Below are 57671 nucleotides of genomic sequence, written 5' to 3' on the forward strand. Positions count from 1 at the left end.
CCCGCCGACCGGTAGGCGCTCGCGAGGTTGTTGCGGGAGGCGAGGGTCGAAGGGTGGTCCTTGCCCAGGATCCGCAGGCGGTCGGTGAGGGTCTGCTTGTACAGGGTGATGGCACGTCCCAGGTTTCCCGCTGACTCGTAGGCGCCGGCGAGGTTGTTGCGGGAGGTCAGGGTGGAAGGGTGGTCCTTGCCCAGGACCCGCAGGCTGTCGGTGAGGGTCTGCTTGTACAGGGTGATGGCACGTCCCAGGGTTCCCGCCGACTCGTAGGCGGCCGCGAGGTTGTTGCGGGAGGCGAGGGTGTCGGGGTGGTCCTTGCCCAGGATCCGCAGGCGGTCGGTGAGGGTCTGTTCGTACAGGGTGATGGCACGTCCCAGGTTTCCCGCCGACCGGTAGGCGCTCGCGAGGTTGTTGCGGGAGGCGAGGGTCGAAGGGTGGTCCTTGCCCAGGATCCGCAGGCGGTCGGTGAGGGTCTGTTCGTACAGGGTGATGGCACGTCCCAGGTCTCCCGCCGACCGGTAGGCGCCGGCGAGGTTGTTGCGGGAGGCGAGGGTCGAAGGGTGGTCCTTGCCCAGGATCCGCAGGCGGTCGGTGAGGGTCTGTTCGTACAGGGTGATGGCACCCCCGAGATTCCCTGCCGAGTCATAGGCGCCAGCGAGGTTGTTGCGGGAGGTGAGCGTGTCGGGGTGGTCCTTGCCCAGGATCCGCAGGCGGTCGGTGAGGGTCTGTTCGTACAGGGTGATGGCACGTCCCAGGTCTCCCGCTGACTCGTAGGCGGCCGCGAGGTTGTTGCGGGAGGTGAGGGTGTCGGGGTGGTCCTTGCCCAGGATCCGCAGGCGGTCGGTGAGGGTCTGTTCGTCCAGGGTGATGGCACGTCCCAGGTCTCCCGCCGACCGGTAGGCGCCGGCGAGGTTGTTGCGGAAAACCAGGGTGGAAGTGTGGTCCTCGCCGAAGAGACGGGCGCCGTCGGTGAGGGTCTGTTCGTACAGGGTGATGGCACGTCCCAGGTCTCCCGCCGACCGGTAGGCGCTCGCGAGGTTGTTGCGGGAAGCCAGGGTGTCGGGGTGGTCTTCGCCAAAGAGGCGGACTGAGGTGGTGGTGGAGCGTTCGGCGTAGCTGGTGGCTTGGCTGAGTTGGCCTTGGCTCAACAGAAATTGCGTCGTGTTGCGCAGGATGGTGGCGGTGCTGGTGGTGTCTGTGTCGGGATGGGTGTGGGTGAGGTGCGCGCTGATGTGGGGGAGCAGGGCCCGCCAGCGTGGCCATCCGGTGGTGTTTGTCGTTGGGTTGTTGGGCAGTGTGTTGCGGATCTGGGTTGCGGCGGTGTTCTGGGCTTGCTGGATGGCTTGTTCGGTGCGGTGGGGGTCGTGTGGGTCGGGGGTTCGGGTGACGGCTTGGACGAGGCGGTGGGTGGAGGCCGTGTTCTCGTCAAGGGTGATCATGCTGAAGTCGTTGAGGAGGGCGAGGGCGTCGGCTTCGGCGCCGGGGTCGTCGGCGAGGCCGTCGAGCAGGTCGCGGGGTATGTCGTGGGGGGCGAGCCAGGCCATGATCTGAAGGAGGTGGACGGCCAGGGGGTCGCGTTCGGCGATGGTGTCGAGGGTGATGCGCCAGGTGCGGGCGATGGTGGTGCGGTGGGGATCGCCGTTGCCGGGGGTGTTGAGCATGCGGGCGGTCTGGGTGCGGAAGCGCTGGAGGTAGCCGGTGAAGGTGCCGCGTGTGCGGCGGATGTGGGTGCCGGCCTGTTCCAGGGCGAGGGGGAGGTGTCCGAGTTCGTCGGCCAGTTCCCCGGCGGCGGGGTGCTCGGAGGGATCGTTCCGCCGGGTGAGTTGGCACAGCAGGCTGATCGCGGCTTGGGGAGGCAGGACGTCCAGGTGCAGCGGCTGGCCGGCGATGGTGTCCCAGTCGTGGGTGAGGCGGCTGGTGATGAGTTTGTGGCCGTTGGTGAGTCTGGCGAGGTAGGGCGTGAGGTGGTCGGGGTGGGTGGCGTTGTCGAAGACCAGGAGCCATCCGGGGTGGGTGTCGAGCCAGGCCAGGGCCCATTGGGCCAGTGCGTCGTTGGCGGTGGTGCCGGTGTCGGTTCCGGGGTTGGCCCGGGTGGTGAGCTGGGCCAGGGAGTCGGTGATGGTCTCGGGTGTCTCGGCGTTGATCCACCAGACGGTGGTGTAGTCCAGGCGGTGGCTGTGGGCGTAGTGCAGGGCCAGGGTGGATTTCCCGACTCCGCCGAGCCCGGACATGGCCTGGGCGACGACCTGGGTGGCCGTCTGTTCCTTCCGGAGTTGCAGAGTCTGCTCCATGATGGTCATTTCCCTCTCCCGGCCCACGAATTGGTGGGGGGTGGGGCGTGGGAGGTTGTGCATCGCGTGCGGACACGTGACGTCCGCCGGTGGCGGCAGCACCAAGGGGGCTTGGACGGTCGTGTCCCCGGTGGATATGGGGCCGTAGTTGTCGCCGCCCACGGCCGGTGATCGTGCCCCGGAGGTGCTGGGACCGGACCTGTCCGAGGCAGGGGTCTGTGCCATGTCGTCGGTCATGAGCGGTGGTCTCAGTGGGTGGAGTCGCCGGTGTGGATGGTGCCGTAGTTGCTGCCGCCCACGGCCGGTGACCTCTCACCTGACGTGGAGACGGTGACCGTGCTGGGTGCGGCGGGTCGGGTCCATCCGGCGATGTTGGCCGCGAGATCCGGGTCCGCCGTCAGCAGGCGCCGGATCTGTACTCGGAGCACCGCTGCCAGGTCCGCGTCATCGGGTGCGTCGGCCAGGTCGGTGATGCAGTGGACGACGGCGTCCTGCCCGGCCGTCGGGTCCGCGTCGGGGGTGTCCCGGCCGGTGAGGCGGCGCAGCACCCGCTGGCCGAACAGGACGGTGGCGTCGGCTGCTCCGCTCTCTACGCGGGCCAGGACTGCGGCCCCGTAGGCGGTGACGGCAGCGGTGGCGTACGGCGTGAGGTCCTGCGCGAGCTGGACCGCGTCCACGGACATGAAGCATCCCCCCTGGGCAGAACGCGCTCCTGATGCCAGAACACAGCGGCGCGATGAACCACTCAGCGTAGCCAACGGCCGCGCCCCTCGGTCCATGAACCCACTGAACTCGCAAGCCCCGCGCAGGACCAGCCTGTGAAGGCGCTCGGTTCAGACGGCGTGGAGTGCGCGGGGGCTGTCGGCGGTGATGCGGTAGGCGAGTTGGGTGCGGTCGGCGCCGGTGCGGAGTTCTTCGAGGATCAGTGGGTGTTGGTCGGTGCTGTGGGTGATGCGGGTGGCGTGGATGATCGGGGTCGCGTCAGGGGTGTGGAGTGCGGTGCGTTCGTCGGGGAGGGGCATGCGGGCGCTGACGGTTTCGTGCCAGGTGAGTGCGTGGCCGGCCTTGGTGAGTAGGGCGTAGATCTGTTCCGGTTCGGTGTCCGGGGCTTCGGCGAGCTGCTTCACCTGGTCCGCGGTGGCGAACGGGATGAGGATGCGGTGCAGCGCGCGGGTCTCGGTGTCCGGGTCGGTCAGTAGCCGGTCGACGGCGAACAGCGCTTCGCCTTCGGCCAGTTCGAGCAGCGGGCCCGTGCTCGCTGTTGTGGTGGTGCGGTAGACGGTCGGGGCTTCGGCCTGTTGCCACTGGTGGTGGCCGGTGCGGAAGTTCTTGCCGCTGCGGGTGATGGTCCGTTCGATGGTGACCGCTGGAGCGGGTACGGCGCGGACGTAGCTGCCCTTGCCGTGGATGACCTCGATGAGCCCTTCCGCGCGCAGTGCGGCAATCGCCTTGCGGACGGTGGGCCGGCTGACCTTGTAGCGGTCGATGAGCTGGGCTTCTGAGGGGAGCGGGGCTCCGGGGGTGTACTCGCCCGTGCTGATGCCGCTTCGGATCTCGGCGGCAACCTGCTGGTACAGCGCACCGGGTCGCTGGATCTCTCCCATGCCGGGCACTCCTCGTCACCTGTTGCGGATCGTCATGACGTGAGCTGACGTCACTCGTAAGCATAAGTGGTTGCGCTTCTCGGTCAAGGCATGCACACTCTCCACTCGTAAGCACGAGTGACATCACGTGATGTCTTGATGATCGAGGAGGCCCCACCTTCATGCAGTCCATACCTGTGGACACATCCCGGCTCGGCGTACTGCGGTGCGCCGTCGAACCCGAACCCAAGATCGCGAATTTCGAAACCAAGGAGGTCAAGAGGGACAAGGAAGGCAACACCATCTACAGCGTCGCCGTGACGGTCCGCCAGGAAGGGCGCCGCGTCTCGGTGATCGAGATCTCCGTCACCGGAGAACCCAAGGGAGTTGTCGAAGGTGCAGAGGTACGCGTGATCGGCCTCGACGCCTTCTCCTGGGCCATGGGTGACCGGCACGGAATCAGCTTCCGCGCCGCCGCCATCACCCCCGTACCCGCCAGCGGCACAACGGCTGCCGGACCCGCCGGACCTGCCGGCAAGGGTGGTGGAGCCTGATGGGACCGATCATGCTCGCCTTCTCCCTCGCCCTGCTGGCCTGGCTGCTGGTCGTCGGCAAGGAGGTGCAACAGCGGCGGCCGGACTGGCACTGGTACCTGACCGGCTACCCCCGCACCGCCCTCCTGGTGATGGTCACCTGGCGCAAGGTGGCATACGTCAACGACCTGACGGTCTCCCACAAGCCCAATCACCACATCGTGGGCGGCATAGCCGTCAAGGGTGAACCCCTGCGAACCCTCACGCCGCGCTGCTCCTTCCCCCGCCCCACACCGAACGGTTTGGAACTGACGGTCCGGCTCCGGGCGGGGCAGACTCCGGCCGCCTTCCTGGCAGCGGTCGACGCCTTCGCGCACTCGTGGCGCATGCACGCGGTACGGGTCACCTCGCCGGAACGTGGCGTTGTACTCATCGCCGCGACGGCGAGCGATCCACTGGAACGTCCCGACCGTCCCGCCGTGCGAGAGTCGGCGGCGCTGCTGTCGGCGGTGGTCGGCGCGCTGGAGACGGGCCGGGCGTGGGTGATGGACTTTCGACGCGTGCCGCACTGGCTGATCGTCGGCGCGACGCAGTCGGGTAAGTCCACGCTCATCGCGCGGTTGATCACCGAACTCGCCCCGCAACCAGTCGCCTTGGTCGGCGTCGACTGCAAGGGCGGCATGGAACTGGGTCTGTTCGAACAGCGGCTCTCTGCCCTGGCCACCTGTCGCAGTGAGGCGGTCACCGTCCTCGGCGCGCTGGTGACCGACATGCAGGAGCGCATGAGGCTCTGCCGTGAGGCGGGCGCCCGGTCGATATGGGACCTGCCCGACAAGGAACGGCCGGTGCCGGTCGTCGTGATCATCGACGAACTCGCAGAGCTGTACCTGACCAACGGCAGCAAGGAGCAGCGAGCAGAGGCCGAGCAATGCTCGACCTACCTCCTGCGGCTGGCCCAACTCGGCGCGGCCCTCGGCGTCCACCTGGTGGTGGCCGGCCAGAGGATCGGCTCCGACCTTGGGCCCGGAGTCACCGCCCTCCGAGCCCAGTTGGGCGGCCGGATCTGCCACCGCGTCAACGATCCCGGCACGGCGGAAATGGCGCTCGGCGACCTCAACAAGGACGCCGTGGTGGTCGCTCAGTCGATCGGTGAGATGGAACAGGGCGTCGCCGTGACGACGGGCGACCTGGGCGGCTGGATGCGTGGCCGGTCCCATCTGACGACAACGGCCGAAGTGCAGTTGACCGCTGGGGAGTTCTCGGACCTGACCCCGTGCCTGCCGTACCTGTCGAGCCCGGTCGAAGGGGGTGATGACGCATGAGCGAGTCGACGGCTCTGCCGCTGATGCTCGTCTTCGGGCTCGTGACCGTGCTCCTCGTCCGCTCCCGCGAGGTGCGGTGGTGGGAAGCGGTACTGATCGCCCTGTTCGGCATGTACCTGGGACAGACACCGGTCATCTTCACGGCCGACGGGCTCGTGAACTGGTTCCTGTCCGGCTTCACCCACACCTGAGTACTGGGAGGGACCAGACCATGCCCATGCGCCGTGTCCGTTGCCCGATCTGCAAGGGCGAGCGCTACCGCAAAACCCGTACCGGCCACCGGCGGCGCTGCCGCTGCTGCCGGGGCACCGGCACCATCCGCTGAACCACCCACCCACTGACAGACCGGGAGTGATCTCCATGGACGAATCCCACCCAACCCAAACCATCCGTGCCGCTACGGCGGCCCAACCCGGGAGGTCGCCACCATCCCCGCCGAGAATCCCTCGGCTGACAGACGCGCCGTGCTCGACCGCGCGGCGCGTCTGCGTCAGCTCTCCGAAGTCGACCAAGACCTGATCCGCCTCGTCCAAGACCCCCGGTTCGGCCGGTGGTTGGAGCAAGTGAGCGCTACCGGCGGCTGCGCCCACCCGATCCACCTCACCGGATCGACCACCACCCGCGACGCCGGCACCGGCGAAGTCCTGCACCACTACGACACCGCCACAGAACCCGGTGAACGGCTGCTGATCCGCTGCCGCAACCGCCGCGCCACCGTCTGCGCCCCCTGCTCCCGCCTCCACGCGGGCGACACCTTCCACCTGGTCCGCGCCGGACTCGTCGGCGGCAAGTCCGTACCCGCAGACGTACAGGAACGCCCCCGCCTCTTCCTCACCCTGACGGCCCCCTCTTTCGGTCCCGTCCACCGCACCACCACAGACGGCGAACGATGCCGTCCCCGCCGTCACGCTGACCGGTGCGAGCACGGACGCTCACCCGGCTGCCCGGCCACCCATGACGAGACCGACCCGTTCGTCGGCCAACCGCTGTGCCCCGGCTGCTACGACTACCCGGCTCACGTCCTGTGGCACGCGCACGTGGGGCGGCTGTGGAAGGCGTTCACGGACAACCTCTATAACCACCTGGCCACGCGCACCGGTCACACCCGTGCCGCTCTGCGCCATGCCGTGCGGATCTCCTACGCAAAGGTCGCCGAGTACCAACGGCGCGGCGCCGTCCACGTACACGCAGTGATCCGACTCGACGGCGCACACGGGCCCGACACCCCGCCCCCGCCCTGGGCGACCGCCGAAGTCCTCGCCACCGTAGTACGCACCGCTGCGGCGGCCGTACGACTCCACACCCCGTACAGCCCCGCCCTGGGAGAACATGAACTGCGCTGGGGCGCCCAGCTCGACGCCCGGCCCCTCCGCGCCTTCGGCAGTCGCGACGGCCTGGCCGACGACGCCGTAGCCGCGTACGTCGCGAAATACGTCACCAAAGGAGCCGCCGAAACCTCCGCCGGCCTCGACCACCCAATCACCGGCCCCACCGACATCACTGCGGCACGACTGTCAGCCCACGTACGCACCCTCATTGGCACATGCTGGCGACTCGGCGGCCTCCCCGAACTGGAACCGCTGCGCCTGCGCGCCTGGGCCCACACCCTCGGATACCGGGGGCACATCCTCACCAAGTCCCGCGCCTACTCGACCACTTACGGGGCCCTGCGCGCCGAACGCGCCGACCACGAACGGGCCGCACCCGACTACACCGACGAACCCGACGCGATCACCGATGCCCACTGGCGATACGTCGGCTCCGGCCACACCCCCGGCGCCGCCCTGATCGCCGCAGGCATCGCCGAAGACCGTGCCCGGAACCGCGAGATCTCCCGCGAAGAACTGGAGTGCATAGCCGCGGGCGGCGGTGTCCGTGACAGATGACGAACGAGGCGGGCCGCAACGAATGGCGGCCTGTCGGTCCGCCAAGAGGCCGGGTCTGGACCCTGATGAGAAGTGGGCGGCGGCCGTGCGTCGCGAGGCTGCGAAGTTCCCGACTCACATCGGGCCGAGGAGCGCGGCCAGACTCGCGCAGCTCCTCGGCCCATGAGGGGACTTCTGCTCAGTCCAGCCCGTTCGGCTTGATGGTGATCCGGTCGGTGTCGAAGTTGCCCACGCCGGACGCCGGTCCGATGACGATGCCTCCGAACAGGAACCGGTAGATCGCGTTCATGCGGGCGTAGTCCTCCCCCTTCTCCAGCCGCTTCCAGCTCTCTTCGGCGCCCGGTCCTGCGATGCCCTCCAGAACGGCCACAGGCCGTACAACGGTCTGCTTCTGCCGCTCCTTCATCCGTGCCTCGATCTCGCGCCGCTTCTGGCGGTACTCACGCGTGGGCATCTCGTCGGCATCCCACATCTCGTACAGGTCCCTGAGCTTCTGGGCGTCCTTCTCGTCCGCCTCCACATCGGTGGGCGGCCTGGTGGTCGCTGCGGGCGTCCGGCCGCTGATGTCCAGCTTCGACAACACCTCGACGGCGACGGCACGCGCGAAACGCTCCAGGGGCTCAGCCGCGATCGTGCGCTTGCACGCCGTTCCGTCCACGGCCACCCGGCGCGTACAGCGGTACTCGGGGACACTTCCGGAGTTCCCGGCCATCGTCCGGCCGCATGTGCACATGACGACACTGCGCAGCAGGTAGTAGCGCGTCGATTTGTTCTTCTCCGCTGACCGCTCGGCGCGGAACTTCCGCTTCTCCTGGGCCTCGTCCCACTGGCCCCGGTCGATGACGGCGGGCCAGTTGCCGACGCCGTGTTCCTCGCCCCGGAACATCCGGATACCGGCAACGTGCCGTGAGTCGATCAATGCCCGTACGGTGTCGGGCCCCCAAGTCTTCCCCAACGCAGTCGTGATCTTCCGCTCGTTGAGGTCGCGGGCAATGGCGCGCGGTGACTGCCCCGCGAGGAACCGCCGAAAGACCTCGCGGACGATCTCGGCCTCGGCCTCGACGATGTCCATGCCGTTCTTCGTGTACCCGTAGCGGCGTCGGCCGGTGTGCGGCGTTCCGGCGTTGGCCCGGTCGTCCATCGCGTCCTTCAAGCGGCGTGAGGTGTCGTCCGAAGAGCGGCAGGCGTGAGCCACCTCGATACGCAGGATGAATCGGTCGTCAGGGTCGGTGAGATCGCGCCGGTTCGCCTCGCCGTGCAAGGTGATGTGGTTGCTGTCGGAGATGGACAGCAGCTCTTCGAGGTCCCTGGGCTGCCTCATGAGCCGGTCCGGGTGGTAGGCGATGAGGTGGCGGATACCGCCTTCCTCCATCTCCTTGAGCATCGCGTCCCATCCGGGGCGCTTGCGGTCCCTGCGCCAAGCGGAACGGTTGTTGTCCACGAAGATGTTCGATGCCGGGACTAAGAGGCGCAGCCGCTCCGCGATCTCCCGGCAAATGCGCTCTTGGCGGTCTACGCCCGTCTGGTCGTCGTCATCGACGTGGGATATCCGGCAGTAGATCGCCGCCTCTTCGCCAGGGGTGATGGCCTGCTGCTTCGCCTTGTTGTTCGCCATACAGGGGAGTGTACGAACAGGGAATGAGTCAGCCGACCTTCCAGCCGGTGAACGAGAACGTCTTCCCGCTTGAGGAGATGGTGACCGTGCGCTCGCGCATCCCCGGGAAGGACGCGAGGGGCAGATGCTCGCCGTCGAAGACCAGGTGCTCGTACACCTCGTCGGTGACCACCAGCAGATCCCGCTCGACGGCGAGCGCCGCCACGGCCGTCAGCTCGGCGTGCGTGAGGACGGTGCCGGTGGGGTTGTGCGGGGTGTTGAGCAGGATCAGCCGGGTGCGCGGGGTGACGGCGTCGCGCAGCTCGTCCAGGTCCAGGTGGTACGCCCCGTCGCGGGGCCGCAGCGTGACGGGGACGCGCGTGCCGCCCGCCAGGGCGATGGAGGCGGCGTACGAGTCGTAGTACGGCTCCAGGGCGATCACCTCGTCGCCGGGCTCCACGAGGGCGAGCAGCGACGCGGCGATCGCCTCGGTGGCGCCGGCGGTGACCAGGACCTCGGTGTCGGGGTCGTACGCCAGGCCGTACCGCCTCAGCTGGTGGTCGGCGATCGCGGTGCGCAGCTCGGGGATGCCGGGGCCGGGCGGGTACTGGTTGCCGCGGCCGTCGCGCAGGGCCCGTACCGCCGCCTCCCTGACCTCCTCCGGGCCGTCGGTGTCCGGAAAGCCCTGGCCCAGGTTGATCGCGCCGGTGCGGACGGCCAGCGCCGACATCTCGGCGAAGATCGTCGTCCCGAACTCCGCGAGGCGTCGGTTGAGCAGGGGGCGGTGGCGCTCGGGGGCGTCGCTCGCGGCGGACGACGTGGGATTCGTGGCGGTCATGGCGGCCATCCTGCGCCGAAGCTCTGGACTTGCTCAAGTCTGCTTTGGGCTCGTGGGGCGGGGGGCATTCCCCAGTCACACAAGAAGACGGCACGAAAGCCGATCACCGGCGGAGCCGGTCACGCGACGGCGCGGGGGCCTCGCCACGGGGGAACAGAAAGACGGTGAAGACGATGAACGTTGTGGGTCTGGCCTTCGGGCTTCTCGCACTGTTGGTTGTCGGGCTCCTGTTCGCGATAGGGGCCTATTCGAAGAACCGGCGGGCACGGAACGGCAATCGGGGTGTCCGGCTCTCCGGAAGCCGCCGGTCCGGTGGGGGACACGGGGGCGGTGACAGCGGCGGGAGCGGCGGGAGTTGGTTCTCCAGCGGTGACGGAGGCGGCTCCTCGTCCTGCGGAGGGGGTTCGTCCTCCTGCGGCGGAGGCGGCGGGGGGTGCGGCGGCGGAGGCAGCTGACACGGGGCAGCTGGTCCGTGGCCACTGAAGGTGCCCGGCGGGGTGAACTCCCGCCGGGCACCTTCATGTTGATCGTCGGGGCGCCGGTCCCGCCGTGAGCTGCCGGGACGTTGAGCGATTTTTGGTTGAACAGTTGAACTGCGGCACCCCCGAGGGGATGGAAACCCAGTCAAGTTGGGTAAAAACGCTGTGAGCGCCCCTTACTTCGTGATTCTCTCGCTGTTGAGATTTTCCAGCCCCCGAACCTTGGGTGCTCGAACCTCGGACTTTCGCGCGGAGCCGAGCAGACGATCTCCTACTTCCGCCGGCCCGCAATTCCCGTCATTCAGCTCCTGGTCCCCGGTTCTCACTTCTCTGCTCGTAAGTCCCAACGGTTCACAGCTCACAGCTCACATCTCACAGTTCACCGCGTTCACCACTCGCAACTCAGGCGTCACTTCCCCCCATTCATTCTCCGGGACGCCACCCGGTCCATATCGTCAAGCGTGTTTGCGGAGCCGACCAATGCTCAGAACTCTGAATACCGCCTACACCGACACCCGTGCCGCCGATCTGGCCTGGGAGTTGGGGCGCGAGCCGCTTCCCGCGCTCGCCGTTCTCGATCTCGAACTGTCCGGCGCCAAGCTCCAGTTGAGGCTCCTCGGCGCCTCCCACCAGGTGCTTCTCGAAGAGGAGCGGGGCAGTTGCTCCGAGACGGTGGCGTGCATTCCCGGCAGCAGTACGCCGCTGCCGCTCGGTGTCGCCGAGCGCGTGGGGGAGTGGGAGTACGAATTCGCCGCGCGCGTCGAGATGTTGTCGCGCGGCTCGTTCGCGGGGCGCGCGCAGGAACTGCTCGCGCTGGTCGCGGACCATCCGAACGGACTCGCGGGCACGTTCCCGGGTGACCCGCACGCGTTCACGGCGATGCTCGTGCGGCGGCACGAGGGGCAGGTGTCCTGGCTCACCTGGCACGCGTACCCACAGGAAGGTGCGCTGGTGGTGACCCGGACACGGGTGGGGGTGCGGGTGCCGGTGAGTCTGTAGGGGTGTGTGGGGCCACGACCCCTCGCGGGTGGGAGCGACAGGAACTCGCCGGTGGGAGCGACAGGAATAGGCCATGGGGAGAGGTGTGAACGAGAGTTACCACCCTTGTGGGTGACAAGCCGCACGGAAGTCGTGACGTAGCGTTACTGGAATGATCGACCAGTCTGTGGTCGCGCCGGCGGAAAGCGCGCCGCGACTGCCCGTCCGACCCAGCGCGGGTCGCTTCCTGATCCTCGCCGTGGTTTTCGTGTGTGCCGCGTGCGGGCTGGTGTACGAGCTGGAGCTGGTGGCCCTCGCGTCGTATCTGATCGGGGATTCGGTCACGCAGGCCTCGGTGGTCCTGTCCCTGATGGTCTTCGCGATGGGCCTCGGGTCGCTGCTCGCCAAGCGGCTGCGCTGCCGGGCGGCGGTGGGATTCGGCCTGGTGGAGGCGGCGCTCGCGCTGCTCGGGGGCTGCTCGGCGATGGTGCTGTACGCGACGTTCGCCTGGATGGGGGAGTCGCGGTACGCGCTGATCGGCTTCTCGCTCGCCATCGGGGTCCTCATCGGCGCGGAGATCCCGCTGCTGATGACGCTCATCCAGCGGGTCTCCCGGCAGGACGCCGGCGGGACCGTCGCGGATCTCTTCGCGGCGGACTATGTGGGCGCGCTGGTCGGCGGGCTGGCGTTCCCGTTCCTGCTGCTGCCGTGGTTCGGGCAGCTGACGGGCGCGTTGCTGACCGGCGCGGTGAATGTGGTGGCGGGGGGCGCGCTCGTGCTCTGGGTCTTCGGCCGCGACCTGACGGGCCGCGAGCGGGGGCTGCTGCTGCTCGTGAACGTCCTGGTGCTCGCGGTGCTGGGGGGCGCGGCCGTGCTGGTGGACGACTTCGAGCGGGCCGCGAGGCGTGCGGTGTACGGAGACGGGGTGCGGGTCGCGGTCCAGACCGACGTCCAGGAAGTGGTGCTGACGGGCGGGTGGGGCGGGCGGGATTCGCGGGGCGGTCCGTTGGACCTGTATCTGGACGGGCGGCTGCGGGTCAGCGAGCGCGACGAGTTCCGGTACCACGAGGCGCTGGTGCATCCCGCGATGAGCGGTCGGCACGAGCGGGTGCTGATCCTGGGCGGCGGCGACGGGCTCGCGGCGCGGGAGGTGCTGCGATACGGGGACGTCCGTTCGGTCACGCTCGTGGAGCTGGACCCGGGTGTCGCGCGCCTGGCGCGTACGGACCCGGCGCTGGCGGGGCTGAACGAGCATGCGTATGACGACACCCGGCTGCGGGTGGAGTACGCGGACGCGTTCGCGTGGCTGCGGGAGCGGGGGGCGGAGCGGGGGCCGGGGCCGGAGCCGTACGACGTGGTCATCTCGGACCTGCCCGACCCCGGCATCACCCCGAGCACCAAGCTCTACTCGGAGGAGTTCTACGGGCTCGCCTCCCGGGTGCTCGCGGAGGGCGGGCGGCTGGCGGTGCACGCGGGGCCGCCGGCCGCCCGGCCGCGTACGTACTGGACGGTGGACGCGACGTTGCGGGCGGCCGGGTTCGGGACGAGTGCGTACAGCGCGACGGGGCGGGCGTCCGGTTTCGGCGCGGGGCCGGACCGGGCGGCGGGGGCGGCGGAGGCGGTCGCGGGGCAGGACTGGGGCTTCGTCCTGGCCGCCGTCGGCCGCCCGCCGAGGGTGGAGCTCCCCCCGGACGCGCCCCGGCTGCGCTCGCTGGCCGCGCCGGTGCTCGAAGCGGGGGTCCTCGGGGCGGAACGCACCCGGTTGCGCGATCTGCCGCCGTCGACGCTGGTACATCCGCGGTACGTGGGCTGAGGGGGCCGTTGTGCGCGGAGGGGCGCCTGAGTCGGCGGGGCTGAGTAGGCTCGGGACCCATGGAGCATGAGGTGTTCATTCCGGTTCCGGCTGAGACCCTCCGCGAGGCGCTGAGGGACCACGCCCGCGTCGCGCGCTGCGTCCCCGGCCTCCAACAGGACGCGGACGACTCGGCCCGCCCGCTCTCGGGCCGCCTGAAGGTCCGCGTGGGCGGCCACACGATCACCTACCGGGGCGCACTGACGCTCACGGAACGGGCGGGCGGCTTCACGGCGAAGGGCGAGGGCGCGGAGGTCCGTGGTACGGGCTCCGCGAAGCTGAACGTCCGCCTCCGCCTCACGGAGACCGCCGCGGGCACGACGGTCACGTTCACGGCGACGTCCACGTCGACGGGCCGCCTCACGGAAATCGACGCCCCGACCTCAGAAGCAACGGGCCGCCGCCTGCTGGACCGCTTCGCGATGGCGCTGCGAAGGGGTGACGACTCGTCGGCGAACGGGGGGTCGGCGGGGCCGGCCGCCGGGCGGGGCGAGGACGTTGCGTCTGCCTCTTCCGGGGGGTCGGCGGGCGCCGATGCCCGGCAGGGCCGGGACGTCGCGGCGTCGGGCGACGCGTCTGGTGGTGGCGAGCGTGCGGCGGATGCCCCTGGTGCTGACGGGGCTGCTGGTGACGCCGGTGGAGCGCCGGGCGAGGACGTTGCGGAGTCTGCCGCCGAATCTGGTGGTGGCGAGCGTGCGGCGGATGCCCCGGGCGCTGACGAGGCTGCGGGTGGCGGGCCTGACGCCTCCGGCGTCGGTGGTGGGCGGGACAAGACGCTGCCGTCGGCGGGCGACGTGTCCCCCGCCTCTGGCGGGGCGGCGGGCGCCGCCCCCGGGCGGTCCACGGCGCCTGCCGCCGAGTCGGGTGAGGCTGAGGGGCCGGATGCCGCCAGCGTCGCTGACGCTGAGCCGGGCGCCGGGCGGGACGGGGACGTTGCGGCTGCGGCCGACGCGTCTGATGGTGGCGAGCGTGCGGCGGACGCTGATCGGCCGACCGAAGGCCCTGGCTCCGACGCGGCTGCTGGTGATGTGCCGGACGCCTCCGGCGCCGGTGGTGGGCGGGGCGAGGAGCTGCCGTCGGCGGGCGACGCACCCCCCGCCTTTGGCGGGACGGCGGGCGCCGACCCCGGGCAGGGTCCGGACGTCGCGCCTGCGGGCGACGCGCCTGCCCCTTCCGGCGGGGCGGCGAGCCCCGACGACTCGGGCAGCGGGGACCGGCCGGATGCTGACCGTGGCGTCGCTGGCGCGAGTGGTGGGCAGGGCGAGGACCGCGACGTGTCCCGTGCCGGGTCAGGTGCCGCGGATGCCGATCGAACAGCCGAAGACTCTGGCGCCGATAAGGATGCGGGCGGTGGGTCCGACGCCGGGCGGGGCGAGGACGTGGCTCCTGCAGCCGACGCCGATGCCGATCGACCCGGCGACGACTCCGCGGCCGGCGGCGACGCCGATCAACCCGCCGAGCCCCCCGGATTCGAGCAGGACCCCGACAGCTTCGATGACACCCTCGGGTTCGGGGACACCTCCTCCGGGGACGGGGACTTTCTGGTGCCCCTCGATCCGCCCGCCGAGGCCGCCCATGCGCGGCGGACCATGATTGGGCGGAGTGCCGAGGAAGTTGATCACGCGCCGCCCCGTGGGCGTTACGCGCCCGAGCAGGCCCCCGAGTCCGGGGGTGCCGGTGCCGCGATCAGGTGGGTGGCGCCCGCCGCCGCGCTCGCCATCGCGGGGGCCGTCGTCGTAGGGCGCGCGCTGCGGCGCAGGCGTTGAGCCGTAGGGTCATGGCGTGAGTACGGAAACGGACCAGAAGCGCGAGATCCGACTGGCGGCCGGCGACGCCGAGTTGACCATCCATCCGGCGAACGGCTGCCGCGTCGCGAGCCTGCGCGTCGGTGGTACGGAGCTGCTGCGGCAGGGCGACCGGTACGGCTGCTTCCCGATGGTGCCCTGGTGCGGCCGGGTCGAGCACGGGCGGTTCGGCAACGGCGGCATCACCCACCAACTGCCCCTCAACTCCCCGCCCCACGCCATCCACGGCACCGGCCGCGACACCTCATGGCGCACCGCGCGCAAGGGTGAGACCGAGGCGGCGTTCACGTACGAGCTCGCCGACCCCTGGCCGTACACCGGTCGCGTCACGCAGCTCTTCGAGCTCACCGGCGACTCCCTGACGCTCACGCTCGGCGTCGAGACGTACGACGACTCCTTCCCCGCGCAGGCGGGCTGGCACCCCTGGTTCCTCCGCCACCTGGACGGCCGTACGGCCGACGAGGACGCCGTACGCCTCGACTTCTCCCCCGCCTGGCAGGAGGAGCGCGGTGCGGACCATCTGCCGACCGGCCGCCGTATCGACCCCCTCCCCGGCCCGTGGGACGACTGCTTCGGGATGCCCGACGGCGTCGCGGCCACGCTGACCTGGCCGGGACGGCTCGAACTGAAGGTGGCCAGTACCGCCGAATGGGCCGTCGTCTACGACGAGCAGGCCGAGGCCGTCTGCGTCGAGCCGCAGACCGGTCCGCCGAACGGGCTGAACACCCTGCCGCGCCTGGTCACGCCCATCGACCCCCTGGAGATCCGGACGACCTGGAGCTGGCGCCGGCTCTGAGGAGGCCCCGCGGACCGGGTCGTAAGCTCAGGGCCATGACTGACGTACGTGCTGAGCTGCTCCAGCAGATCAAGGACAAGGCCGTCGTGCACGGCAAGGTGACCCTGTCGTCCGGCATCGAGGCCGACTGGTACATCGATCTGCGCCGTATCACCCTGGACGGGCAGGCCGCGCCGCTGGTCGGGCAGGTCATGCTCGACACCGCCGCTGCCGCCGGTCTGGACTACGACTGCGTGGGCGGCCTGACGCTCGGCGCCGACCCCGTCGCGACGTCGATGCTGCACGCGTCCGCCGCGCGCGGCGCGAGCCTGGACGCGTTCGTCGTACGCAAGCAGGGCAAGGCCCACGGGATGCAGCGCCGGATCGAGGGCGCGGACGTGAAGGGCCGCCGCTGCCTGGTGGTGGAGGACGTGTCGACGACCGGCGGTTCGCCGCTGACCGCCGTCGACGCGGTGCGCGAGGCGGGCGGCGAGGTCGTCGCCGTCGCGGTGATCGTCGACCGGGGGGCCGCCGGAGCCGTGGAGACCGCGGGGCTGCGGTACGTCAGCGCGTACACCCTGCCGGACCTCGGCCTGGCCTGAGCCTCACCGTACGGACAAGAGTCTGGAAAGATGAGGGCGACAATGACGTCGCCCCCAGGTCAGGGACAAAGCACCTCAACCCGCACATCACAAGGAGCGGCCCGATGCCCATCGCAACCCCCGAGGTCTACGCCGAGATGCTCGACCGGGCGAAGGCAGGCAAGTTCGCCTACCCGGCCATCAACGTGACCTCGTCCCAGACTCTGCACGCCGCGCTGCGCGGCTTCGCGGAGGCCGAGAGCGACGGCATCATCCAGATGTCCACCGGTGGTGCGGAGTTCCTCGGCGGTCAGTACAACAAGGACATGGCCACGGGCGCCATCGCGCTCGCGGAGTTCGCGCACATCGTGGCCGCCAAGTACGACGTCACGGTCGCGCTGCACACCGACCACTGCCCCAAGGACAAGCTGGACACCTACGTACGTCCGCTCCTCGCGGTGTCGTCCGAGCGCGTCAAGAACGGCCGGAACCCGCTGTTCAACTCGCACATGTGGGACGGCTCCGCCGAGACCCTCGCCGACAACCTCACCATCGGTGAGGAGCTGCTCGCGCAGGCCGCCGCCGCGAAGATCATCCTTGAGGTCGAGATCACCCCGACCGGCGGCGAGGAGGACGGCGTCACGCACGAGATCAACGACTCCCTCTACACGACCGTCGACGACGCGCTGCGCACCGCGGAGGCCCTGGGCCTGGGCGACAAGGGCCGCTATCTGCTGGCCGCGTCCTTCGGCAACGTGCACGGCGTCTACAAGCCGGGCAACGTCGTGCTCCGTCCCGAGCTGCTGAAGGACCTCCAGGAGGGCGTGGCCGCGAAGTACGGCAAGCCCGCGGGCAGCCAGCCGTTCGACTTCGTCTTCCACGGCGGCTCCGGCTCCTCCGTCGAGGAGATCGCGACGGCGCTGGAGAACGGCGTCGTGAAGATGAACCTCGACACCGACACGCAGTACGCCTTCACGCGGCCGGTCGCGGACCACATGTTCCGCAACTACGACGGTGTGCTGAAGGTCGACGGCGAGGTCGGCTCCAAGAAGACGTACGACCCGCGCACGTGGGGCAAGGCGGCCGAGGCGGGCATGGCGAAGCGCGTCTCCGAGGCGTGCGGGGCGCTGCGCTCGGCGGGCACCAAGCTCAAGTAACCAACGGCCAACGGCAGTACGTGGCCAACGGCCGTACGCGGTCGACGAACGGCCGTACGCGGCGGGCCCGGCGCCTCCTGGGGTGCCGGGCCCGTGTGCTGCCAGGCCCGGCTCACGCGCTGCCCGGCCGCCCGTCCCGAGGAGGACCCCTGTGGGCTACGACTTCGACACCCCCGTGGACCGCCGCGGCACCTGGAGCGTCCAGTGGGACGGCGTCGCCGACCGCTTCGGCGTCGACGGACTCCTCCCCTTCACCATCTCCGACATGGACTTCGCCTGCGCGCCAGAGGTGCTCGCCGCCCTCCAGGCGCGCCTCGCCCACGGCGTGCTGGGCTACACGGACTGGCGCCACGAGGACTTCCTGTCGGCGCTGCGGCACTGGTTCGCCACCCGCTACGACACCGAGCTGGACACCGACCGCGTCGTCTACGCGCCGTCCGTGCTCAACCAGGTGTCGCAGTTGCTTCGGATGTGGACCGCCCCCGGCGACGGCGTGGTCGTCCACACCCCCACATACGACGGTTTCCGCAAGGCGGTCACCGGGCTCGGCCGTGAGCCGCGCGGGGTGCCGGTGGGCGATTCGGCGGCGCTGGAGCGGGAGCTCGGGAGGGCCGACAGCAGAGTGCTGATCCTGTGCTCGCCGCACAATCCGACGGGCCGGGTGTGGACGGAGGGCGAACTGACGGAGTTCGCGAAGCTCGCGGCGGCGTACGACGTGGCGGTGATCAGCGACGAGATCCACGCCGACTTCGTCCACCCCGAATTCGTCCCGGCCGGCCGCCGCCATCTGCCGTGGACCCGGTTCGGCACGGGCCGGTGGGCGATCGTCACCTCGGCCTCGAAAGCCTTCAACTTCCCCGCGCTCAGCGGCTCGTACGGCATCATCGGCGACCCGGACGACCACGCGGAGTTCACGCGCCGGATGCTGACGGCCGAGGGCCTCGCCTCACCCGCCGTCCTCGCGCTGACGGCCCACATCGCCGCGTACCGCGAGGGCGCGCCCTGGCTGGACGCGCTCAACACCTACCTCGCGGCCAACCTCCGCATGCTCGCCACCCGCCTCGACGCGGCCTTCCCCCAACTCGCCTGGCGCCCACCGGAGGCCGGTTATCTCGCCTGGATCGACCTGCGTCCCCTGGGCGTGGCCGACGACGAGCTCCAGCGCGAGCTGATCGAACGCGAGAAGGTGGCGATCATGCCGGGCACGACGTACGGCTGCGAAGGCTTCGTCCGCCTCAACGTCGGCTGCCCGCGCGCCAAGGCGGAACGGGGCACGGCGGCCCTGATTCGTGCGCTCCGCCGGCTCGCCACGTAACCTCCGGGCGGGGAGGATTTGCTTATGGATATCAGGCTGGGCACGGCCGTCGGCCGGTGGATCGTGTTTACCACGGTGCTCGGGTCCACCATGGCGCTGCTCGACTCCACCGTCGTCAATGTCGCCCTGCCCCACATCGGTGACGATCTCAACGCCGATCTGGCCGACCTTCAGTGGACGGTCAACGCGTACATGCTCACGCTCGCCGCGCTGATCCTGCTCGGGGGATCGCTGGGGGACCGGTACGGGCGGCGGCGGATCTTCGTGGTGGGGATCGTGTGGTTCGCTCTCGGATCGCTCATGTGCGGGCTCGCGCCGACCGCCGAGGTGCTGATCGTCGCGCGCGCGTTGCAGGGGGTGGGCGGGGCGCTCCTGGTGCCCGGGTCGCTCGCGTTGATCCAGGCCAGTTTCCATCCGGACGACCGGGCGCGCGCGGTGGGACTGTGGTCGGGGCTCGGGGGTGTCGGTGCCGCCATCGGGCCGTTCCTGGGCGGGTGGCTGGTGGACGGGCCCGGCTGGCGCTGGATCTTTCTGCTGAACGTGCCGCTCGCCGCGATCTGTGCGCCGGTGGCTCTGCGACATGTGCCCGAGTCGAAGGACCCGGCCGCGCACGGCCGGTTCGACGTGGGCGGCGCGGTGCTGGGCGCGGTCGCGCTGGGGCTGGTGACGTACGCGCTGATCGCGAAGGTGTGGTGGTCGGGGATCGCGGGCGTGCTGGTGGCCGTGGCGTTCGTGGTGCTGGAACGGCGGCGGCCCGATCCGATGCTGCCGCCGTCGATCTTCGCCTCGCGGTTGTTCACGTCGGTCAATGTGGTGACGCTGTGCGTGTACGCGGCGTTCGGCGGGTTCTTCTTCCTCGCGTCGTTGCAGCTCCAGGTCGTCGTGGGTTACTCGGCGCTCGGCGCCGGGACCGCGCTGCTGCCGACGACCGTGCTGATGCTGCTGTTCTCGGCCAGGTCGGGCGAGCTGGGCGCGAAGATCGGGCCGCGTATTCCGCTCACGGTGGGGCCGCTGCTCTGTGCGAGCGGTCTGCTGCTGATGCTGCGGGTCGGCGCGGGCGCCTCGTACGTACGGGACGTACTGCCCGCGCTGGTGGTGATGGGCCTCGGCATGGTGACGCTGGTGGCGCCCCTGACCGCGACGGTCCTGGCGTCCGTCGACAGCTCGCGCGCCGGACTCGCCAGTGGCATCAACAACGCCGCCGCGCGCGCCGCGGGCCTGCTCGCGGTGGCCGCGCTGCCGCTGCTGGCGGGCGCGGGGCCGGAGGTGTACCGGTCGGCGACGCAGTTCGACGCGGCCTTCGACCGGGCGATGCCCCTGTGCGCGGGGATCCTGGTGGTGGCGTCGCTGATCGCCTGGACCGCCGTGCGTACACCGAAGGCCGCCGAGGAAAAGAAGGCCGAGGCCGCCCCCAGCCTGCCGCAGTGCAAGGTGAACTGCGGGCTGTCGGCGCCGCCGCTGGAGCCCAGCCGGACGCCGAAGGGGAAGGAGGCGGGAGCGTCCGCCGCAGACGCGTGAAGGCCCCCCGGTTCCGGGCCGTGCGTCCGCGATTGCCGGTGGCAAACCCGCACCACCGCCACGGAATCCGACGCGACCTGGGACACTCGGAAGCATGGCCATCCACAAAGACCTTCTTGGGGGACCGCCCCCCACGCACCTGCCCGACGACCCCGAGCCGCGCGAGCTTCTCGCGAACGGGACGGCGCCCGCCGATGTCGCGGCGAAGTACCCGACCTCGTCGCTCGCGTGGGCCCAGCTCGCCGACGACGCGTTCGAGAACGGCCGGGTCGTCGAGTCGTACGCGTACGCCCGCACCGGCTACCACCGTGGCCTGGACTCCCTGCGCCGCAGCGGCTGGAAGGGGCACGGCCCGGTGCCGTGGGAGCACGAGCCGAACCGTGGCTTCCTGCGCGCCCTGCACGCGCTGGCCCGCGCCGCGCAGGCGATCGGCGAGCAGGAGGAGTACGAGCGCTGCACGGTCTTCCTGCGGGACTCCTCGGCGGTGGCGGCCGACACCCTCGGCTGAGGGCGGCTGCCGCAGGTCACGCAGGTCCGTGGCCGTCCGAAAGGCTACGGACCTGCGGCGCGCGGTCGATACGATCGCACACGCCATCGAATCCGGTACGAGGTCCCGGCACCCTCTCCCCGACGCCGGCCGAAGCAGGGGAGAAGTCCGTCTTGGGCAAGCGTGTCGTGGCCCGGCGCCGTCCGATCGCCCGCGCCGTGTTCATCGGCGTGTGTCTGACCGCCGTCTTCGTAGGTGGCGGCGCGGCCATCGCCGACTGGGCGGGGAGCGACCGCACGGCCGAAGCGGCGCCCGAGGACCCCGCGGACGGCCCGGCCGATGACGCGTCCGACGCGGAATCCGGGGCGCACGAGCCCGCGGCCCCCGGGGGCTCGAACGTCGCCCCCGACCCCGTCGTCTCCCCCGACTCCGCACGCCGTATCCCCGTCCCCGACGACGGCCCCGGCACCTTCACCACGGCCCGCTCCACCGGCACGAAGGCAGGCTCCGGCGACACCGTCCGCCGCTACAAGGTGCAGGTCGAGAAGGGCATCGAGCTCTCCGAGCGGCAGGCCGCCGTCGAGATCGAGACAATCCTCGCGCACCCCCGGGGCTGGACATCCGACGGCCGTAACTCCTTCCAGCTCGTCGCCTCCGGCCCCTCCGACTTCGACGTGAAGATAGCGACGCCCGGCACGGTGGACGAGATCTGCGGCGCCGCCGGCCTCCTTACGCGCGGCGAGGTGAACTGCACCGTCGGCCGCACCGTCGTCGTGAATCTCAAGCGCTGGGTGCTGGGCTCCGAGCAGTTCGAAGGACCGGTCTCCGAGTACCGCGCGCTGATCATCAACCACGAGGTCGGCCACCGGCTGGGCCGGGGCCATGTCACCTGCGGCGGCGACGGCGAGCCCGCGCCGGCGATGATGCAGCAGATCAAGGGCCTGCACGGCTGCGTTGCGAATGCATGGCCGTACGCCGAGAACGGGACGTACATCACAGGCCCGGCGGTGCCGTGAAGTCGGGATTATGATGCGAACAGGGGACCGGAGCTCCGATGCCGATTGGAAGGGGCGGACCGCTACCCGGTAGCAATATCGAGGAGACAGAGATGTCGCAGCACCCCGATGCCTCCGGAGCCGGTTCGGATTCCCCGAACCTCGACTTCGCGGGTACGACCCCGTACGAGGACTACGTCCAGGCGGACGTCCTCACCCATCTTCAGCACCCGGTGTCCGACGACCCGGGCGAGATGGTCTTCCTGGTGACCACCCAGGTGATGGAGCTGTGGTTCACCGTCATCGTCCACGAGTGGGAGACCGCGTCACGCGCGCTGCGCGAGGACCGGGTGCCGGTCGCGATCGACGCGCTCAAGCGGTCGGTGCGCGAGTTCGAGGCGCTGAACGCGTCGTGGACGCCGCTGAGCCAGTTGACGCCTGTTCAGTTCAACTCGTACCGCAGCGCGCTCGGTGACGGCTCCGGCTTCCAGTCGGCGATGTACCGGCGGATGGAGTTCCTGCTCGGCGAGAAGTCGGCGTCCATGCTCGTACCGCACCGGGGCGCGCCTCGCGTGTACGCCGAGCTGGAGAAGGCGCTCCAGGAGCCGAGCCTGTACGACGAGGTGCTCAGCCTGCTGGCCCGGCGCGGGCTGCCGGTGCCCGCGTCGGCGCTGAACCGGGACCTCACAGAGAAGTACGAGCCGTCGACGGCGGTCGAGGAGATCTGGGCAGGGATCTACGCGGAGCCCGACCAGAACGGTGAAGTCATCAGGCTGGGCGAGGCGTTGACGGACGTCGCCGAGCTGGTGTGGCGCTGGCGCAACGACCATCTCGTGGCGACGCGGCGTGCGATGGGCTCCAAGACCGGGACGGGCGGCTCCGCCGGGGTCGCGTGGCTGGAGAAACGCGCGCAGAAGAACGTGTTCCCGGAGCTGTGGACGGCGCGCAGCCATGTCTGATTCCTCCACGGTTTCGGAAGAGCTGGTGAAACTGGCCGCGGAGCTCGACGCCGCCGATGAACTGGCCGCGCGGCGCGAGCTGTTCGTGCTGGACGACGACACCGTCTACCTGGACGGCAACTCGCTCGGCGCGCTGCCCCGTCATGTACCGGAGCGGGTCCAGGACGTCGTCACCAGGCAGTGGGGCGAGCTGCGCATCCGCTCCTGGACCGAGGGCGGCTGGTGGACCGCGCCCGAGCGGGTCGGCGACCGGATCGCCCCGCTGGTCGGCGCGGCGCCCGGCCGGGTCGTGGTCGGCGACTCCACAAGTGTCAACGTCTTCAAGGCGGTTGTGGCCGCCGCGCGTATCGCGGAGGAGGGCAGGAACGAGATCCTGGTCGACGCCGCGACCTTCCCGACCGACGGGTACATCGCGGAGTCGGCCGCGCGGATGACCGGGAAGCGCCTGGTGCCGGTGGCCGCAGGCGAGTTGGCGGGTGCGCTCGGGCCGCGTACGGCCGCCGCGCTCGTGAACCACGTCGACTTCCGCACGGGCCGGCTCCACGACCTGCCCGGCATCACGGCGGCGCTGCACGACGCGGGCGCGCTGGCGATCTGGGACGTGTGCCACAGCGCGGGCGCGCTGCCCGTCGGGCTGGACGCGCACGGGGTCGACCTGGCGATCGGCTGTACGTACAAGTACCTTAACGGCGGGCCGGGTTCACCGGCCTTCCTGTACGTCGCGGAGCGTCATCAGGAAGCCTTCGACTCACCGCTGCCGGGCTGGACGTCGCATGTGGACCCGTTCGGGATGACGCCCGACTACGCGGCGGCGGACGGCGCGACGCGTGGCCGGGTGGGCACCCCCGACATCCTCTCCATGCTGGCACTGGAAGCCGCGCTCGACGTGTGGGAGGGCGTCTCGCTGGATGTTCTGCGGGCGAAGAGCCTGGCGCTGACGGACTTCTTCCTGCGGTGCGTGGAGGCGTACGCCCCGGCGGGACGGGTCAGTTCACTTACTCCGGCCGCGCACGCGGAGCGCGGCAGCCAGGTGGCGCTGCGCTGCGCGGAGGCGCCCGCGGTGATGGCGGAGCTGATCGCGCGCGGAGTGGTCGGGGACCTGCGGCGGCCGGACGTGCTGCGGTTCGGCTTCACGCCGCTGTACGTGGGCTTCCGCGACGCGGAGCGGGCGGCGCGGGTGCTGGGTGATGTCCTGCGGGGCTCCGGGACGTGAGGTTCTGGGACGTGAGCTGGGGCCTCGGGACGTGAGCTGAGGCAGGCGCGCTCGCGGCGGCGGGACGGGGGCTCTCCCCGCCCCGCCGCTGTGCTGCGGGCGGCCGATGAACCCCACCCACCGCCTGGGGATATCCCCACCGCCCGGATGGGTGCCCGCGTCATGGGATCGGGGAGCCAGGTCCAACAGGCTTATGGGCATGGGTACTTACTCGAAAGCCTCACGCCGTCCGCGCCTGCCCGTGGTCACCGCGCTCGTCACCGCCGCCGTCTGTGCCGTGTCCCTCGGGGTGTCCGCCGGGCCCGCTCCCGCGCACGGGACGGAAGGCGGCGGCCGGGACTCCGCAGGCACCGTGCTGTCGCGGAAGCAGTTGCAGCGTGAGGTGGACCGTGTGCTGAGGGAGGCCGGGTACGTGGGCATCTCCGTACAGGTACGGGACGGACAGAGCCGTACGTACGCCGTCGCCGGAGAGGCCGAACTCGGCACCGGGCGGCGGGTGTCGCACGCGGCGAACTTCCGGGCGGCCAGCGTCACCAAGACGTTCGTGGCGACGGTCGTCCTCCAACTCGCCGCCGAGGGGCGGCTGTCGCTGGACGACACCGTGGAGGACTGGCTGCCGGGGGTCGTGGCGGGGAACGGCAACGACGGCAGCCGGGTCACGGTGCGGCATCTGCTCCAGCACACCAGCGGCATCTACAACTACGACTTCACCGAGGACACCGGCAACACGGCCGAGGACTTCGAGCGGACCAGGTTCGACCACCACGACCCCGAGGAGTCGGTGGCCGGGGCGATGAGGCACAAGCCGGACTTCGAGCCCGCCGACCCCAACGACCCCGAGCCGGACTGGAATTACTCGAACACCGGCTACACGCTCGCCGGGATGATCATCGAGAAGGCCACGGGCAAGACGTGGGACAGGGAGGTCCGCGACCGTATCGTCCGCCCGCTCGGGCTCACGCAGACGTACGTCCCCGGTGACGACCCGACGCTCAAGGGGCCCTACACGCACGCGTATCAGCAGTTCCCCGGATCCACCGGCTGGACGGACACGAGCCTGGTCAACATGTCGTGGGCGACCGCGGCCGGGCAGCTGATCAGCGGGGAGCGGGATCTGGACCGGTTTCTGACGGCCCTTCAGCGCGGTCGGCTGCTGCCGCCCGCCCAGATGGCCGAGCTGCGGAGGACGGTACCCGTGGGCGCGGACTTCGAGGCGGTCTTTCCCGGGCTGCGGTACGGGCTCGGGGTGATGCGGCAGCCGCTGAGCTGTGGTGGGTACCGCTGGGGGCACGGCGGCGATCTGGAGGGGCAGACCGTGCGGACGGCGGTCAGTGAGGACGGTCAGCGGTCGGTGGTCATCAACTCGACCGGGAAGAAGGCGGACGACGAGTGGCTGTTCGCGGCGGAGAGGGCCCTCCAGGCGCTGCTCGACCGTGCGATCTGCGGCGTTGAGAGGTGATGCGGAAGTGACGCCGGAGCGATCTTGATGGGCGGGGCCGCCGGCGAGGCCGTCGGTGGGGCCGTCGGTGGTGGGACGGGCCGTAAACCTGTGGCGCGGATGCTGATAACGTCCGCGCTGATCAGGTCAATTCGGGTCTCTCATCGAAAGGTTGGCGCGGCATGACGGATTCCGCCGCCCGTGGCTCCGCCGATGTCGCTGCGGTCGCCCGTGACAACGCCGAGTTCGAGGCGCTGATGTCGCGTCCGGGGGTGGAGCCTGACGTCACATCCGCGTACGGGGACCATCCTGACCAGGTCGTGGACTTCTACGCGCCGCGTGGCGGGCGCGAGGGTGTCCCGCTGGTGGTCGTGGTGCACGGCGGGGCGTGGCGGGCGCCGTACGACCGGGGGCATCTGACGCCGTTCGCCGGCTTTCTGGCCGGCCGTGGATTCGCCGTGGCCAACGTGGAGTACCGGCGGGGGAGCGCGGAAGAGGGTGCGGGCGGGGGCGAGCCCGTCGCCGGGCGGTGGCCGGAGACCTTCGACGACATAGCCGCCGTGATGGACGCCCTGCCCGCGCTCGTCGCCGACGCGCTCCCGCAGGCCGACCCGCGCCGGATCGTGGTCACCGGGCACTCCGCCGGTGGCCACCTCGCGCTCTGGGCTGCGGCGCGGCATGTGCTGCCCCAGGGGTCGCCGTGGCGGCTGGACGAGCCGCCGCTGCTGCGTGGGGTCGTCGCCATCGCGCCCATCGCGGACTTCACCTCCGCCGTCGAGCTGGGGGTGTGCGGCGGAGCCGTCGTACAACTCCTCGGTGGGGACGCGGAGTTGAAGGCGCGCAGGGACAGTGCGGACCCGTCGGTGCTGCTGCCCACCGGGATCGCCACCGCCGTCGTGCAGGGCCGGGACGACATCGTCGTACCGCAGGCCGTCTCCGAGGCGTACGTCTCCGCCGCCGCCAGGGCCGGGGAGATGGTCGGCATCACGCTCCTGGAGGACGTCGGGCACTACCCGCCGGTCGACCCGGGCGCCGACGCCTGCGCGGTCGTGGCCGAGGAACTGGCGCAGCTCGCGTACTGACGGCCTGCCTGCGGAGAAGGCCCGCGGAGACGGTTCGCGGGGACGGCTTGCCGAGACGGCTTGCGGACCGGGGCTGACCGCAAGCCCTCCTACGTTCGACGCATGACCAACAACACGAACGTGAACCTTGTGACAGGCGCGACCGGCACCGTGGGCCGGGAGATAGTCCGCGAGCTGCTCGGCCGCGGGCTCTCCGTACGCGCCCTGACCCGCGACCCGGCGAAGGCCGACTTTCCCGACGGTGTCGAGGTGGTACGGGGTGACCTCGCCGATCCGGCGTCGCTCGCCCCCGCGCTGGAGGGCGTCACAGGGCTGCACCTGATCACCTTCGACGGCGGGGCGTTCGCGGAGCTGCGGACCGGTCCCGAGATCGTCGAGCTCGCGGTCAAGGCGGGGGTACACCGGATCACCGTGCTCAACGGCGGGGGCGACACCCCGCTCCAGGACGCCGTCAAGGCGGGTGGCGCCGCGCACGGCATCGCGTGGACCGTGCTCATGCCGGTCGAGTTCATGGCCAACGCGCTGGAGTGGGCGGACGGGATCCGCGCAGGCGACAGCGTGCGTGAGCCGTTCACCGGGCGGCTGAGCGCCATGGTCCACGAGGGCGACATCGGCGCCGTCGCCGCGGTCGCGCTGAGCGAGGACGGGCACGGCGGCAGGTCGTACCTGATCACCGGTCCCGAGGCGCTGACGATCCAGGACAAGGCGGACGCGCTCGCCGGTGCCAGGGGCCAGAAGATCGAGGTGGTGGAGCTGACCGAGGCGCAGGCGGTCGAGGAGTGGCGGGCGGCCGGGCAGCCGGAGCACGTGATCGGCTTCCTGCTTGAGGTGTACGGGAACACGCCGCCCGAGGGCCGGACGCCGGTCGGGACGGTGGAGGAGGTCACGGGGCGTCCCGCGCGTACGTTCGCGCAGTGGGCGGCCGAGCACGCGGAGGTGTTCCGGCGCGTGTAGCTCTCGGGGGTGTGCATGTAGTACCTGGGAGGGACGGCAAAGGATCCCTATCACTGGTGACGACCGGTGGCGGTCCCTCCCCGTACCTTGAAAACGTGACCAACACAGAGACGAAGACGGCGAAGACCGGGACCGGGACCGGGAAAGCCCGGAGCCCCGAGGTCCGACTGGCCGCGGGCCTGATCGGGAGCCTGCGGCAGGACCTCTTCCACGACGCCTTCGCCTACCGGCCGATGCCGCGTATGGCGACGGACGGCGTGATCACGAGGCGGCTGCCGGAGCGGATCCGTGAGTACGCGGGATGGTTCCCGCACCTCCTGATCGGCGGGTGCGTGCTGTTCGCGCTGGTCGTCGGGACGTCGAACGGCACGGGGCTGGTCGAGCTGATGACGGTGGTGCCGCTCGTCCTCGTTCTCGTCAGGCCCGTCGCGGCCTGGTGGCTGGCTCTCGCGGTCACCGCGATCACGGGGATGTCGGTCTCCTACTACGGCGACTGGCCCTGGACGCCCGCCGCCTTCGCCTCGTATCTGGCCGTCATGACGATCGTCGCGATACGGACGAACCCCCGCACGGCGGCCTGGATGTGGGCGCTCACACTCGTGTACTCGACGGTGGTCGAGACGCTCTTCGGCGGCGGGATGTACGGCTCGACCAGCGCGCCCATGCTCGTCGTCTCCGCGCTCAGCCTGCTGACCGTCTCCGCGCTGCACATCCGGCGTGACGCGAAGAAGGAGGTGGCGGTGCAGCGCAGTGTGAACGCGGTGGAGCGCAGCCGGCGCACGCTGCTCGAAGAGCGCACCACCATCGCCCGTGAGCTGCACGACGTCGTCGCGCACCATATGTCGGTCGTCGCCATCCAGGCGGAGGCGGCGCCCTACCGGGTGGAGAATCCGCCGCCCGAGCTGGAGAAGGCCTTCGCCACCATCAGGGAGAACGCCGTCGCGGCGCTGACCGAGCTGCGGCGTGTGCTCGGAGTCGTACGGGCGGAGGACTACGACGCGCCCGACGCCCCGCAGCCGACCCTGGCCGACCTCGAAGGGCTGCTGTCCAATGTCCGTGAGGCGGGTCTGACCGTCGAGAAGGCGGTCACCGGAGCGGTACGGGAACTGCCGCAGGGCGTCGAGCTGTCGGCGTACCGCATCATCCAGGAAGCGCTCAGCAACGCGCTGCGGCACGCGCCGGGGGCGACGGCGAAGGTGGAGGTCTCGTATGTGCTGGGCGGGCTCGGCCTGCGGATAGTCAATACGCCGCCGCAGGGGCTGGTGAAGCCTTCGCCGGGCGCGGGCCACGGCATAACGGGGATGCGGGAGCGGGTGACGATGCTGAACGGCGAGATGACGGCGAGGCTGCTGTCGGACGGGGGCTACGAGGTCGCGGCGTACATACCGGTCGCCGCGCAGGAGGAGGACGAGCCCGCGGACGCGGATGCGGGCTCGGGCCTGGGTCCGGGCCCGGGTCCGGGCGCGGCGGTCGGCGGGGAGCGGTCATGACGATCCGCGTGCTGATCGTCGACGACCAGGTGATGGTCCGCGAGGGCTTCTCGGTCCTGCTGAACGCGATGCCGGACATCGAGGTCGTCGGCGAGGCGGTGAACGGCCGTGAGGCAGTCACCCAGGTCGCGGCCCTCGGACCGGACGTGGTCCTGATGGATATCCGGATGCCGGAGCTGAACGGTATCGAGGCGACGCGCGAGATCGTGGCGGCGGACGCGGACGCGAAGGTGCTCGTCCTGACGACGTTCGATCTGGACGAGTACGTGTACCAGGCGCTGCGGGCGGGGGCGTCCGGCTTTCTGCTCAAGGACGCGTCGGCGCGCCAACTGGCGGACGGGGTCAGGGTGGTGGCGTCCGGCGAGGCGCTGCTGGCGCCGACGGTGACGCGTCGGCTCATCACGGAGTTCTCGAAGCTGGCCGAGTCCCCGCGGCAGCCCGCGCTGGCACAGATGGGGGAGCTCACGGAGCGCGAGACGGAGGTGCTGGTGCTGATCGCGCAGGGTCTTTCGAACGCCGAGATAGCCGGTCATCTCGTCGTCGCCGAGTCCACGATCAAGACGCATGTGAGCCGCATCCTGGTGAAGCTGGGGCTGCGGGACCGTACGCAGGCGGCGGTGTTCGCGTACGAGGCGAGGCTCGTCACTCCTGGGTGAGCGGCGGATGTGAGGAAGTACCGGTGGCGGGCCCCGTGCGTTCGACCGGCCCGGGTCAGTAGGTTTCGCGCATGGCAGAGTCCCGGCCCGCACCCGAACCCACATCCGAGTCCGCGTCCGCGTCCGTGTCTGACGCGCACCCCACGTCCCACGCGGCGTCCCAGCCCGTCACCACGCCCCCGGCGCCGGCACCGTCGCCGACCGTGCCGGTGTCCCAGTCGTTCGACCCGTGGTCGCCCGACTTCGTCGCCGACCCGTATCCCGCCTACGCGGAGCTGCGCGCTCGGGGCCGGCTGCACTACTTCGAGCCGTCGCGGCAGTGGCTGGTCCCGTACCACGCGGACGTATCGGCCCTGCTGCGGGACCGGCGGCTGGGGCGGACGTATCTGCACCGCTTCACGCACGAGGAGTTCGGGCGTACGCCGACGCCCGAGGCGCACGAGCCGTTCCACATCCTCAACGGCAGCGGGCTGCTCGACCTGGAGGCACCGGACCACACCAGGATCCGTCGCCTGATCTCGAAGGCGTTCACGCCGCGTACGGTCGAGGCGCTCGCGCCGACTGTCCGGCGGCTCGCCGCGGAGCTGGTCGGCGGGCTGTGTGCGGCGGGCGGCGGGGATCTGCTCGCCGAGGTGGCGGAGCCGCTGCCGGTCGCGGTCATCGCCGAGATGCTGGGGGTCCCTGCGGCGGACCGGGCGCTGCTGCGGCCCTGGTCGGCCGACATGTGCGCGATGTACGAGCTGAATCCGACGGAGGACGCGGCGCGGCGGGCGGTCCGGTCGTCGCTCGAATTCACGGACTACCTGCGGGAGTTGATCGCCGACCGGCGGGCGGTGCCGGGCACCGACCTGCTCTCGGCGATGATCGCGGCGCAGGACGCGGGGGACCGGCTGAGCGAACAGGAGATGATCTCCACCTGCGCGCTGCTGCTCAACGCGGGGCACGAGGCGACGGTCTCCAGCACGGTCAACGGGTGGTGGACGCTGTTCCGGCACCCCGAACAGCTCGCGGCCCTGCGGTCGGGTGAGGCGCCGCTGTCCACAGCTGTGGAGGAGCTGCTGCGGTACGACACGCCGCTCCAGATGTTCGAGCGATGGGTGCTGGACGACATAGAGATCGACGGCACGGTCGTCCCCCGCGGAGCCGAACTCGCCCTCCTCTTCGGCTCCGCCAACCGCGACCCGTCCCGCTTCGACCACCCGGACACACTGGATCTCACCCGCGCGGACAATCCCCACGTGACGTTCGGCGCGGGAATCCACTACTGCCTGGGAGCGGCACTCGGCCGCCTCGAACTGACCACGTCATTCACCGAGTTGCTGCACCAGGCACCGCAACTCCGGCTCGTGGCGGAGCCGGAGTGGAAGCCGGGGTATGTGATCCGCGGAGTGAAGGAACTTCTGGTCGAGGTATGACGCCCACCCCCGCAGGGGCGCCACACCTCGACCCCGGGGCGGACCGGACGGCGCCCGGCCCGCCCGAACGCCAGTCCGGGCCGCCACTTCCGGTAGACGCCTTCGGCCCTCGGCCCGGCCCGGCAGGGCCGACCGGGCGCCGGGCTGGCCGTCGGTCCGGTCCAGACGCCCTGCCGGGCCAGCGGCAGCCCATGGCTGCCCCTCCGGCCGTCACCTCCGGTATTCGCCTCCGTCGCCGGCTTCCGCGCCGGCCGAGCGTCAGCTCGGGGTCGGGCCGTCAAGGCCGACCTCCCGTCGAGCGGGCCCGGATCGGCCCGATCACTGGGCCGGTTCTGCGGGGGTCTGCCCCGGGCGGCGCCCGGTCCCTGCCCGGTCCGGGCTGGCGGGGGCGGGGCTGCTCGGCGGGGCAGCTCGATCACCGACCCGCACGTCGGTCCCGCCCAGGCCGGCGAGGCCCCACCTGCCCCCGCCTTACTTCGTTTCCAGGTCCCGGTGGCGGAAGCCCGCCAAACCCAGGCAGATCAGGGACGCCGCGACAGCCGTGAGGATCAGCAGCGGCGTCCAGGTCATGTCGGCGGCCGGGAGTTGGGGGATGTGGCCGAAGGGGGACAGGTTGTTCATCCAGTTCGGGAACTGGAGGATCGGTCCGAGGTACCCGACCACGAACGCGTACACGGGTACGACCCAGGCCGCCGCTCCTGCACGGGGGTACCAGCCGAAGAGTGCCACCGCCACGCCGACCGTCACCCACAGCGCCGGCGCGTACGCCAGGGCCGCGCCGGTCAGGCGCAGGACGAGGTCCCCGTCCCCGGCGGAGGCCGCGCCCGTGAGGCCGAAGCCCAGCCCGGCCACCAGCAGCAGCGCCGTGCCGCCCGCCAGCGCGACCGCCACATGGCTGCCCACCCAGCGGTCCCGGGACAGGCCCGTGGCCAGCAGCGGTTCGGCCCGGCCCGCGCTCTCCTCCGCGCGCGGCCGGAGCGCGGCCATCACCACGTACACGGCGGTCACGACAGCGATGACGACCATGATCATCGACGCGAACGACTCTTCGACGGACGCGCCGCCGATCTTGTCCAGCGCCTCCTGGACCTGCTCGATGTCCTTCACCATGTCGGCCGCCTCGCCGAGGATCGAGCCGTACATCACGCCCATCACCAACAGCCCCGCGCCGAACCCCAGCAGCGTCGCCCGGTGCAGCCGCAGCGCGAAGCCGAACGGCCGGGTGAGGGCGGCGGAGGCCGTACGCCGGCCGAGCCGGGCGGAGCGCAGGCCCGCGCCGACGTCACGCCGGGTGCTCAGGACGAAGCCGATCGCCGCGGTCAGCGCCGCGAGGGCCAGGCAGAGCAGCAGCGGCCACCACCGGTTGTCGACGAAGACGTACGTGCGCTGGCCCCAGCCGATCGGCGACAGCCAGGACAGCGCGTCGTTGCCCACGTCGCCGGACGCGCGCAGCAGATAGGCGACCCCGATCACGGCGAGCGCCATGCCCGAGGCGCCGCGCGTGTGGGCGGTGATCTGGACGGTGATCGCGGCGACGCCGGCGAAGACGAGACCGATGGCCGCGTGCGTGAGCCCGTACAGCAGCGCCTCGCCGGTGGTGATCCCGTCGATGCCCGCCGACAGAACGCTCAGCGTGAGCAGGAGGGCGAGCGCGAGGTTGGCGACGGCGGCGACGACCAGCGCGGAGGCGAGTTGGGCGTGGTGACCGACGACGGTGGAGCGCACCAGCTCGGCGCGGCCGGTCTCCTCCTCGTTGCGGGTGTGCCTGGTGATGATCAGGACGCTCATGAGACCGACCAGGACGGCCATGAAGCCCAGCAGTTGGTGGCCCATCATCGAGCCGGTGTTGTAGTCGTCGAGGTAGTGGCGCGGGCCGGTCATCGCGAGCGCGGCGGGGCTGTCCATCGAGCTGACGGCCGAGGCGCGCTCCGCGGCGGTGGAGTACAGGGTCTTGAACTCGGTCACCGATGACATCGTGCCGAGGGTGAGGGCGACGACCCAGACGGGGATACGGATGCGGTCGCGCCGCAGGCCGAAGCGGATCAGGGTCCCGGTGCCGGCGAGCGCACCGGATCCGATCCGGGCGGGGGCCGAGGTGTGCCCGGCCGCGGGCGCGGTGACGGTGGTCATCGGGCGACCCCGCTGGGGCGGGTCGTGTCGGCGGCGGCCGAAGGAGTCTCGAAGTCGGCGTCGTCCCCGTCGATCGAGTGACCGTTGGCGGCCAGCTCGTCGCCGTAATGACGCAGCATCAGCTCTTCGAGGGTCGGCGGGTGGCTGATCAGGCTCCGGATGCCGTACTCGCCGAGCTTGCGGATCGTCGCGTCGAGGTGCGCGCCGTCGACGGCGAAGTGCACCCTGCGGTCGGTCAGCCGCACGCCGTGGACGCCGGGCATGCCGTCGAGCCCGGTGGCCGGTCGCTCGGTCTCGGCCTCGACCGTCGTACGGGTCAGGTGCCGCATCTCGCTGAGCGTGCCGGACTGCACGTTCTTCCCGAGCCGGATGATGCTCACGCGGTCGCAGAGCTTCTCGACCTGGGCCAGGATGTGGCTGGAGAGCAGCACCGTCTTGCCGGCCTGCTTCGCCTGCGTGATGACGTCCTGGAAGACGACCTCCATGAGCGGGTCGAGACCGGCCGTGGGCTCGTCCAGGAGCAGCAGTTCCGCGTTGGACGCGAGCGCCGCGACGATGGCGACCTTCTGCCGGTTGCCCTTGGAGTAGGCCCGGCCCTTCTTGGTCGGGTCCAGGTCGAAGCGTTCGATCAGCTCGTCCCTGCGCTGCCGGTCCAGTCCGCCGCGCAGCCTGGAGAGCAGGTCGATGGCCTCGCCGCCGGTGAGGTTCGGCCACAGCTCGACGTCCCCGGGTACGTAGGCGAGCCGCCGGTGCAGGGCGACGGCGTCCTTCCACGGGTCCTTGCCGAGCAGCTGGGCGGCGCCGGAGTCGGCGCGCAGGAGCCCGAGCAGGACGCGGATGGTGGTCGACTTGCCGGCACCGTTGGGGCCGAGGAAGCCGTGGACCTCACCGGATTCGACGGTGAGGTCGAGGCCGTCCAGTGCGTGCGTCCGACCGAACGACTTGTGCAGTTCGGCGACGGTGATTGCCTTCGTCATGATTTTGAACGTACGCTTTTTTCAGAAACTTGTGAAGTTAAGGAAGCGTATAAAATGGACTGGATAGACTCGCTCCTGGCGCCCCAGGCGTTGATTGCACCGGAGACGCCACGAGCGCGGCGAGAGAGACCGAGGTCAGCACATGAGTGAGCGTGGGCGCGAGGACGAGGCCGCCGTCTCGGAGTTCGTCGAACGCTTCGCGGCCCAGCTCGTCGAGGCGGGGATGACGCGTATGCCCGCCAGAGTCTTCGCGGCGCTGCTCTCCTCCGAGCAGGGCGTCATGAACTCCGCCGAACTCGGCGACCAGTTGAAGGTCAGCCCGGCGGCCGTGTCCGGCGCGATCCGCTATCTCTCCCAGGTCAACATGGTCATCCGCGAACGCGAGCCGGGCTCCCGGCGCGAGCGCTACCGCGTGCAGGGCAACCAGTGGTACCAGGCACTGACCAACCGGGACTCCATGCTGCGAGGCTGGCAGGCCACGATGCAGGAGGGGGTCGACCACTTCGGTCTCGACACCCCGCAGGGGCGGCGGATCAACGAGACGCTGGAGTTCTTCCTGTTCCTGGAGGAGGAGCTCGGATCGCTGATGGACCGCTGGACGAAGCACAGGGCGCAGCAGCTCGGCGGGTGAGGCCCGCATGCCCGGCCCCGGGCTCCCGGCTCTCGGCCCCCCCCCGGCTCCCCTCAGGCGTCCCCCGGCAGCGTCAGCCCCCACGCCCCCGCCCGCAGCGTCCAGGTGCGCGTCCGCACCGGGCCCGTGACCGCCGCGTCCGCCCGGTAGCGGAAGTCCGCGCCCGAGACCGTCACCGACAGGGCGCTCGCCGTGATCGGCTCGGCCGAGGCGCTCGTACGGATCACGATCTCCGCCCGCCCGGCCACCGACCGTACGGTCACCGCCTCGACCGGCTCGTCCAGATCGCTCAGCACCACGCCGTCCGCCTCCACCCGCAGGCGGTGCGGGTGCACGGCCAGCACCTGCGGCACGGGCTTGACCAGCGTCCGGACCAGGGACCGGCAGGTGTGCCAGACGGACGAGCCGCCGGCGCGGCCGTCCTCCGCGGGCGGCGGCGCCGGGATCCGCAGATCCCCCAGCACCACGCCGTCGCTGTCGTCGACCAGCAGATCCTGCCGCCGTACGACTCCGTCCAGGACCGCCCGCGCCGCGGCGACCGCGCCCGTGGGCACGCCGAGCGACCGCGCCAGGTCGACCGAGACCCCGACCGGCACCAGCGACAGCGCGCCCGCGGCCAGGTCGCGCTCCCGGTGCAGCAGGGCGACCGTCCGCAGCAGAGCGCGGTCGTCGCCGATCACCACCGGCCGCCGCGAGCCTCTCCGGGCCAGCACCCGAGCGAAGTCGGCGGGGCCGTCGGGCAGGCAGATCTTGGCCGTCGCACCCGCGCTCAACACGTCTTTCGCGATGCGGACTGATTCGCCGTCGGTGCGGCGGGCGACCGGGTCGATGACCACCAGAAGCTGCTGGGCACCGTTCTCGGCGGGCTCTGGAGCCGACACCTCGGTCCTTCCTCGGGTAGCATCTTTGTGCAAGAGCCCCTTGCGCTATTGCGCCAGGGGCTTGGTCTATTCCGGGGCAACCGGTTCGACGGCTCAGGCTTCGTCGTACGGCGTCGTGCGATTTCTCACGCGTGCGTCCTACGTATGTGCGTCCCCTGGCCTTGGACATGCCCCGCCCGGAAGGGGTGTACGCCTGTGCCCGCACTTGTGCTGCTCGGTGCTCAGTGGGGTGACGAAGGCAAGGGAAAGGCCACCGACCTGCTCGGTGGATCCGTGGACTATGTAGTGCGCTACCAGGGTGGCAACAACGCCGGCCACACGGTCGTCGTCGGCGACCAGAAATACGCGCTGCATCTCCTCCCTTCCGGAATCCTCTCGCCTGACTGCACGCCGGTGATCGGCAACGGCGTTGTCATCGACCCGGCCGTCCTGCTCTCCGAGCTGAGTGGGCTCAACGACCGCGGCGTCGACACGTCGAAGCTGCTGATCAGTGGGAATGCCCATCTGATCACGTCGTACCACACCACGATGGACAAGGTGACGGAACGGTTCCTCGGCTCCCGGAAGATCGGTACGACGGGCCGTGGCATCGGCCCGACATACGCCGACAAGATCAACCGGGTCGGTATCCGTGTCCAGGACCTGTACGACGAGTCGATCCTGATCCAGAAGGTCGACGCGGCGCTGGACTTCAAGAACCAGCTCCTCGCCAAGCTCTACAACCGGCGCGCCATAGAGGCCGGCAAGATCGTCGAGGAACTGCTGGGCTACGCGGACAAGCTGCGTCCGTACGTCAGCGACACGACTCTCGTCCTCAACGACGCGATCGACGCCGGAAAGGTCGTGCTCTTCGAGGGCGGCCAGGGCACGCTCCTGGACGTCGACCACGGCACGTATCCCTTCGTGACCTCGTCCAACCCGACGGCGGGCGGCGCCTGTACGGGCTCGGGCGTCGGCCCGACGAAGATCAGCCGGGTGATCGGCATCCTCAAGGCGTACACGACCCGCGTCGGCGCGGGCCCGTTCCCGACGGAACTGCTGGACGAGGACGGCGAGGCGCTGCGCCGCATCGGCGGCGAACGGGGCGTCACGACGGGCCGCGACCGCCGCTGCGGCTGGTTCGACGCGGTGATCGCCCGCTACGCGACCCGGGTCAACGGCCTGACGGACTTCTTCCTCACCAAGCTGGACGTGCTCACGGGCTGGGAGCGGATCCCGGTCTGCGTGGCGTACGAGATCGACGGCAAGCGCGTCGAGGAACTCCCGTACAGCCAGAGCGACTTCCACCACGCGACCCCGGTGTACGAGTACCTGCCGGGCTGGACGGAGGACATCAGCAAGGCGAAGACGTTCGAGGACCTCCCGAAGAACGCGCAGGCGTACGTGAAGGCGCTGGAGGAAATGTCGGGCACCCGGATCTCCGCGATCGGAGTGGGACCGGGCCGCACGGAAACGATCCAGATCAACTCGTTCCTGTAGCCCTCGTTTCGACGGCCGACGGCCGACGGCCGACGACCCGCCCCGGCAGCCCGACAGCGGCCGGGGCGGAGCCGTATCCACGCGTGGAACCTGGCCACGATCCCCTGGCTTCGAAGCTCGGCCGCCCATACGATGTTGTTCGCACTAGCGAATCAATGATTCTGGGCGGGGGCCTGTGTGACGGTACTGATGGTGACCGCGGCCGTCTGGGGCGTGCTGCAACTGTTCGCCCCTTCCCTGCTCACCCGTTCGGTCCGGCTGTCCACGGTGCTTGCTGGCGGTCGTGGTGGGCGTCTACGGATGCGGAGTGGTGACCGCGCTGCTTCAACTCGCGTACACCCGCCTCTACTCGGACTGGTCCGGGCAACCGCTTGCGCAGGTGGTGAGCAGTACCGGCTACACGGTGGCGCCGTGGCTGGAGGAACTGGCCAAGGTCTCCCCGCTGTTGCTCGCCGGGTTGAGCCTCAAGGTACGCACGCAATGGGGGCTGACGGACTTCGTCGTGTTGGGCGGGGCGCTCGGCGCCGGGTTCGGTCTGCTGGAGGGCGTACTCCGGTTCGGCTTGGACGCGGACCGTGCGATCCCCCATGCCGCCGGCGGCTGGGTTGTTCCGGACAGCATCTTCCCGCCCTATGTGCCGGGTCCTGAGCAGGTGTTCGGGGCCTGGTTGCCGGCGCCCTTCGGCGAGGCCGCCAGGCAGTGGCTGGATGAGCTGGACGCGAAGGCGTGGGCCGTGCCTCTGGTCTGTCTGCTGGTCGCGCTCGCGGTGGACCTGCGCGTCCTCCACCGGGGGAAACGCACCGTGCCAGGGGTGCTGCTCTCGGCCGAACGCGCCGACGGTGACAGCGTGGCCGCGCTGTTGCGCTACTCCTCGTGGAGTCTGTCCCGGCGCGGCGCGTGGCGGCGGATTCCCTGGAGCGTGCTGATCGTGCTGCGGTACGTCGGCCTGCGCCGCGCGTTGCTGTACGCGGCGGCCGTCGGGCGGGCGGAACAGACCGAACCGCTGCGCGGTGCGGTCGCGGACGCCACCGCGCGGATGGACGCCTCGGACCATGGAGACGCTGGCGTCCCGAGGAGCTACGAGCCCGGCTCCTGCCGGGCGCCGGGGCTTCGCGGCGCAGATGGCTGTTCCTCGTCCCCTGCGTACTGGCGCTACCCGCGCTGCTCCTCCTCGGAGTCGGTTCCTTCATCTCCACGGCGGGGCTTCAGAACTTCTTCACCACCGGCAACGGCCCCGACATCCTGATGGGGTTCGGTATCGCCGCTCTCGCGTGGATCGCCTGGCAACTGGTCTGCCTTCTCCGCACCGCCCGAGCCGTTACGGCCCAGCCCGTCGCCGAACGGCTGGCCGTCCACCGCTTCCGCCTGGTCACGGCCCTGGGAGCGGCCACCGCCGGAACGCTTCTGCTGTACCGGGGGCTTGGCGAGGCGGGGCCCGCCGGCAAGGCGATCACCACGTTCCACCTCCTCGACGCGCTCGACACCTTCCTGGTCTACCTCGGCTTCGCACTGCTCCTGCTCTCACTCCTGGCGCTCTTCCCACCGGGCGGACTCGCGCTCGCGGGAGCGGGAGCGGCGACGGCCGGCGGCGCGATCACGGCGGGCGCCGCACTGGACGCGACGCTGCTCGGGACGGCGGGTGTCGTCCTCATGGCGGCGAGCGCGGACGGCATGGAGGGCGGGAACAGCGGCAACAGTGACAAGGGGGAGGGAAAGAAGAATTCAACGGATCCCGCGGTATCCGACGCAGTTGGCGCCGCGCGTGAGCAGAAGGTGGCGGAACTGACCAACGGTAGGATTCCCTCCGGAGCGCCGGGAAAGCCTGGGCTGAAGGTCACCAAACCCGGTGCGGGAACGAGTGACGTTGATGTCATCGGCGGGGACGGTTCGTACATAGCCGTCGGAGGTCCTGCGAAGGCCAGAAATCTTGCCAAGTTTGGGGAGAAGTGCCACATCCTCAAGTATGCGGCGGAACAGCAAGGTGTCCGGGCACAAGTCTATCTGGAGAAGGGGACGCCGGAAGCCGCTCTGAATCTGGCCCGAAGGATTCTTGGTGACGGGAATGTCCACACATTCGTGAGGTGAGATCGATGAGCGACGGCTTTGTCTACTGGTACGAGGGCGATTCGAATTCCGATCCAGCGGAGACCCTGGTGGCCGCCCTGGAGGAAGCCGGTCTGAGCCTGGGGAATCCGTCCACCGGGCTCGTCTCGTCCATCACCAACGGGCCGGATTCATGGGGCGAGCAGGTGTTCTTGACGCGGGGTGAGCTTGTTGAGTCCGTCGCCGTTGTTCGGCGTTCAGGGGGTGGTGAGGTCAACTTCCAGTTCTGGCTGGACGGGGAGACCGACGTTTTCACGCGTGTGCGCCGTCCGGCCGACGGTGACGTGACCGTCATCGAATTCGGTCTGGACGGAATGGACCAGGCCCAGCAGACCGAGGTCGTTGAAGCGGTGCGGGGCGTGATGCGCCGGAGGTGGGCCGAGTGTCGGGGGTTTGTCATCGACCGGTCGGGGGCGACAGAAGACGAAGACTGGGACGGGATCGTCATTGACGCGTCCTCACGCTTCACAAGATGGCCGGATGCCTTTGCCCTGCACGCCGATATCGCGGCGGCCCACACCGAACTGTCCGCATTCCCTGCCCGGCAGGAACCGCCCCTGGTGGTGTTCGACCTTCAATGGACGTTGGGGTCCGCGGCGCCGCCCGAGGTCCGGTGAGGGGCCCGTGGGGTTACTGGTCCGCGCAGATTTCGAGGGCCTCCGGGCGGCCGCAGGGGAGGTGGCCCTCCGCGCGGACCACGTCCGTGCCGCCCGTGCGGATCAGGTAGTTGAGGAAGCTGGAGGCCAGGGTGTCGGGGGCCGGGCGGTTGTAGGTGTAGCCGTATTCGATTTCGCGGTACGGGTAGTCGCTCTCCGCGATGTCGTCCACCGAAGGCGGCAGGCCGTCCAGTGAGAGGCGGTGCAGGCCGTTCACGCCCGTGCTGGAGCGCAGTTCGCTGTAGCCGATCGAACCAGGCACCTCCTTCACCGTCTTGAGCACCTGCTCCGTCGTGTCGAGTTCGCAGCGGAACGTCCGCTGCGCCGGGTCCACCGGCCGGCGGCAGTCGTCGACCGTCCGGACCTTCTGCTTCTCCTCGTCGCCGGAGAGGATCTTGCGTTCGAAGATGTCCCGCGTGCCCGAGCCGTCCGCGCGGCTGATCAGTTTGATCGGCAGGTCCGGGCCGCGTTCGCCGTCCGTGCCGGTGATCTGGTTCCAGTTCTTCACGTTGCCCCGGTAGATGTTCCGTACGTCCGTGGTGCTGAGCCCCTTGAACGGCACGTCGTCGTGGACCACCAGCGCGAACACCGAGACCGCGACCCGGTGTTCCTCCAGGTCCGGAAAGCCCACGGGCTTCGGTCCGTCGGAGAGGGTGACCACGGTCTTCGACGCGCTGTTCGCCAGGTCGCGGATGCCCTCCAGGCTGCCGTTGGGGTCCACCTCGATGGTGGAGTCCGGGCAGTCCTCCTCGTACGACGTCGCCAACTTCCGTGCCACCGGCGCGAACGCCGTCGATCCTGTGACCGTCAGCGTGCCCGTCTCGCACCCCAGCGGCGTGGTGTCGGCGTCGCCCCGCACGATGATGATCGTGGAGAGCGCGATCAGACACACCGTCAGCAACAGCGTGATCAGCCGGGCCGGCCGGCTGAACTTCGGCGGCGCCTCGTCGGGTTTGATGGCCCGGTTGACCGCCACCCGCCCCCCGGACAGCCCGCCGCTGACCTTGACCTCGTCCCCCACCTTGCCGCCGGTCAGCAGCACCAGCAGCTTGAAGTGCTCCCCCTTGTTCAACGGGACCTTCGGCACGGTCAGTTGGCTGCCCGCACGCCGAAAGCCCCTCGCGGGCGTGAAGTTGTCCATCAGATCGGTGTTGTCCGAAGGAACCGTGACCGCGACCGCCTTGATCCGCCGGTTCGTGCACCGCACCGTCAGACCGTGCACGTTGGGCGACGTGTAGTCCCCGACCGAGATCGGCTGCGAGCCGTCGTTCTCCAGCCGCAGCAGTACGAGCGTGGCGTCCGCCATGTCCGGGTCGTCGTCGAACAGTCCCAGACGCACATTCGTCCGGCCGGAGTCGGCGTCGTTGCCGATCGCCGTGTCCATCTGTACGCGGTACCCGATCCGCTTGCTGTGCGGCACCCGGCGCTCGTACCAGACCTGCCCCGCGGAGGTCAGCACACCCAGCACCATGGCCAGGATGGCGAAAACATTCTCTCCGCTGAACCACTCCATGATCTGTCGCCCCCCGGCACTCTCCGACCCCGTGAGGTGACGGTAGGTGGGGATCCGGCGAACAGCAGTACGCCGAAGAGTTTCGATGACGGATGTTCATGACCCGTTCCACACACGGCATTTGGTGTTCAAAAAGGGCTGGAGACATTCACGAAGGGTTGTGCGGCGGTATGGTCCGACGGAGCGTTTCCGAGGGTCCCGGCCGCCACCCCCGCGGTGCGCGGTTTCGCGATCTTCGCAGGAGCGCCACATGGGGTTCGCATGGTCTCCGGCCCCAGCGGCTAGGTTGTTGGGCGCTCGATCCTGAGTGCGAAATAGAGACAGGTCGTCGGCTTCCAGGCGGCGCAGTCAGCACAGGAAGATCGCGGATGGACTACTGCAGTACGTGCCGTCGGACGCTCAACGGGGTTTTCGTGTGCCCCGGTTGTGGTGCTTACGCCCCCGACATCGCACCCTCAGGCGCACAGCTCCAGCTCACTCCCACGACCGTCGCGGTGATGTCCGAGATATCGCACACGCGGGAGTTCGACGCGTTCCCGGGGTTCGCCGACCCGGCCCTGGACATGGCCGCGGACGTGAACCCGGACGCGCCCGTCGGTCCCGCGACCCGCTCGGCCACGGGCCGCGCCGCCCGCAGGCGCCGTCTGGCGGACTGGAAGAAGCAGCGCCGCCGGGCAGTCGTGGCGTCGACCGTCGCGCTCGTCGGCGGTGGTCTGACCCTCGCGTTCATGCCGTCGTCCCGGCCCTCCGTCTCCCAGGCCCAGGCGTCCACGACTCCGGAACCGGCCACGGCTCCGTCCACCTCGTCCGGAGGCTCCGTCGACGCAGGCGACACCGGCTCTGAGCCCACGGCCGACCGCTCCCGTACGCACGCCCCGAAGCACGCCAAGCCCGGAGCCGGCAGCGAGTCCGAGGACACCAAGGACTCCAACACCCCGGGCAGCGCGACCGCGATCACGCCCGTCGACGCACCGGCCAAGCGGAAGACCGCGCCGCAGACGACGACCCCGGACGACGCGCGTCCCCCGCAGGACACGAAACCGCAGTCGCCGGAGACGCCCGACACACCGCCGCCCACGGCGGATACGCCGGCCCCGAAGCCGAACAAGCCCACCCAGCCCGCCACGCCTCCGCCCCCACCCCCGGCTGCCGAGGAGCCGGCGGACGACCCGGGTCTCTGCCTGCTGGTCCTCTGCGTCGACCTCGACTGAACGAAGGGCCCGCCGGACTTGGCTGCCCTGGCGCTGTCCCTTGCGGTGGCGGAGACGTTCTGTACTCAGAGGCCGCGCAGATAGGCGGGCGCTCATGGGCGTCGCTTATGGCCGTGCAAATCGCGGGCGACGAGTTCGAGGCTGTCGCTGGGACGATCAGCGTCGCCGCAGGGACGGGTCGAGCAGCGCGGGCGGAGTGTCGTTCTTCTCGTGTGCGGCGAGGTCGGCGCCGGGGGCGACGATGCCGTCGATCGCGTCGAGTACGTCGGCGGGGAGCGTGGTGTCTGCGGCGGCGAGCTGCGAGTGCAGGTGGTCCAGCGTGCGGGGGCCGATGAGTGCGCTGGTCACGCCGGGGTGCGCGGTCACGAAGCCGAGTGCGAGCTGGATCATCGTCAGACCGGCCTCGTCGGCGACTTTGGCCAGCCGTTCGACGGCGTCGAGCCTGGCCCGGTTGGAGGGGATGGTGGTGTCGAAGCGTTGCGGCATGAACGTTGAGCGGCTGGTGGTGATGTCCCTGCCCTCGCGGATCGCGCCCGACAGCCAGCCAGAGGCCAGTGGGCTCCATACCAGGACGCCGAGCCCGTACTGCTCGGTCACGGGCAGCACATGGGTCTCGATGCCGCGTTGCAGGATCGAGTAGCTGGGCTGTTCGGTGACGTAGCGGCTCAAGTGGTGCTCGCGGGCGGCCCACTGGGCTTGCACGATGCGGTGGGCGGGAAAAGTCGAGGAGCCGAAGTAGCGGACCTTCCCCGCGCGCTGCAGGTCGGTCAACGCTGACAGGGTCTCCTCGTCGCTGGTGTTCGGATCCCACCGGTGGATCTGGTACAGGTCGACGTGGTCGACGCCGAGCCGACGCAGGCTGTCCTCCAGCGCGGTGACCAGCCAGCGGCGCGAACTGCCCCGGCGATTGCGCTCGTCGCCCATCGGCATGGTCGCCTTCGTGGCCAGCACGATGTCGTCGCGGCGCCCGGCGACAGCCTTGCCGACCATCTCCTCCGACTCGCCGCCGCTGTACACGTCGGCAGTGTCGATCAGGTTGATCCCCGCCTCCAGCGCGGCGTCGACGATGGCTGTGACCTCGTCCTGGGTGGTGCGCCCGATCTTTCCGAAGTTCATCGCGCCGAGCGCGAGGGTACTGACCTGCACACCGGTGCGGCCCAAGATGCGGTACTGCATGACTGTGTCTCCTCATGAGGGGTGAAGCGCGGTGCACTACATGGCTTGGTTACCGGGCCCCGCTCTGACATCATAAGCAAATCGGAACCATGTTCCGGAACGATACGGAACACGGTTCCGATTCTGCAAGCCGTGAGTGAAAGGAGCGTGCGGTGAGCGACAGCGACGAGGACGCCAGACAGGCGGCCCCGTCCGGGCGGAAGGACGCCCGACGTAACAGGGAAACCCTGCTCGATGCGGCCGCAACGGTCTTCGTCACGTCAGGCGTGGACGCGCCGGTACGTGACATCGCGGCCAAGGCCGGCGTCGGGCTGGGCATGATCTACCGCCACAGGGCTACGCCGATCACACGACTGACCTCGGCGACCTCGCGCGTGCGGCTCGCAGGCGCGGATCGGGGCCAGTGGCGCCGCGATGCCGGGATGAGCCCGGGCCTGTCCCCGAGAGACCGTGGTCAGTCCGCCGTCGGGGCCGCTTCCAGGGCTTCGGCGGTCAGTTCGCCGCGGGGGCCGATGGCGTCGGCCACGCTCAGGCAGGTGCTGTCGTGGAAGACACCGAGTTCGTAGTGCACGGAGTCGGTGTCGACGGAGCGGACCGTGAGCCCGATCTCGTAGTCGCCCGGGTAGGTCACCTCAGCCAGATACTGGATCTGGTACGACGAAGGGGGCAGATCTGGCACCGAGCCCGCACGACTTGTCCCGATCGAGTGCGAGGTGAAGGTGGCGACGGCCTCGTCGTACCAAGTGGCCAGTGCGATGAAGTTGACGTGCTGGTTGGAGTCGACGTCACCGATCCGGGAACGCAGGGTGGCCCAGTACGAGTAGTGGGCACGTCGCAGGCGCTCAGGGTGTGGACGGGCAGCTGCCGGCGTTCCTGTCTCCGGTAGCCGCATCTCGTCGAGATCGGCGATCAGCTCGTCCGGAAGCTGGAGCGGCCCCGAGTTGTCGGCCAGCACGACGGTGGCGTCGCCACTGCCCACATGCTTGCCGTCGATCATGATCACCTGTTCGAACGTGAATGAGGAGCGCCCGACCCGGCGAACGCCGGTGTGCACTTGCACGCGGGTACCGGTCGGGCCTGCCGGAGCAAGGCGGTTGACCCGTTGGCCGACGAGCAAGATCTGGTACGGCCCGAACCCACCCTTACCGATGAGGCGTTCGAAGCGGTGCAGCCGCAGCCGGATCCGGGCGTCTTCCAGCCAGCGGGCCATGCCGATCGTGCTTGCCGAGCCGTCTCGACCAAGATCGGCCTGCCGCACCCTGACATCGATCTGGATACCGAACCTCTGACCGTCAGGAGTGTTCATACATGATGATCTTAGAGGGGTGCGCCTCATTCGGGGAAGACCAGCCGCTGAGGCCGGGGAGGGACCGCGACAGCGGCGACCGGCGGCGGGGTGCGCGGCCGGTCGGTCGTCGGGGGTGGTTACTCGGCCCAGCCGAGGAACGTCGTCCAGGCGGTCGGGGCCACGGTGAAGGTGGGGCCCTCTGTGACCTTCGAGTCGCGTACGTGGACAGCGTGGGGGCAGGTGGCCACCTCTACGCACTCGCCGCCGCTGGAACTGCTGTAGCTGGACTTGTGCCAGTCGAAGGCGATCTCGACGCAACTGCCGCCGCTGTCGCTGCTGTAGCTGGACTTGAACCACTGCAAGGTGCTGGTCATTCCCTATCTCCTGCCAACCGCTCGATGAGTCCCAGCGATTCACGAGGACCCAGGGCCTGTGATCGGATCTTCGCATAACGCTGGGCGTACGTGCTCACCTTTGCCGGGTCCGAGATCAGCAGGCTCTCGTCCTGTGGTTCGAGGTAGGCCAGGTGGTCGTGTTCTGGTGTTTCCACCAGGGTCATTCCGCCTCGATCTCCCGCGTGCTCGGCGCTCAGGCCGCAGTCCAGCGGGAGCACCTGGAGTGTCACGTTACGGCGCCTCCCGCACTCCGCCAAGTGCGAAAGCTGGTCACGCATGACCTCCTGGCTCCCGATCGTCCGACGCAGCACCGACTCCTCCAGAATCACCTCGATCAACGCCATCGGCTCCCGGTCGAACAGCGCCTTGCGCGCCACCCTCGCCTCGACCAGCTCTTCCACCCGCTCCTCCGGCAGCGGCGGATACCCTCCGCCGATCAGCGCCCGCGCGTACGCCTCTGTCTGGAACAGGCCGTGGACTACGAGAGTCGCGTACAGGCACAGGCCCACCGCCTTCTGCTCCAGGAGCACGTAGTCCTTGAACTGCGCCGGGTACTTGTCCAGCCGTACGTACATCCGCGCCTCTTCGAAGATGCCGAGCTCGTCGCCCAGCACCCGCCCCAGAGCCACCAGCATCTGGTCGCTCGCCGGCTGTGCGCAGGTCTCCATCGCGCTGATCGCCGCTGCGGAGAAGCCCGTTTCGACGCCGACTTGTTCCTGTGTCATCCCTTTGTGCAGGCGCATCGTGCGGGCGATATGCGCCACCAATCGCGTCGCCGGGCCTGCCGTTTCCTTGTTTTCCGCTCGCGCCATTGCGATCACCGTTCGACTCGACCGGACTCAACCGGTCACAACTGGACTGGACTGAACTCGACCTCACGTAACGGGAGTTCTCGCAGGTCAACCGGTACCCGACGGCTCCCGCCATCTCATGGAAACGCTAGCCGTGACTACGCAGAATGTCTGCGTGAATACACAGAATGAACGACTTTGTGTGGACTGGGTCCCGATGAATGGATTCCAGCTTCGGAAAGCCGGTGTGCGATTCGACGCCGTGCGCGTCGACGGGGACGAGGGGCGGCGGCTCGCCGACCTGATGGACTCGATCACGGGGGGCGATCCCGGTCCGATCGTCACCGAGTCGAACGGGCGCCGGGCGGTGTACTTCTATCTCCCGCCCGGGAGTACGGCCAACCGCGTCTGGGCGCCCGGGGTGACGCTGTTCAACTCCGCCCACCGCACCGTGAGTTACGTGCCCGTGCCGGCGCTCGACGGTGGGACGTGGCCGCTGTTCTGGTACTCCGCGCCCTCGAACCCCGAGCGCTTCGTCCACCCGGCGATCCTGCGCAACGCGGCAGCCGCGTTGTTCAGCCGGCCGATGTCGTTCGGGGAGGTCAGCGAGGGGGAGAGCGGCTGAAACACGACGCGGGCCCGGCTTGGGCCCTGGGGTGGGTCCGTGGACCCTTCGGATTGGGTCTTGCGTGCACGTAACGTTCCGACTAACGCGCCACGGCTGACGCCTGGGCCGGGATCTTCAGCAGTTTGGTGGAAAGGCTCTCCGTTGTCGGACTCACAACCCCTGGTTTCCCAGGTCGGCATATCTCAGCGTCGCTGGGAGTTGCCGAGATCACTCGCCACGACGCGGATTCTGTTGTATCTGATGTTCGGCCTCACGCTGCTGGGCGGCGTGGACGTGCTGAACTCCCTGCTGGAGCTGGGCACTCGTGTCTCGTTCTCGGTGAGTCTGGCGGCGGCGTACGCGATGGTGCCGGGGATCGCCGCCGTGGTTCTGGCGCGGCGGCTGTGGACCGGTGGCAAGGCGGTCTGGTGCACGTTGATCGCGCTCCAGGCCTGGCTGTTGATCGGCAGTGTCGTCAATCTGTATGGCGGATCGGCGCGCGGCGTCAGCCAACTGCTCTTGCCGGGCGTCCTGTTGACGTTGGTGAGTGTGGGGGCGAGCCGGACCTGGTTCGAACTGCCGGTGGAACAGCGGGCCGTGAGGCCGCGCCTGACGCTTGAGAAGTTGCGGCGGGAAGGGATGCCGTCGCTTCCGCACCTGATCAAGTGGCGACGTAACCGCGGTCAGTCGACGGTCGAGTACGTCGGAATGGTCAGCGTGGTCGCCCTGATCATCGGCGCGCTTCTGCTCACGGGGGCGGGAACCCAGATCGCGACCGGTCTCCAGACGGCGGTCTGCAACATCCTCGGTGGCGAATGCGAGAGCGACTCGGTCTCTCATCCCGGTCATTCGGGTGGCGGTGACAACGTTGGCGGTGACAACGTTGGCGGAGGCGACAACGGCGGCGGTTCTGACGGTGGCGGTTCCGACGGTGGATCCGACAACGGCGGCGGCGACAACGGCGGTTCGGACAGCGGTGGCGGTTCTGACGGTGGATCCGACAACGGCGGCGGCGACAATGGCGGTTCCGACGGCGGTTCCGGCAACGGTGGGTCTGACTCCGGCGGTGGCTCTGACGGCGGTGGCGACTCCGGTGGCGGCGACAATGGCGGTTCCGACGGCGGTTCCGACAACGGTGGCGGCGACAACGGCGGTTCGGACAGCGGCGGTGGCTCCGATGGTGGTGGCGACTCCGGCGGTGGTTCCGATGGTGGGTCTGACTCCGGCGGTGGCTCTGACGGCGGTGGCGACTCCGGTGGCGGTGACAACGGTGGTTCCGGCGGCGGTTCGGACAGCGGCGGCTCCGACAGTGGCGGTTCCGACGGTGGCGCCGACTCCGGCGGTTCCGATGGTGGTTCGGACAGCGGTGGTTCGAGCGGCGGTGTCCAGTGCAATCCGGTAATGGCCCCCTGGGGCATGATGCAGAGCTGCGTGGAGACCAGCTCCGGCGGATCTGACTCCGGCGGTGGTTCCGACGGAGGCGGTGACAACGGCGGCTCCGACGGTGGGTCCGACGGTGGCGGTGACTCTGGTGGTTCGGACGGCGGTTCCGACGGCGGTGGGTCCGACGGTGGCAGCGACAGCGGCGGTTCCGACGGCGGTGGGTCCGACGGTGGCGCCGACTCCGGCGGCTCGGACGGTGGTTCGGACAGCGGTGGTTCGAGCGGCGGTGTCCAGTGCAATCCGGTAATGGCCCCCTGGGGCATGATGCAGAACTGCACCGAGACCGACACCGGTGGGTCTGACTCCGGCGGATCTGACTCCGGCGGTGGTTCCGACGGTGGCAGTGACAGCGGTGGCGGTGACTCCGGTGGTTCCGACGGTGGTTCCGACGGTGGCGGCGACAGTGGAGGCGGTGACTCCGGTGGCGACAGCGGCGGGAACTCCAGCGGTGGCTTGATCAGTGGTGGTCTGCTCAGTGGTGGTCTGGTTACCGGTGGACTGATCACCGGTGGTCTGTCCGGTGGTAACAACTCCGGTGGCGCCAGTGGCGGTGACTCCGGTGGCGACAGTGGCGGCGAGGAGGACTGCAAGGACGAGGGATCTTCGTCCTGCGACGGGGAGGGCGAAGAGGAGGAGGAAGAGGAAGAGGACGACTGCCGGGACAAGAACGCCACCTTCTACGCCAGTGTGACCGGCGGATCCGGCAGCGGTCGCTACATAATCGCCTCGGCCGGTCCTCGTACGCACGTTGTCGCCAGCGGCAACCTGCTCGTGGCGGCTCCCACCGCTCCTTCCCCGCTGGATCTGGCAGGGACGATATCGGGCAGCGCCCTGGCCGGTGTCGACACGTTCCAGGACGTGGAGAACCGGTTCACCGTCGCCATCGGGCTCAACGACCAGCCGGTTCACCCGAAGCCCGACACGAAGCCGGAGCCGGAGCCGGAGCCCGAGCCGGAGCCGGAGCCGGAGCCGGGGTCGGAGGAGTGCACGCTTCCCCCCGACCCGAGGGAGAACCCTCATCCGGAAGTCGCGGTCAAGGAAGTCGACACGTCGAAGCTCCCCAAGAACACCAAGTGGCGCACCACCGACGAGACTCTGTACCGCTTCGACGACCGTCCGCCGGAGGAAGTCTTCGTGGACGACTTCGAGCCGAAGAACCCGGACAACATGGATCTGTACAACTACGTCGACAAAAACACGGAGTCCGGGTTCGTCTCGACGACGACGAGGGAAAAGCCGGTGCCCTTCTACGGGCAGGACTACGTCTACGAGATCGACGCGCCGGGTGGAATCGACGTCAACAAGACCTTCGGGCCCAACAGCCCCCATTCCGGAGAAGATGAGATCGCCTTCCCCGGCGGGATCGACTCGAAGTACATCAAGGGCGCGTGGAAGCTCAATCCGGACGGCACCAGGACCGGCGAGTTCATAGAGAACGAGTACTACGAATCGCCGGAGGAGCGGGGAGAGGACTGACGCAGCCGAGCGGCATCGACTACCGCTCATCGCCGGGCCGTGGGATTCCCACGGCCCGGCGGCCGTTTTTCCACCCTTCGGCCCTCCCGGTCCGGCTTGCCCCGACAGGGAGGGCCGCTCGGTTGCTGGATTGGGCCTCGGGGTGGGTCCGTGGGCCCTTCGACCGGGTCTCACGAGTGCATAGCCTCCCGGTTGACGCGCCGCGGCTGAACGCCCGAGCCGGGGATATCGGGATTGCATTTTGGTGGAGGGGTTTTCCCTTGTTGTACTCACAGGGCCTGATGTTCCGGGCCGACACCCCCGCGCAACGCTGGGAGTTGCCGAGGGCACTCGCCGCCACCCGGGTACTGCTCTACCTGATGTTCGCGCTCACCCTGCTGGGCGGCATCGGCGTGCTGAACTCGCTGCTGGAGCTGGGCAGCCACATCACGCCGGCGCTGACTCTGGCGGCGCTGTACGCGATGGCGCCGGGTGTCGGCGCGGTGATACTGGCGCGGCGCCTGTGGACCGGCGGGAAGGTCGTCTGGATGGCGTTGATCGCTCTCCAGGCGTGGCTGCTGGTCGGCAGCGTCGTGAATCTGTACGCGGGTTCGGCGCGGGGAGTCACCCAACTGCTGCTGCCGGGCGCGCTGTTGGCGCTGGTGAGTGTGGGGGCGAGCCGGACCTGGTTCGAACTGCCCGCGGAGCAGCGGGCCGTACGGCCGCGCTGGACGCGCGAGCGGTTGCGGGGGGCCGTTCCGTCGATTCCGCACATGATCGGGTGGCGGCGGAACCGGGGTCAGTCGACGGTCGAGTACGCGGGCATGGTCGGCGTGGTCGCGCTGATCATCGGCGCGCTGCTTCTCACCGGCGTGGGACCCCAGATCGCGAACGGCCTTCAGACGGCAGTCTGCAACATCCTCGGCGGCGACTGCGAGAGCGACTCGGTCGCCGGGGGCGGCGGTGAGTCCGGCGGGGGTTCGAACGGCGGGGGTTCCAACGGGGGTGGGGACAACGGTGGCTCTGGTTCCGACGGGGGCGGCTCCGATGGCGGTTCGGATGGGGGAGGGTCTGACGGCGGCGGGTCTGACGGTGGCGGCGACAACGGCGGTTCGGACGGCGGGGGTTCGGACGGCGGTAGCGACAACGGTGGCGGTTCGGACGGTGGTGGGTCGGACGGCGGCAGTGACAACGGCGGGGGTTCGAACGGCGGCGGGTCCGACGGGGGCGGCTCCGACGGCGGTTCGGACGGTGGCGGGTCCGATGGCGGTGGGTCTGACGGCGGTGGTGACAACGGTGGCTCGGACAGCGGGGGTTCCAGCGGTGGTGGCTCCAACGGTGGTGGCTCCAACGGTGGTGGGTCCAGCGGCGGCGGTTCCGATGGCGGTGGCGACAACGGCGGTTCCGACAGTGGCGGTTCCAGCGGTGGCGGCTCCAGCGGTGGGGGGTCTGACGGGGGCGGCTCCGACGGCGGTTCGGACAGCGGGGGTTCGGACGGCGGTAGCGACAGCGGTGGTGGCTCCGACGGCGGTGGCTCCAACGGCGGTTCCGACAGCGGTGGTTCGAGCGGCGGTGGTTCCAACGGGGGTGGTTCCAACGGCGGCGGTTCCAACGGTGGCGGGTCCAGCGGCGGGGGCTCCAACGGTGGCGGTTCCAGCGGCGGCGGCTCCAATGGCGGTTCGGACAGCGGCGGTTCCGACAACGGGGGTTCGGACAGCGGTGGTTCGGACGGCGGCTCCGACAGCGGTGGGTCCGACGGCGGCTCCGACAGCGGTGGTTCGAGCGGCGGTGTCGAGTGCAATCCGGTGATGGCCCCCTGGGGCATCATGCAGAGCTGCACGGAAACCGGCACCGGCGGGTCTGACTCCGGCGGTGGGAGCAGCAGCGGCGGCAACGACAAGGACAAGGACAAGGACGACGACGACAAGGACAAGGACGACGACGACAAGGACAAGGACAAGGACGACGACAAGGTCGAGTGCAACCCGACCGGGGCCGGGTCTCAATGGGGCCTGACCGGCTGCACTGAGAAGGACGACAAGGACAAGGACGACAAGGACAAGGACGACGACAAGGACGAGGACGAGGACGAGGACGAGGACGACGAGAAGGAAGACTGCCGCGACACCAACGTCGCCTACTTCGGGCCGGTGACCACCGGCGCCGCCGGCGACGGGCGTTACACGCTCGCCTCGGCCGGTACTCGTACCCCTGTCGCCTACCGCGGCAGCGGCTCCGTCCTCCTGGCAGCTCCCGGAGACTCCTCTCCGGCGGACCTCGCGGCGGCGCTGTCCGCGAGCTCCATGGCCGGTGTCGACACGTTCCAGGATGTCGAAGACAGGCTCAGCATGGCCATCGGGCTCAGCGACCCGCCGCCTCGCCCGATAAAGGACGATCCGGAGGAGAAGCCCAAGCCGAAGCCGAAGCCCCCGCACCTTCGCGGTTGCCCCGTGAAGACCCCGATGAACGTCCTGGACGACATCCCGGACTACGGGAGCGTCGACAGGAAGACCTGGGCGGAGAAGGTCGAGGAAGAGGCCAAGAAGCACAAGCTGACGGAGGACTTCACCAAGGAAGACGCGCTCATCGTCGCGGACTACACCGGCTCCTGGGCCGAGGACGCGAACAAGTACCTGCGCGGTCACCCCGTACCCGGCAGCCGGGCCAACTCGGTCCCGAAGTTCATCGAGAAGATGGACACCGCTCTGGAGCACCTGCCGCCCGTCGAGGGCACGTTCTACCGCGGGACGTTCATGCCGGACGAGCTGCTGGAGAAGTACGCCAACGGTGAAGAGGTCGAGATGCCCGAGTACCTCAGCACCTCCAGCGACCCGGCGAAGGCCGACCGCGCCGCCGAGAACGCGAAGGCCAACGGCCGGAAGGGCGAGAACGTCCTGATGGAGATCACGACCGACAACGGCCGCAACATCGACCCGCTCTCCCGCTACCGGGGCAGGGAGTCGGAGGTTCTCATCCCGCGCGGCGGCAAGTTCGTGAAGACGGGCGAGACGACGAAGATCATCGGCGGCAAGGAGTACAAGGTCATTCAGGTGAAGCAGGTCGACTGAGCCGGAGCGCCACGGAGGCGTAGAGGCGTAGCGCCATAGGTACGGCCCTGTGTGGTGACCCGTGAAGGTCACCGCACAGGGCCGGCTTCATGCCCGGGGCTGGTTCGGATCAGTAGGCGTAGCTCGTGTTTCCGCCGAGGGAGGCGGCCACGTGCTGCGGGGCCGAGTTGGCGTCGAGGGTGCTGACCGACTCCATGTTCGTCATGTTCGACGTGGTGCTGTTGCCGACCTGGCCCTCGGTGTTGTGGCCCCAGGCGAAGATGTCCTCACCGAAGACGGCGATGCCGTGCTGGGCGCCGGCCGCGACCTGCTCGGCGCCTTCGAGGCGCGGGATGCCGATGGGGGTGGTGCGGTTGGTGAACTGGCGGTTGTTCTTGGCGGCGGCCGGGTCGGCCTCCAGGAGCTGGTTGTTCTGGTTGTTGCCCCAGCCCCAGACGCGGCCGTCCTCGGTGATGGCGTAGTTGTGGTTGGCGCCGGCCTCGATGTCGCTGACTTCCTCGATCCAGTCGACGTCGACCGGCGTGGTGCTGCTCCTCGTGGAGGAGTCACCGAGCTGGCCGGACGTGTTCTTGCCCCACGCCTTGACCGTCTTGTCGGCGGTCAGCGCGAGCGCGTGGTGACAGCCGGCGTCGATCTCGGAGACGTTCTCCAGGCCCTCGATCTGACGGGGTACGGAGCTGGTGGCGCGGCTGCCGCTGCCGAGCTGGCCGTAGACGCCGCGGCCCCAGGCGTACACGTCGCCCTTCTCCGTCAGCGCCATGCTGAAGTCACAGCCCGCGGAGACCTGCTTGACCTTGGGCATGCCCTTGATCGCGCTGGGGACGGAGCGCATGTCGCCCGTGCGGCTGTTGCCGAGCTGGCCGTAGTTGTTGTCACCCCACGCGTACACGCGGCCGTTGGCGTCCAGCGCCAGGGCGTGCTCGCCGCCCGCGGCGACGTCCTTGACGTTCGCGAGGCGCGACACGGCGGTGGGGACGCTGCGGTTGGTGCGGTTGCCGTTGCCGAGCTGACCGGAGCTGTTGTGGCCCCAGGACTTGACGGTCTCGTCGATGAGGGCGAGCGCGAAGGAGTCGGACGACGAGGTGCCGCCGGCCGAGATCTTCTCGACGTCGCCGCGGACGAGCGAGGTGACGGGAACCGGGGTGGAGCTGTCCCTCGTGGCACCGTTGCCGAGCTGGCCGGTACGGCCGGCGCCCCAGCTCAGAACGGACGGGTCCTCCTGGACGGGCGCGGCGGCGACAGCGGCCAGGGGGGTGAGTGCGAGACCGGCGGTGAGGGCGGCGGTCAGGAGTGCGCGACTAGGGCGCATGGGAAGTCCTCTCGTGATGGTGCGGACCCGTCCTCGCGGGACCGCATCTGATCATCGACAGGCCCGACGGCCACCCCCTGAGGCGCGACCGGCCGCCCACCCGAATAGTCCCGAACAGCGACCCGAACGGCGTGCGGAGTGTGCGCCGTGAGCGCCGTATTGAGCCCTGTGCGCCGTGTGAGCCGCCGGTGGATGCCGGGCGTCGGGTATTGGGGGTCACGGGGGCGGAACGCGAGGTCAGGCGGAGGTCCGGCGGAGGTCAGGCGGCGGGGTCCGGGGCCGGGCCGGTGTGCTGGGGCGCCGTCCAGCTGTCGAGGAGACGCAGCGCGTCGGCGGAGGGGGAGCCGGGCTCGACGTTGTAGACGCACAGGGTCTGGTCGGTGTCGCCGGGCGGCTGGAGGGCCTCGTAGCTGAAGTGCAGATCGCCGACCAGGGGGTGGCGGTAGTGCTTGGTCCCGTGCGTACGGCGCAGGACCCGGTGGTCGTTCCACCAGCCGGTGAACTCCGGACAGCGCAGCGTCAGTTCGCCCACGAGGTCGGCGAGCTGGCGGTCGTTGGGGAAGCGGCCCGCCTCCAGGCGGAGCATGGCCACCGTCTCGGCGGCCATCTGGTCCCAGTCGCCGACGCGGTCGCGCGCCTCCGGGTCCAGGAGGTAGTAGCGGGCCATGTTGCGGCGGGTCGCGGGCAGGGCGTCGAAGTCGGTGAGGACCGCGCGGGCCAGCCGGTTGGAGGCCAGGATGTCGGTACGGCGGCCGAGGACGAAGGCCGGTACGTGGCCGAGCGTCTGGAGCATCAGACGCAGGCCGGGGCGGACACGCTGCGGGGCCACGGGTGTGTGGCGGGCGGGGGCGGGGCGCGTGACGAGGTCGGTGAGGTGCTGGTGCTCGTCGGTGTCCAGGCGCAGGGCGCGGGCCAGCGCGTCGACGACCTCGGGGGAGGGGTTGGTGGCCCGGCCCTGTTCGAGGCGGGTGTAGTACTCCGTGCTGACCCCGGCGAGACGGGCGGTCTCGTCGCGGCGCAGGCCGGGCACTCGGCGCGTACGGCCGTCGGTGGGGAGGCCGGCCTCGTCGGGGGTGATGCGGGCGCGGCGTGAGCGGAGGAAGTCGGCCAGCTCGGTGCCGCGGGTGGTGCGCGTTCTACCGGTGGTGCTCGCACTTCGGTCCATGACTCAAGTGTCGGTGCTCGGGCGGGTGCCGGGTGGGGTGTGGGGGGTTCTGCCAGTACCTGCCTGTTCAGGGCCTGTTATGGCGGCCGGGGCCGGGGCCGGGGGTGGTGTTCTGGATGTGGGCCGGGAGCCGGCGGACGAGCCGCCGGGCCGGCCTCGTAATCCACTGGCATTTTTCGAGGAAGGCACAACCATGTCCACGAACACCAAGCCCCTCGCGGGGCGCGTCGCCGTCGTCACCGGCGGTTCCAGCGGCATCGGCGCCGCGACGGCGGAGCACCTGGCCGAGCTGGGCGCCTCCGTCGCCGTCCTCGCCCGGCGGGCGGACCGGCTGGACGACCTGGTCGCCCGGATCGGGAAGAACGGCGGCACCGCGATCGCCGTCGCCGCCGACGTGAGCGACCCCGACGCCGTACAGGCCGCCGCCGACCGGGTCGAGGCCGAACTGGGCGGCGCGGACCTGCTGTTCAACAACGCCGGGGTCATGCTGCCCGCGCCGATCGAGGAGCGGACCACGGAGCTGTGGCAGCGGCAGATCGACGTGAACGTCAGCGGACTGATGTACGTCATCGGGGCGTTCGTACCGCAGCTGGTGCGGGCCGCCGGAGAGCGGGGCGTCGCCGACCTGATCAACACGTCGTCGATCGGCGCGCAGAACATCTACACGAACTTCGCCGTCTACACGGGCACCAAGGCGTACGTCACCCACATGTCCCGCAATCTGCGGGTGGAGCTGGGGCCGAAGAAGGTACGCGTCTCGACGCTGGAGCCGGGTCTTGTCACCACGGAGCTCCAGACCCACGTCACCGACGGCGGCGCGCTGGAGTGGCTGGACGGGGTCCGGGACTCGCTGGAGTGGCTGACGCCGGAGGACGTGGCCGGGGCGGTCGGGTACCTGGCGGGGCTGCCGGCGCGCGTGAACTTCCAGCAGCTGACGCTGATGCCGACGGGGCAGCTGAGCTGAGGCGCCCCCCGGGAGAGGGCCCGGCGCGCCGGCGCGGTCAGCGCGCCGGGTTCAGCCGGGTCTTCGTGAACGCCAGCTCCGCGAAGCGTTCGCCTATGCGCAGGTGCGTCGCGGCGTCCGGGTGGAGCTCGTCCGGGAGGGGCAGTTCGGCGTAGTCCGTCTCGCTGTACAGCTCCCGGCCGTCCAGGTGGTGCAGGTTCGGATCGTCGGCGGACCGCTGCCGTACGATCCGGGCCAGCTCGTCGCGGATGACGTTCAGCGTCAGCTTTCCGCTCGCGCGCTCGGCCGGGTCGCCCGCCGCCAGGAACCGGATCCGCCCCTCGCTGATCCCGGAGAAGTCCGGGGCGCTCGGGCCGGGCGTGTCCTCGTGGATACGGCAGTAGGTGGGCGAGACGACCAGCAGCGGCGCCGTGGGGTGGCCCTCGCGGATGGTGTCGAGGAAGCCGTGGACGGCGGGGGCGAAGGCGCGCAGGCGCATCAGGTCGGTGTTGACCAGGTTGATGCCGATCTTGACGCTGATCAGGTCGGCGGGGGTGTCCCGCATGGTGCGTGCGGTGAAGGGGTCGAGCAGGGCGTTGCCGCCGAAGCCCAGGTTGATCAGGTCCACCCCGGCGAGGGAGGCCGCGTGTGCGGGCCAGGTCGTGGTGGGGCTCGCGGCGTCGGAGCCGTGGCTGATCGAGCTGCCGTGGTGCAGCCAGACCGGACGGCCCCGGTCCGGTACGGGCTCGACGGGGGCGTCCGTGCGCAGGGCGACGAGCTCGGTGGTCTCGTTGTGCGGCAGCCAGATCTCGACGTCCTTCTCGGCGGCGGGCAGGCCGTCGAAGCGCACGGTGCCGGGCGGGCCCGGCTTGATCTCGGCGGTTCCGGCGGTCATGTCGATGGTCAGGATGTTGCCGCCCTTGACCGACGCCCGGTCGGTCAGCCGGCCGTCGACGAGCAGGTCGTAGACGCCGTCGGGGCGGGGCGGGGCGCCCGCGTACTCGCGCTTGGTGGGCAGCACGTCCAGCTCGACGGCGGTGGCCCGGGTGCGGAGGACGAGCCGTACGCCGGAGGGCTGGTCCTCCGCCATGGCCAGGCCCGGGTCGGTGTTCTGGGCGCGGGCCCAGGCGGGCAGGCGGTGTGGCAGGAGGCCGTGCGCGGTGCGCTCCAGATCGAGGGCGCCGCGCAGGAGGCGGGGGGTGAGGGGGGTGGTGATCCAGTCGCGCATGATCGGTCTCACTTCGTGGGTGGAGGGGC

48 protein-coding genes and 2 pseudogenes (1 of these 50 running past the window's edge) are annotated in these 57671 nt (G+C 70.0%); 33 read left to right on the plus strand and 17 right to left on the minus strand.

Annotated elements, in window-relative coordinates; genetic code table 11:
* The 3 genes from fxsT to ACFWV8_RS15360 form a co-directional block, all read right to left on the minus strand.
* Positions 1-2288 (minus strand): FxSxx-COOH system tetratricopeptide repeat protein (fxsT, locus tag ACFWV8_RS15350; protein WP_384201307.1); only part of this gene is annotated, 2288 nt, incomplete at its 3' end.
* Positions 2289-2536: 248 nt separating this feature from the next.
* Positions 2537-2971, minus strand: a complete 435-nt coding sequence (locus ACFWV8_RS15355) for a hypothetical protein (protein ID WP_384201310.1) — start codon at positions 2969-2971, stop codon at positions 2537-2539.
* Between the two features lie 150 nt (positions 2972-3121).
* A complete protein-coding gene (locus ACFWV8_RS15360) occupies positions 3122-3892 on the minus strand; it encodes a GntR family transcriptional regulator (protein ID WP_384201313.1) in 771 nt (256 codons plus the stop codon).
* Between the two features lie 161 nt (positions 3893-4053).
* Between ACFWV8_RS15360 and ACFWV8_RS15365 the strand changes: the two genes are divergently transcribed.
* The 4 genes from ACFWV8_RS15365 to ACFWV8_RS15380 all read left to right on the plus strand — a co-directional run bounded on the left by ACFWV8_RS15365 (position 4054) and on the right by ACFWV8_RS15380 (position 7612).
* On the plus strand, positions 4054-4425 hold the full coding sequence (locus tag ACFWV8_RS15365; RefSeq protein WP_384201315.1) for a hypothetical protein: 372 nt from the start codon (positions 4054-4056) through the stop codon (positions 4423-4425).
* Positions 4425-5726 (plus strand): FtsK/SpoIIIE domain-containing protein, encoded by a 1302-nt coding sequence (locus ACFWV8_RS15370; protein WP_384201318.1) that lies wholly within the window; start codon positions 4425-4427, stop codon positions 5724-5726. The genes ACFWV8_RS15365 and ACFWV8_RS15370 overlap by 1 nt, the downstream gene beginning before the upstream one ends.
* Positions 5723-5917, plus strand: coding sequence for a hypothetical protein (locus ACFWV8_RS15375; RefSeq protein ID WP_242574040.1), 195 nt, complete (start codon positions 5723-5725; stop codon positions 5915-5917). Before ACFWV8_RS15370 ends, ACFWV8_RS15375 begins: the two co-directional genes overlap by 4 nt.
* Before the next feature lie 273 nt (positions 5918-6190).
* Positions 6191-7612 carry a replication initiator gene (locus tag ACFWV8_RS15380; protein WP_384201321.1) on the plus strand — a complete coding sequence of 474 codons (1422 nt, stop codon included), beginning with the start codon at positions 6191-6193 and terminating at the stop codon, positions 7610-7612.
* 178 nt (positions 7613-7790) lie between these two features.
* On the opposite strand, the gene ACFWV8_RS15385 is transcribed toward ACFWV8_RS15380, so the two are convergent.
* Both ACFWV8_RS15385 and ACFWV8_RS15390 read right to left on the minus strand, forming a co-directional pair.
* A complete protein-coding gene (locus ACFWV8_RS15385) occupies positions 7791-9227 on the minus strand; it encodes a recombinase family protein (protein ID WP_384201325.1) in 1437 nt (478 codons plus the stop codon).
* Between the two features lie 31 nt (positions 9228-9258).
* A pseudogene (locus ACFWV8_RS15390) lies at positions 9259-10044 on the minus strand (aminotransferase class I/II-fold pyridoxal phosphate-dependent enzyme); the annotation flags it as partial.
* Positions 10045-11003: 959 nt separating this feature from the next.
* Here ACFWV8_RS15390 and ACFWV8_RS15395 point away from each other — a divergent pair.
* From ACFWV8_RS15395 to ACFWV8_RS15480, 18 genes are all read left to right on the plus strand, one after another.
* The gene (locus ACFWV8_RS15395; RefSeq protein ID WP_384201328.1) at positions 11004-11522 is read left to right on the plus strand and encodes a DUF2617 family protein; all 519 of its coding nucleotides are present in this window, start codon (positions 11004-11006) and stop codon (positions 11520-11522) included.
* Between the two features lie 151 nt (positions 11523-11673).
* Positions 11674-13314 (plus strand): polyamine aminopropyltransferase, encoded by a 1641-nt coding sequence (locus ACFWV8_RS15400; RefSeq protein WP_384201331.1) that lies wholly within the window; start codon positions 11674-11676, stop codon positions 13312-13314.
* A 59-nt stretch (positions 13315-13373) separates the two neighbouring features.
* On the plus strand, positions 13374-15119 hold the full coding sequence (locus tag ACFWV8_RS15405) for a hypothetical protein (RefSeq protein ID WP_384201334.1): 1746 nt from the start codon (positions 13374-13376) through the stop codon (positions 15117-15119).
* Between the two features lie 16 nt (positions 15120-15135).
* A complete protein-coding gene (locus tag ACFWV8_RS15410) occupies positions 15136-15954 on the plus strand; it encodes an aldose 1-epimerase (RefSeq protein ID WP_384201337.1) in 819 nt (272 codons plus the stop codon).
* Positions 15955-15989: 35 nt separating this feature from the next.
* Positions 15990-16535, plus strand: a complete 546-nt coding sequence (pyrE, locus tag ACFWV8_RS15415) for an orotate phosphoribosyltransferase (protein WP_384201340.1) — start codon at positions 15990-15992, stop codon at positions 16533-16535.
* 104 nt (positions 16536-16639) lie between these two features.
* Complete coding sequence (gene fbaA / locus ACFWV8_RS15420; RefSeq protein ID WP_384201342.1) at positions 16640-17671, plus strand: class II fructose-bisphosphate aldolase; 1032 nt, start codon at positions 16640-16642, stop codon at positions 17669-17671.
* Positions 17672-17822: 151 nt separating this feature from the next.
* Entirely contained in the window at positions 17823-18986 is a 1164-nt protein-coding gene (locus ACFWV8_RS15425) for a MalY/PatB family protein (protein ID WP_384201345.1), read from the plus strand.
* A 24-nt stretch (positions 18987-19010) separates the two neighbouring features.
* The gene (locus ACFWV8_RS15430; protein WP_384201348.1) at positions 19011-20504 is read left to right on the plus strand and encodes an MFS transporter; all 1494 of its coding nucleotides are present in this window, start codon (positions 19011-19013) and stop codon (positions 20502-20504) included.
* 94 nt (positions 20505-20598) lie between these two features.
* Positions 20599-21012, plus strand: a complete 414-nt coding sequence (locus tag ACFWV8_RS15435) for a DUF3151 domain-containing protein (protein WP_329384123.1) — start codon at positions 20599-20601, stop codon at positions 21010-21012.
* 152 nt (positions 21013-21164) lie between these two features.
* Positions 21165-22007, plus strand: coding sequence for a DUF3152 domain-containing protein (locus ACFWV8_RS15440; protein WP_384201352.1), 843 nt, complete (start codon positions 21165-21167; stop codon positions 22005-22007).
* Between the two features lie 92 nt (positions 22008-22099).
* Positions 22100-22945: a tryptophan 2,3-dioxygenase family protein gene (locus ACFWV8_RS15445; protein ID WP_384201355.1), complete on the plus strand. Its 846-nt coding sequence runs from the start codon at positions 22100-22102 to the stop codon at positions 22943-22945.
* Positions 22938-24158 (plus strand): kynureninase, encoded by a 1221-nt coding sequence (gene kynU, locus ACFWV8_RS15450; RefSeq protein WP_384201358.1) that lies wholly within the window; start codon positions 22938-22940, stop codon positions 24156-24158. The genes ACFWV8_RS15445 and kynU overlap by 8 nt, the downstream gene beginning before the upstream one ends.
* A 199-nt stretch (positions 24159-24357) precedes the next feature.
* Complete coding sequence (locus ACFWV8_RS15455) at positions 24358-25617, plus strand: serine hydrolase domain-containing protein (RefSeq protein WP_384201361.1); 1260 nt, start codon at positions 24358-24360, stop codon at positions 25615-25617.
* 161 nt (positions 25618-25778) lie between these two features.
* Positions 25779-26678 carry an alpha/beta hydrolase gene (locus tag ACFWV8_RS15460; RefSeq protein ID WP_384201363.1) on the plus strand — a complete coding sequence of 300 codons (900 nt, stop codon included), beginning with the start codon at positions 25779-25781 and terminating at the stop codon, positions 26676-26678.
* 102 nt (positions 26679-26780) lie between these two features.
* The gene (locus ACFWV8_RS15465) at positions 26781-27632 is read left to right on the plus strand and encodes an NAD(P)H-binding protein (protein ID WP_384201367.1); all 852 of its coding nucleotides are present in this window, start codon (positions 26781-26783) and stop codon (positions 27630-27632) included.
* Positions 27633-27727: 95 nt separating this feature from the next.
* Positions 27728-29122, plus strand: a complete 1395-nt coding sequence (locus ACFWV8_RS15470; protein WP_384201369.1) for a sensor histidine kinase — start codon at positions 27728-27730, stop codon at positions 29120-29122.
* The gene (locus ACFWV8_RS15475) at positions 29119-29778 is read left to right on the plus strand and encodes a response regulator transcription factor (protein ID WP_329384100.1); all 660 of its coding nucleotides are present in this window, start codon (positions 29119-29121) and stop codon (positions 29776-29778) included. Before ACFWV8_RS15470 ends, ACFWV8_RS15475 begins: the two co-directional genes overlap by 4 nt.
* A 209-nt stretch (positions 29779-29987) precedes the next feature.
* Complete coding sequence (locus ACFWV8_RS15480) at positions 29988-31193, plus strand: cytochrome P450 (protein ID WP_384201506.1); 1206 nt, start codon at positions 29988-29990, stop codon at positions 31191-31193.
* A gap of 471 nt (positions 31194-31664) precedes the next feature.
* Here ACFWV8_RS15480 and ACFWV8_RS15485 read toward each other — a convergent pair whose 3' ends face one another.
* Both ACFWV8_RS15485 and ACFWV8_RS15490 read right to left on the minus strand, forming a co-directional pair.
* Entirely contained in the window at positions 31665-33323 is a 1659-nt protein-coding gene (locus ACFWV8_RS15485; protein ID WP_384201372.1) for an ABC transporter permease, read from the minus strand.
* Complete coding sequence (locus ACFWV8_RS15490) at positions 33320-34300, minus strand: ABC transporter ATP-binding protein (RefSeq protein WP_384201375.1); 981 nt, start codon at positions 34298-34300, stop codon at positions 33320-33322. Before ACFWV8_RS15490 ends, ACFWV8_RS15485 begins: the two co-directional genes overlap by 4 nt.
* A 142-nt stretch (positions 34301-34442) precedes the next feature.
* On the opposite strand from ACFWV8_RS15490, the gene ACFWV8_RS15495 reads away from it, so the two are divergent.
* On the plus strand, positions 34443-34931 hold the full coding sequence (locus ACFWV8_RS15495; protein WP_384201377.1) for a GbsR/MarR family transcriptional regulator: 489 nt from the start codon (positions 34443-34445) through the stop codon (positions 34929-34931).
* Between the two features lie 53 nt (positions 34932-34984).
* On the opposite strand, the gene ACFWV8_RS15500 is transcribed toward ACFWV8_RS15495, so the two are convergent.
* The gene (locus ACFWV8_RS15500) at positions 34985-35812 is read right to left on the minus strand and encodes a diacylglycerol kinase (protein ID WP_384201380.1); all 828 of its coding nucleotides are present in this window, start codon (positions 35810-35812) and stop codon (positions 34985-34987) included.
* A gap of 195 nt (positions 35813-36007) precedes the next feature.
* Here ACFWV8_RS15500 and ACFWV8_RS15505 point away from each other — a divergent pair, with 195 nt between their 5' ends.
* From ACFWV8_RS15505 to ACFWV8_RS15520, 4 genes are all read left to right on the plus strand, one after another.
* Positions 36008-37291 (plus strand): adenylosuccinate synthase, encoded by a 1284-nt coding sequence (locus tag ACFWV8_RS15505; RefSeq protein WP_329384087.1) that lies wholly within the window; start codon positions 36008-36010, stop codon positions 37289-37291.
* A gap of 310 nt (positions 37292-37601) precedes the next feature.
* Complete coding sequence (locus tag ACFWV8_RS15510; protein WP_384201384.1) at positions 37602-38537, plus strand: PrsW family glutamic-type intramembrane protease; 936 nt, start codon at positions 37602-37604, stop codon at positions 38535-38537.
* On the plus strand, positions 38537-39376 hold the full coding sequence (locus ACFWV8_RS15515) for a hypothetical protein (protein ID WP_384201387.1): 840 nt from the start codon (positions 38537-38539) through the stop codon (positions 39374-39376). The genes ACFWV8_RS15510 and ACFWV8_RS15515 overlap by 1 nt, the downstream gene beginning before the upstream one ends.
* Before the next feature lie 5 nt (positions 39377-39381).
* Entirely contained in the window at positions 39382-40011 is a 630-nt protein-coding gene (locus ACFWV8_RS15520) for a hypothetical protein (RefSeq protein WP_384201390.1), read from the plus strand.
* A 13-nt stretch (positions 40012-40024) separates the two neighbouring features.
* On the opposite strand, the gene ACFWV8_RS15525 is transcribed toward ACFWV8_RS15520, so the two are convergent.
* A complete protein-coding gene (locus ACFWV8_RS15525; RefSeq protein WP_384201392.1) occupies positions 40025-41563 on the minus strand; it encodes a PstS family phosphate ABC transporter substrate-binding protein in 1539 nt (512 codons plus the stop codon).
* A 497-nt stretch (positions 41564-42060) separates the two neighbouring features.
* Here ACFWV8_RS15525 and ACFWV8_RS15530 point away from each other — a divergent pair, with 497 nt between their 5' ends.
* Positions 42061-42774 (plus strand): hypothetical protein, encoded by a 714-nt coding sequence (locus ACFWV8_RS15530; RefSeq protein ID WP_384201394.1) that lies wholly within the window; start codon positions 42061-42063, stop codon positions 42772-42774.
* A 156-nt stretch (positions 42775-42930) separates the two neighbouring features.
* Here the strand turns inward: ACFWV8_RS15530 and ACFWV8_RS15535 are convergent, their stop codons facing one another.
* Positions 42931-43950 (minus strand): aldo/keto reductase, encoded by a 1020-nt coding sequence (locus ACFWV8_RS15535; protein WP_329384073.1) that lies wholly within the window; start codon positions 43948-43950, stop codon positions 42931-42933.
* Between the two features lie 152 nt (positions 43951-44102).
* Here ACFWV8_RS15535 and ACFWV8_RS15540 point away from each other — a divergent pair.
* Positions 44103-44292: pseudogene (locus ACFWV8_RS15540) on the plus strand (TetR/AcrR family transcriptional regulator); the annotation flags it as partial.
* Between the two features lie 112 nt (positions 44293-44404).
* Here the strand turns inward: ACFWV8_RS15540 and ACFWV8_RS15545 are convergent.
* The 3 genes from ACFWV8_RS15545 to ACFWV8_RS15555 all read right to left on the minus strand — a co-directional run bounded on the left by ACFWV8_RS15545 (position 44405) and on the right by ACFWV8_RS15555 (position 46445).
* Positions 44405-45256 (minus strand): thioesterase family protein, encoded by an 852-nt coding sequence (locus ACFWV8_RS15545; RefSeq protein WP_384201397.1) that lies wholly within the window; start codon positions 45254-45256, stop codon positions 44405-44407.
* A gap of 119 nt (positions 45257-45375) precedes the next feature.
* Complete coding sequence (locus tag ACFWV8_RS15550; RefSeq protein WP_384201400.1) at positions 45376-45612, minus strand: DUF397 domain-containing protein; 237 nt, start codon at positions 45610-45612, stop codon at positions 45376-45378.
* Positions 45609-46445 carry a helix-turn-helix domain-containing protein gene (locus tag ACFWV8_RS15555; RefSeq protein WP_384201509.1) on the minus strand — a complete coding sequence of 279 codons (837 nt, stop codon included), beginning with the start codon at positions 46443-46445 and terminating at the stop codon, positions 45609-45611. Before ACFWV8_RS15555 ends, ACFWV8_RS15550 begins: the two co-directional genes overlap by 4 nt.
* 196 nt (positions 46446-46641) lie before the next feature.
* On the opposite strand from ACFWV8_RS15555, the gene ACFWV8_RS15560 reads away from it, so the two are divergent.
* The 3 genes from ACFWV8_RS15560 (at position 46642) to ACFWV8_RS15570 (ending at position 52997) form a co-directional block, all read left to right on the plus strand.
* Positions 46642-47049 carry a hypothetical protein gene (locus tag ACFWV8_RS15560; protein WP_384201403.1) on the plus strand — a complete coding sequence of 136 codons (408 nt, stop codon included), beginning with the start codon at positions 46642-46644 and terminating at the stop codon, positions 47047-47049.
* A gap of 60 nt (positions 47050-47109) precedes the next feature.
* A complete protein-coding gene (locus ACFWV8_RS15565; RefSeq protein ID WP_384201406.1) occupies positions 47110-49950 on the plus strand; it encodes a hypothetical protein in 2841 nt (946 codons plus the stop codon).
* A 260-nt stretch (positions 49951-50210) separates the two neighbouring features.
* On the plus strand, positions 50211-52997 hold the full coding sequence (locus ACFWV8_RS15570) for an ADP-ribosyltransferase (RefSeq protein ID WP_384201410.1): 2787 nt from the start codon (positions 50211-50213) through the stop codon (positions 52995-52997).
* A gap of 109 nt (positions 52998-53106) precedes the next feature.
* On the opposite strand, the gene ACFWV8_RS15575 is transcribed toward ACFWV8_RS15570, so the two are convergent.
* Both ACFWV8_RS15575 and ACFWV8_RS15580 read right to left on the minus strand, forming a co-directional pair.
* The gene (locus ACFWV8_RS15575; RefSeq protein WP_384201413.1) at positions 53107-54306 is read right to left on the minus strand and encodes an RCC1 domain-containing protein; all 1200 of its coding nucleotides are present in this window, start codon (positions 54304-54306) and stop codon (positions 53107-53109) included.
* Between the two features lie 259 nt (positions 54307-54565).
* Entirely contained in the window at positions 54566-55471 is a 906-nt protein-coding gene (locus ACFWV8_RS15580; protein WP_384201416.1) for a helix-turn-helix transcriptional regulator, read from the minus strand.
* A gap of 193 nt (positions 55472-55664) precedes the next feature.
* Here ACFWV8_RS15580 and ACFWV8_RS15585 point away from each other — a divergent pair, with 193 nt between their 5' ends.
* On the plus strand, positions 55665-56435 hold the full coding sequence (locus ACFWV8_RS15585) for an SDR family oxidoreductase (RefSeq protein ID WP_384201419.1): 771 nt from the start codon (positions 55665-55667) through the stop codon (positions 56433-56435).
* Between the two features lie 37 nt (positions 56436-56472).
* Here ACFWV8_RS15585 and ACFWV8_RS15590 read toward each other — a convergent pair whose 3' ends face one another.
* Both ACFWV8_RS15590 and ACFWV8_RS15595 read right to left on the minus strand, forming a co-directional pair.
* Positions 56473-57642 carry a GDSL-type esterase/lipase family protein gene (locus ACFWV8_RS15590; RefSeq protein WP_384201422.1) on the minus strand — a complete coding sequence of 390 codons (1170 nt, stop codon included), beginning with the start codon at positions 57640-57642 and terminating at the stop codon, positions 56473-56475.
* A gap of 8 nt (positions 57643-57650) precedes the next feature.
* Positions 57651-57671 carry the final stretch of a TetR/AcrR family transcriptional regulator gene (locus tag ACFWV8_RS15595; protein WP_384201425.1) on the minus strand. 588 nt of this gene lie beyond the right edge of the window, so only the last 21 of its 609 coding nucleotides appear in the window; the start codon falls outside the window, past its right edge; its stop codon occupies positions 57651-57653.

It is taken from the genome of Streptomyces sp. NPDC058665 (assembly GCF_042714995.1).
Classification (GTDB): Bacteria; Actinomycetota; Actinomycetes; order Streptomycetales; family Streptomycetaceae; genus Streptomyces.

Excerpts from the sequence above, each read along its gene's own strand:
- ACFWV8_RS15355 (WP_384201310.1), bottom strand. The coding sequence starts at position 2,971 with ATGTCCGTGGACGCGGTCCAGCTCGCGCAGGACCTCACGCCGTACGCC.
- ACFWV8_RS15360 (WP_384201313.1), bottom strand. The coding sequence starts at position 3,892 with ATGGGAGAGATCCAGCGACCCGGTGCGCTGTACCAGCAGGTTGCCGCC.
- ACFWV8_RS15365 (WP_384201315.1), top strand. The coding sequence starts at position 4,054 with ATGCAGTCCATACCTGTGGACACATCCCGGCTCGGCGTACTGCGGTGC.
- ACFWV8_RS15370 (WP_384201318.1), top strand. The coding sequence starts at position 4,425 with ATGGGACCGATCATGCTCGCCTTCTCCCTCGCCCTGCTGGCCTGGCTG.
- ACFWV8_RS15375 (WP_242574040.1), top strand. The coding sequence starts at position 5,723 with ATGAGCGAGTCGACGGCTCTGCCGCTGATGCTCGTCTTCGGGCTCGTG.
- ACFWV8_RS15385 (WP_384201325.1), bottom strand. The coding sequence starts at position 9,227 with ATGGCGAACAACAAGGCGAAGCAGCAGGCCATCACCCCTGGCGAAGAG.
- ACFWV8_RS15395 (WP_384201328.1), top strand. The coding sequence starts at position 11,004 with ATGCTCAGAACTCTGAATACCGCCTACACCGACACCCGTGCCGCCGAT.
- ACFWV8_RS15400 (WP_384201331.1), top strand. The coding sequence starts at position 11,674 with ATGATCGACCAGTCTGTGGTCGCGCCGGCGGAAAGCGCGCCGCGACTG.
- ACFWV8_RS15405 (WP_384201334.1), top strand. The coding sequence starts at position 13,374 with ATGGAGCATGAGGTGTTCATTCCGGTTCCGGCTGAGACCCTCCGCGAG.
- pyrE (WP_384201340.1), top strand. The coding sequence starts at position 15,990 with ATGACTGACGTACGTGCTGAGCTGCTCCAGCAGATCAAGGACAAGGCC.
- fbaA (WP_384201342.1), top strand. The coding sequence starts at position 16,640 with ATGCCCATCGCAACCCCCGAGGTCTACGCCGAGATGCTCGACCGGGCG.
- ACFWV8_RS15430 (WP_384201348.1), top strand. The coding sequence starts at position 19,011 with ATGGATATCAGGCTGGGCACGGCCGTCGGCCGGTGGATCGTGTTTACC.
- ACFWV8_RS15435 (WP_329384123.1), top strand. The coding sequence starts at position 20,599 with ATGGCCATCCACAAAGACCTTCTTGGGGGACCGCCCCCCACGCACCTG.
- ACFWV8_RS15445 (WP_384201355.1), top strand. The coding sequence starts at position 22,100 with ATGTCGCAGCACCCCGATGCCTCCGGAGCCGGTTCGGATTCCCCGAAC.
- kynU (WP_384201358.1), top strand. The coding sequence starts at position 22,938 with ATGTCTGATTCCTCCACGGTTTCGGAAGAGCTGGTGAAACTGGCCGCG.
- ACFWV8_RS15455 (WP_384201361.1), top strand. The coding sequence starts at position 24,358 with ATGGGTACTTACTCGAAAGCCTCACGCCGTCCGCGCCTGCCCGTGGTC.
- ACFWV8_RS15460 (WP_384201363.1), top strand. The coding sequence starts at position 25,779 with ATGACGGATTCCGCCGCCCGTGGCTCCGCCGATGTCGCTGCGGTCGCC.
- ACFWV8_RS15465 (WP_384201367.1), top strand. The coding sequence starts at position 26,781 with ATGACCAACAACACGAACGTGAACCTTGTGACAGGCGCGACCGGCACC.
- ACFWV8_RS15475 (WP_329384100.1), top strand. The coding sequence starts at position 29,119 with ATGACGATCCGCGTGCTGATCGTCGACGACCAGGTGATGGTCCGCGAG.
- ACFWV8_RS15485 (WP_384201372.1), bottom strand. The coding sequence starts at position 33,323 with ATGACCACCGTCACCGCGCCCGCGGCCGGGCACACCTCGGCCCCCGCC.
- ACFWV8_RS15490 (WP_384201375.1), bottom strand. The coding sequence starts at position 34,300 with ATGACGAAGGCAATCACCGTCGCCGAACTGCACAAGTCGTTCGGTCGG.
- ACFWV8_RS15495 (WP_384201377.1), top strand. The coding sequence starts at position 34,443 with ATGAGTGAGCGTGGGCGCGAGGACGAGGCCGCCGTCTCGGAGTTCGTC.
- ACFWV8_RS15515 (WP_384201387.1), top strand. The coding sequence starts at position 38,537 with ATGGGGTTCGGTATCGCCGCTCTCGCGTGGATCGCCTGGCAACTGGTC.
- ACFWV8_RS15520 (WP_384201390.1), top strand. The coding sequence starts at position 39,382 with ATGAGCGACGGCTTTGTCTACTGGTACGAGGGCGATTCGAATTCCGAT.
- ACFWV8_RS15525 (WP_384201392.1), bottom strand. The coding sequence starts at position 41,563 with ATGGAGTGGTTCAGCGGAGAGAATGTTTTCGCCATCCTGGCCATGGTG.
- ACFWV8_RS15530 (WP_384201394.1), top strand. The coding sequence starts at position 42,061 with ATGTCCGAGATATCGCACACGCGGGAGTTCGACGCGTTCCCGGGGTTC.
- ACFWV8_RS15535 (WP_329384073.1), bottom strand. The coding sequence starts at position 43,950 with ATGCAGTACCGCATCTTGGGCCGCACCGGTGTGCAGGTCAGTACCCTC.
- ACFWV8_RS15545 (WP_384201397.1), bottom strand. The coding sequence starts at position 45,256 with ATGAACACTCCTGACGGTCAGAGGTTCGGTATCCAGATCGATGTCAGG.
- ACFWV8_RS15550 (WP_384201400.1), bottom strand. The coding sequence starts at position 45,612 with ATGACCAGCACCTTGCAGTGGTTCAAGTCCAGCTACAGCAGCGACAGC.
- ACFWV8_RS15555 (WP_384201509.1), bottom strand. The coding sequence starts at position 46,445 with ATGGCGCGAGCGGAAAACAAGGAAACGGCAGGCCCGGCGACGCGATTG.
- ACFWV8_RS15560 (WP_384201403.1), top strand. The coding sequence starts at position 46,642 with ATGAATGGATTCCAGCTTCGGAAAGCCGGTGTGCGATTCGACGCCGTG.
- ACFWV8_RS15575 (WP_384201413.1), bottom strand. The coding sequence starts at position 54,306 with ATGCGCCCTAGTCGCGCACTCCTGACCGCCGCCCTCACCGCCGGTCTC.
- ACFWV8_RS15580 (WP_384201416.1), bottom strand. The coding sequence starts at position 55,471 with ATGGACCGAAGTGCGAGCACCACCGGTAGAACGCGCACCACCCGCGGC.
- ACFWV8_RS15585 (WP_384201419.1), top strand. The coding sequence starts at position 55,665 with ATGTCCACGAACACCAAGCCCCTCGCGGGGCGCGTCGCCGTCGTCACC.
- ACFWV8_RS15590 (WP_384201422.1), bottom strand. The coding sequence starts at position 57,642 with ATGCGCGACTGGATCACCACCCCCCTCACCCCCCGCCTCCTGCGCGGC.